The sequence below is a fragment of the Shewanella sp. 10N.7 genome (assembly GCF_020806285.1).
Taxonomy (GTDB): Bacteria; Pseudomonadota; Gammaproteobacteria; order Enterobacterales; family Shewanellaceae; genus Shewanella; species Shewanella electrodiphila.
Map to the genome: position 1 here is coordinate 57,672 of NZ_JAJGZS010000011.1, position 57,671 is coordinate 115,342.

A 57,671-nucleotide genomic window follows, 5' to 3' on the forward strand; every position below is an offset into this window, starting at 1 on the left:
ATTAAAATTAGAATATCTTTCACGCCAGGGCTTACTTAAACCTCATTACTCAAAGTTGGACTTTGCTCAGCATTACTACGTCATTCCCCCAACATTAACCCGGCTTATCGCCAGTCATTTAGTTAATCACAATAAACTTTACTTGTAGGAGCAATAAGCATGGATGATTCACGTAAAGCACTACAAGCCATACTCGACATTATTTCTTTTGATAAATTATTAGCTTTTGCCACCGTATGTTTATTTGCTTGGCTGCTTATGGTTATCGTGCAATTTGTGTTGAAACAGCTCACCATCAAACTGCCAAAATACCGTTTACTCTGGAGTCGTTTATACCCTTTTGCGCGCTTATTTGTTTGGGCTACCGTGATGATTTACACCATCACTGAAATCATCGACCCTCACGAGAATTTGATATTAGCCGTTATTGGTTCCATCGGGATTGTATTAGGTTTAGCGACACAAGAGCCCGCTAAAAATATGATTGCTGGACTGATTATTATGATCACCCCGCCTTATCGAGTGGGTGATATGGTCACGCTTTCAGGTCACTATGGTGAGGTGATTCAACTTGATTGGAGTGTCACCTGGCTACGCACTTTTGATGACAATACTGTCATGGTGCCCAACGCTGAGGCCTTAAAAACGGCGGTGTCGAATGCTAACAGTGGCGCATTAGATGAAATGGTAGTGGTGACATTTAAGCTACCCATTAGCGTTGATCATCTGCACGCGATTCAACTGGCAAAAGAAGCCACTCAATGTTCGCCTTACACTTTTTTAGATAAACCCATTACGGTCAATATTGCCACTGATTATCAATATGGTGAGCATCTGATTACCTTAACGGTAAAAGCCTATGTGATGGATATTCGATTAGAGCGTAAATTTGCTAGTGACATAAATTTTCGAGTGCTAAATGCCTTTAAACAGGCAGAATTTTATTCTGTGTCAACTTCTGAGACCATTGATGCAATTAATTAAATCCTTGTCATATCTTGAACAGGCAAGCATTTGCTATACTCTTGCCCAAATTAATACTTACCATAGCTAAATAGCCACCTTAGGATGTTGATATGACCCAAGATGAAATGAAAAAAGCTGCCGGCTGGGCTGCACTAAAATACGTCGAAGAAAACAGTATTGTTGGTGTAGGAACTGGTTCAACGGTAAATCACTTTATTGATGCGTTAGCGACAATGAAGCACGACATTCAAGGGGCAGTTTCTAGCTCTGAAGCTTCAACAGAAAAATTGAAGCAATTAGGTATTGAAGTATTTGATATGAATAGCGTTGCTGATTTATCTGTTTATGTCGATGGAGCTGATGAAATCAATGCTCACATGGATATGATCAAAGGCGGCGGCGCTGCATTAACACGCGAAAAAATTGTTGCTGCAGTAGCAAAGAAGTTCGTCTGTATTGTAGATAATACTAAGCAAGTTGATGTGTTAGGTGAATTCCCACTACCAATCGAAGTTATTCCGATGGCACGTTCATATGTGGCACGTGAATTAGTTAAACTTGGCGGCGATCCTGTTTACCGTGAAGGTGTTGTAACGGATAACGGTAACGTTATTTTAGATATGTACAACTATAAAATTCTTGACCCTAAAGCACTCGAAACTCAGCTTAACGCCATTGTTGGTGTTGTCACTAACGGCTTATTCGCTAATCGCGGTGCAGACGTATTATTGGTTGGCTCACCAGATGGTGTAAACACTATTGTGCCAGCATAAGCAGTCTGAAACCAAACAGTTTGAATAAATGGTTCATTGAACACTAAAAAGCCCAATCAGTGATTGGGCTTTTTGTTGGCTTGAATTTATTACAATTAAATTAATGTCTGCTAATTACCTTAGCTGCTTTGTGCAATCTCATCTAAACAAGCCATCACTTTCTCACTGGCTAACTCCATCGCTTCTAGGTATTTCAATGCATTTTCTTTCTCGCCAGCATTAATTAAAGAAAGCGCTTCAACCCCATTACAGTGCACAAGTTTATGTGGCTCATCTAGCCTTTTAAAGGCAGATAAATTGGCATAACTTTCCTTGCCTGTTGTTTGGTACCATTTACCTAATCGACACATAGTATGATCTGAAAATGTTCCAATCTCTTTTTGACTCGCTCCAGAAGCGACAGCATAAACATCGCCTTTCCATACAATATGATCCAACTTTACTGTTTGAATAAAGGTACGTAATGAAGCATGACCAATTGCATCTTTCATAGAAGTGCAGAATGAAATAATAGAATCATAATCCTCATTAAGAGATGACATCCCACCCGCTAACTCTGCATTACTACCTTGAATATCTTCAACTGAAAAAACAGTTTCATTGGTCGATTGAATAATTTGTTGCACTAACTCAGCAACTTCTTTAGCAGAACCATTGGTATTGCTTGCTAAGGCCCTCACCTCATCAGCAACGACACTAAAACCTCGACCTGCATCTCCAGCACGAGCTGCCTCAATTGCAGCATTCAAAGCTAACAAATTAGTTTGGTCAGAAATTTTTGAAATAGTCGCAACAAACGAATTGATGTTATCTGCCATTGAAGATAAACCAGATATATTAGTCGTTAAGCCAGTCATTTTTTGAGTGATTGTCTCTATGCCCTCAACCATGCTTTCAAGTGATTGATTTGAAGCATCTAGCGAGTCGTTAATTTGTTCACTCGCTTCTTTCTCATTATTAATATCAATATGAGCTTGAAGGACAGTGCCTCTAACTCCTTCAATATGTCCTAAGGATTGAATCGCACAATCTAGGAGCATTCCTCTAAATTTTGTATCTGAATTTTCTTGAATAGCATTGAATTGTTCATTTAGATGCGCATTGTTATCAGCTAATTGAGCATTTTCATTAGATAACTGATTAATTTTCTCTTTTAACGCATCATTTTCTTGTTGTAGTTGTGTATGACTCTTTCTTAAAACAAACATCGCTATCCCAATTATTCTTTTTATTTAATATCCACTTGAATTTAATATAAACCTTACACAAAAACACTTCACTGATTGGAACTCAATAATGTGGACTATTCCTGTAAATAGTTAATACTGATTTTAAAGCCAATTACATAAGCCCATTGCAAAAGCCATTTGCATAAACCCATTGCATAAACCCATTGCATATTAGAGCCTAATAAATGGCTTTTAGATTTAACTCACTTTAAATAAGCTCACCGCTTCATGTAATGACTCTGCTCGCTGTCTAACATCTTGTGTTGCCGCCGCATTCTCTTCAGTTGCATTGGCTGTTTCATCTGCAATATCACGGATCACCACTACATTTTTACCGACTTCTGCAGCCACCATACTTTGCTCTTCAATGGCGGTCGCAATTTGGGTACTCATGTCTGATATGGTTTGCACATCTTGGGTGATTGAGTTGAGTAAGTCCCCTGCTCCACCAGCTTGCTCGACGCTTTCTGAACCCTGCTGTTGACTGGCATCCATTAACTGCACAATCGAATGAGTACGGCTTTGCAAAGTTGAAATAATTTTCGAAATTTCTTCGGTGGACTCTTGGGTGCGCATGGCAAGGTTTCTGACCTCATCTGCCACTACCGCGAATCCTCTGCCTTGCTCACCGGCTCTAGCAGCCTCAATAGCAGCATTTAATGCCAGTAAATTAGTTTGTTCTGCAATACCTCTAATAACATCTAACACGCTGCCTATGGTTTCGCTGTCACGTTCTAAGTCTGCGACCACGTTTGATGAATCACTCAGCTGACTTGCTAAGCTTTGTATTTTCTCAATTGTCTGTTCAACACTGACTAAACCTTGCTGAGCATTGTCATTGGTTTCGTTGGCTTTAAGTGCTGCTTGCTCAGTATTACTGGCAATCTCATCAATGGTCGCCCCCATTTCAGTAATGGCTGTTGCGACCATGTCCGTTTCACTTAATTGTTTTGAAACGCCTTCAGATGCCGTAACAGCATTTTGAGTCAGCTCCTCGCAGGAGATATTCATCGCATCTACTGATTCGTTCACTTGCTCAATCAATTGCTGAAAACTGAGCACCATGGCATTAAAGTGTTTTGCAATTCTTGCAAGTTCATCGTTTTTGCTTTCATCACAACGAAGCGTTAAATCTTTATTCTTTTCAACTTCTGAGATCACCCGATTGATATCATTAATCGGCACCACAATACTGCGTAAAATAAGATAAGCAGAAATCGATAAGATCACGGAGATAAGCACAAAAATACTTACCCCTAAAATCAGCGCATTAGTTTCAGCTCCTGCAATTTGAGCATTAGTTTGTTCATGCAGATGAATAAGATCGGTATCCGTCCTTTTAATGGCTTCTCTTAGTTTCAGCATGTCACCATCATAAGCGGTTAAACCAAATAGCTTTTCTTTATCAGTTAATAAGATAAAACTTTTTTGATAAGCATCAGCCAATCCTGATAGTTGATTCTTGGTTGATGAATTGAGAGATGAAGACTGAAGTTGGGATTGGAATAAATCTAAATTCTTTTCGAATTTATCTAGGTAGCTTTGGGTCCGGCGTAACATAAAGTCTTTCTCGTTACGGCGCAACTGTAACATGGTGACTGATAACTCCGCTTGTCCTTGCTCTTTTAAAATGGTTTCAACATTATGAACTGACTTGCGTAAATCCCCATATAAACCCGTCTTCGGTGTTAAGCCTATTTCTGTTTGTAAAGTCACTAACTCAGCAAACATGGTTTTATAGGTGTCCAGACTTTGGTTAAAACTCGATAAGCTTTGAGTGGATAAACCACGATCGGTTAATGCCTCATTAAGCGCAGCTATCGTATTATTAATATCGACATAAATATTGTCATGTTCATCAATATATTTACTGTCTAACCGGGCAAAAAAGTCTTTTTCCGTCACTCGAAGTTGTAAAACTTCTCGCTCAATTTCAGTAATATTGTTGGCAGCGCCTGCCAAAGTCGATTTCACATCACTGGTATAGAGTTGCAATAAAAACATCGCGACAAATGCGACTAGTGACACCACAACACTCAATATTAACTTGGTACGAATTAGCATATAAATCCTTAATAACCTTAAGGTACATTAAAAATATAGATGCTTAATTACCTATTAGACAACTTTTAAGCAAACTAATTTTTATAGCCTGTATAAGCTAATAATGTATTAGCTTTCAGGATACTGACTGTATCTTTATCGACCAAAAGTTGATTTTCTAGATATTATTTTTTATATACGAGTAAACCTTTTACTAACTTGCTAATGTCTAATCTAGTAACTCGCACCCAAACGGATAAAACGGTGACCCTGAACTCCAACAACATTACTGACATTGATTGCCAGTTTCAGCAGCCAAGTAAAAACGCTGAAACAGATCAAAATCAGGCTAATCACGATCAAATCGATGGGCTTACGCCTGACGAGACATTAGTGAATCTAGCCAGGTCAGGTAATAAAGCTGCATTTAAGCAGTTATATTTGCGTCACCAGGGACGAGTGTATGCCATTTGTTTTCGCCTTAGTGGTAGTCATGATCATGCCGATGAAATCTGTCAGGACTGCTTTGTTAGATTGTGGCAAAAATTAGAACAGTTTAATGGTCAAAGTCAGTTCACCACTTGGTTGCATAAGTTATCGGTTCATCAAGCCATTAACAGCATGAAAGCCAAACAGCGTTTTTGGCACCGCTTTTTACCTGATAGCAGTATTACCGACGAAAACGAACAAGAAGCAAGTCGGCATTATGAATATCACCGTTTAGACAAGTTAATAATGAAGTTACCAGAAAGAACCAGAGTGGTATTTGTATTAAGCGCCATTGAAGGTTATCAGCATCAGGAAATTGCAGAAATATTGAATATTGCAGTGGGAACGAGCAAAACCCAGTACCACAGAGCAAAACAGATGTTACAGGAAATGCTGTCATGAAAAAAAACCAACCACAACAAGAAAACCTTGACGATTTGATAGCCAGTTTACCCAAAGAAATCAGTCCTAAGGTCGATCTTTGGCAAGACATTGATGACCAAATTAATGCGAAAACCAACAGCAATATGACACAAAACAGCATGGTCAAAGGGGATTCACATTGGAAAATGATTGCAATGGCCGCAAGCCTTGCATTTGTGATGGTATTAGGCTGGAAACTGTCGACGCCAAACATCAGCTCCACTGAAACCCTAACGGTCAATAACGCATTATCAAACCAGTCCACCGAAGATTTAATTGCACTGGTCGATCAAATTGCCCAGACGCATCAGCAACAAATTGCCTCATTTGAAGACAACAAATACACCGTAGGTATACAGCTTGATAATCAAACTAACCCGTTCAATAAAGGGTTTTCAGAACTAGAACTTGCCTCAAAAGAGATTCAGCAAGCCTTAAAGAATGACCCTAACAATAAACAAGTTTGGGATTTATGGCTTTGGATTATGAAACGCGAAATAGAATTGTTACAACAACAGCAACGCACACCAATGAATACAGCTCCATCAACTCAAGGAAATCAAATATGAATATCACCCTTAACCAGCTAGTCAGTCGAACGATATTCGGCTGCAGTCTGTTAATGACTCCACTGATGGCGCAAGCAGTCGAACAGATAGAGCGTGAAATGACCGTTTCTGCCAACCCTAATATTGAGTTAAAAGTACAACGTGGCAAGGTCGAAATTATTGGTTGGGATAAGGATATTATTAGCGTAAAGGGTCAGCTTGATGAACTATCAGAGGGCTTTGTTTTTGAAAAAAAAGGCGGCGATATTATCATAGAGGATAAGCTACCAAGCAGCTACCGCGGTAACAATGATCAAGGTTCAAACTTAGTTATTCGTATTCCATCAAATTTAGCACTGGAAGCCGAAGGGGTTTCTGCTGACTACGAAGTTGAGAAACTAGTTGGTAAAGTTCAATTATCTTTAGTCAGTGGCAGTATGGAAGTTGAAGATATTGAAGGTAAAATCAGCTTAAACACTGTTTCAGGCGACATCAAAGCTGAAAAGCTTAACGGTAACATTGAATTAGAAACTGTGTCAGGAGATATCAAAGACAAAGATGTGCAAGGTAAAGTAAAATATCGCCTGGTCAGTGGTGAGTTAGAATCTGAAAATAACTTAGTCACAGACTTAAGCATTGACCAAGTTTCTGGTGACGTTGAAGGCAGTTTTACTGCTGCGGAAAAAGTTAAAGTGGTTACTGTTAGCGGCGATATTGAAGTTAAACTGAGTGACGCCATCACTAAAGTATTATTCGATACTGTCAGCGGTGACATTGAAGTTAAGTTTACCAATATGCCAAATTTAGCATTCGAGATTGATGGTGGTCCAGGTGGAAGAATTGAAAATCGTTTAACTGACGATAAACCAATGAAAACCAAGTATTCATCACGTCAGTCTATTCAATTTAAAACCCAACAAGGAAGCGGCAGCTTTAATGCCAGCACAGTGAGTGGAAAAATCAAATTAGAGCAATAGTCAAATAGCGACAATACCATTTTCTTGATAGCGCTAAACTAAAGCCTTTAACAAAAGCCTTTAACTAAAGCCCTTAACTCAACTGTTAAGGGCTTTTTAGTCGATTGGCTTAAAGTCTAGCTATCTAAATGACAACAACTTCGACATTTCAGCAGTTCCGCAATACACTATAAAAACCTCAGAGCAATTATCCTTAAATACAATGAATAAAACCCCATTTGAAATGCTCGATCTTAATTTGATCACTGTTTTTTTCATCTTGTATGAAGAGCTTAATACCCATAAAGCCGCTGAACGACTCAATATGAGCCAACCTGCGGTGAGCCGCGCCTTACAAAAACTGCGTGATGCTTTCAATGATCCTATCTTTGTCAAAACGAGACATGGTCTAAGTGCTACAGATAAAGCCCACTATTTAGCCCAGCACTTACCTAATACTTGGCAAGAGCTATCCGACATTATTAATCATGTCGATCAATTTGAAATGTCTGAATTGACAGGGCGACTCAATGTCACCTTGCATCCAGTACTAATAGGATTAATAAGTGATAAGTTGTTTTTGGCACTTCACGAGGTTGCACCAAAAGTCGAACTGGTTGTGTCAGTTTGGAATAAGGATACTGAAGAGGATTTATTAACAGGAAAGCAAGATATTGCAGTAACAATACTTTCACCAAAATTGTCTAAAGAAATGACGGTAAAATCAATGCCGAGTTTACATGCCCGTGTATATTTAAGTAAGCAGCACCCGCTTGCTAGCAGAGCCATTGATGAACAAGCACTTGCAACCTATCCTCTGGCAGTTTTACATATACCAGGCTGGAATGAGAACACCACTTTCGTAGAAAGATATCTAGAAAGATCAGGCTTAACCCCAAAAATAGTCTTTAGAAGCCCGCACCCTGAATCAATTTTAAACGTTGTCGCTAAAACTGAACTCATACATGCAGCAGGTGCTGAGTATCATGGTGTAGATTCATCTCAGGTATTAAGTAAGCGCATTCAAATAGAAAACAAACCTGCAAAATTTAACAGCTATTTTTGCCACCACTATCGGCATCGAAACAAGCCTTTATTTCAATGGATATTTGACACTGTTAATCAAATAATAAGCCATCAACATCAAGCGGAAAAAACTATTAAATAAGTCTACTCCGGATTAATAAAATTGATAAAAGCTGTTGCTGCTGGCGTGAGTCGGCGGTTTTTTAAATGAACAATGCTAAATGATGCTTGAATGTCTGGCATATCAGCTAGCGATAATGCCACTAAACTACCCGCTTCAATCTCTTTTTTAACCGATACATCTGGCGCTAACGCCACTAAATCGCACTCAGACAATGATTCTTTAATGGCCTGAAACTGTTCAAATTTAACCAAGCCAGAGAAATCGTTTCGATACTTTGAAAACAGATCGCCAAATTGATCATATAAAGGCTTAGGTAAAGCTGATGGGATCGCAATGGGATACTGCTTAAGAGTATCCAAAGATAACGAATCTTGTTGAGTCAATGGGTGATCTGCACGGCAACAAAAAATAGCCTGAAAGCTTGGCAATGGAATAACTTCAATATCTTCTCTGTGATCCAACTCGGTCGCTCTGGTTTCTGCAATAAACAACGACACTTCAGCTTTGCATAACTGCTGATATAGCGACAACCAATTGCCGACCTTCAACTCCACATTTACATTAGGAAAACTATTAACAAATTGGCCAATGCTAGGTCCCACAATACTGTTTAAAGGTATTGCACTGGCACCAACAATTAACTCTCCGGTTTCTAGTCCTTGAATAGCTTTAATTTCACGCTTTAAAAAATCCACATCACGAATAATCCGACTACCATGTTCAACAACCACTTCTCCAAATGGAGTTAATGTCACTGAACGTGATGTTCTTTCTAATAATTTGGCTCCTAATAAGTCTTCCATTTTTTGAATGCTTCGTGATAACGAAGGCTGAGCTAAATTCAATTCAAGTGCAGCACGATGGAAATGTTTTAAATCAGCAACCACCAAAAAATGTTTTAAATGACGTAATTCCATAACAATCCCAAATATATAAAAACAAAACAAAAGCTAGATCAATAACAATCACGTCAACTTAACCAGAAACAACAAACACATCAAATAAAACTAAAAAATAAAATCAATTATGCATTAACCGAATATTAACTTTAAAGTTAAACATAAACAACCAAATAAAACCAGGTTAAAATAAAATAACTAAAATATTGAATTAAAAGAATTTTATGTAAAAAAAATTCGTATCAAAATGTATCATTTAATTTTAACTTAATTGATTAACAATAGGTATTAAATCAATTCAAAAAGTGCATCAATAAATTTTAAAAACTATTTTCAATTAATAGTTTTATTGCATTGTTCAATGCTTAATTTCTCATTGGATTATCAGTTAACAATTTTGCAATATCTATTTAACTGCCAAATTTAATTGTTTGCGGTTAATAAAATAATAATTAATAGGGAAGCATCATGAAAATAAAAAAACTGACATTGATGACACTTGCTGCTATTTATGCTGGCGGTGTAGGCAATGTAGCTGCTGATATTAATCAGCAGTCTAAATTGAATACTGAGCCGCAAATACCTTCAACAATTAATATGATGGAGCTACACAAGCAAAAAAAATTAGCGGCTCAATATAAGGCAGAGTCAGTGTCAACTCCTCTGCGCCATAGGCAATCAGCAAATATTCATTATCAATCTAAGTCAGCCACACAAAAGATTAATTTAGAACAAGGACTGAGCGGCGAGCACACTTACATAGTAAGAATGAATGACAAGCCAATTGCCACTTACGATGGCACGATTCCAGGATTGCAATCCACTAAGCAAGCACTACAGCGAAAGCGCAGCAACCTAAATAGTTTCAATGCCCAGCCACAACATCAACAAGCCATTGATGGCTATAAAACTCACTTGCTTAATAAACAACAACAAGTAATTGCAACAGCAGGTGTTCAAGCGGAAAAACAATTCACTACAGCCATTAATGCTTTCACAGTAAAAATGACTCAACAGCAGGCTATGCGCCTGGCTGAGCAGTCTGAAGTTGCCTTTATTCAGCGTTCAACAAAATTACAGTTACATACAGATATAGGACCAGAACATGTTGGCGCAACTGGGATCTGGGATGGAACTGCAACCTCAAATGGAATGAAATACCAAGGTGAGGGTATGGTGGTAGGTATCATTGATACTGGCGTTAATACCGATCATCCTTCTTTCGCTGCTGTGGGTGGTGATGGTTATGTGCATACCAACCCGCTTGGTAGTGGTAATTACTTAGGTGGCTGTGCTGAAGCCGAGTTTGCAGATAAGTGTAATGACAAACTTATTGGGGTTTATACCCATGAAAACATCACTGGCACTTATCCAACTGATATGCAATTTGGTGAAGACTATGAAGGCCACGGTAGCCACGTAGCCAGCACGGTTGCGGGTAATATTTTATATGATGTGGATGTAGTAACCACCGAACTTGGCGGCGGTGCGGGTAACCCTATTGGCGTCAGTATGCCAATGATTTCAGGTGTTGCGCCCCATGCAAATATAATTTCATACCAAGTGTGTGATTCTGATGGTTGTCCCGGCGATGCGATTTTATTTGGTATCGAGCAAGCTATCCTGGATGGTGTTGATGCAATCAACATGTCTATTGGCGGCGGTGAAAGCTTCCCTTGGAACGATGCATTTGAAATGGCATTCTTATCGGCTCGTGAAGCAGGTATCGCTGTCGCACTTTCAGCAGGTAACTCTGGTGCAGCCTATGGCGAAGATAGCCTATACACGGTAGATCATACCTCCCCTTGGGTTCTCAATGTTGCAGCAACCACTCATGCTCGCTCAATCAATATTCATGATAAAGCACTTAATAACCTTATGGGTGGCGACAGCAATTTAGCACCTCAGCAACTTGATGGCGCAGGCATATCAGCGGAATTCAGCGGTGATTTTGTTATCGCTGCCGACTTTGGTGATGCCCGTTGTAACAGCCCATTTGCTGCCGATACCTTCCAAGCAACAGACATTGTTATTTGTGAACGTGGCGATATTGCACGCGTCGAAAAAGCAGTGAATGTACAAGCCGGCGGCGCTGGTGGCTTTGTTCTTTATAACACATGGAATGAAGATGCTCATGTCGTTGACGATGCATACGTTATCCCTGGTATTCATTTAACTGCAAGCCAGTACTTTGGTAGCTGGAACGTTACCGGTTTACAGCCTTGGCTTATGTCTGCCAATGGTGAAACCTTATCAGGCACCATAACAGCATCACGTGCTACACGTGATATCAATGAAGATGATGCCGATTGGTTAGCTTCATTTTCATCTCGTGGTCCATCTAGCACAGTTGATGAGTTATTCTCACCCGGCATTGCTGCGCCAGGGGTGAATATTTTTGCCGCTTGGAATGATGAAAGCCCATTTAACCCTTACGGTGATACCCGAGATTACAATACTATTAGTGGTACATCGATGGCCTCACCACATGTAGCAGGTATGATGACGCTGATTCGTCAGGCCAACCCTGATTGGACTGCGAGCCAAATTCAATCGGCACTACAAATGACCGCTGATAGTATGGCGATCAAAACTCCCCATCCAATGACGGGGGAAACAAAGGTTGCGGGTGTTTACCGCGCAGGACATGGTTTAGCAAATGTTGAACGCGCTATTAACGCGGGTCTGTTAATGGATGAAACGGCTGATAACTTTCGCCGTGCTAATCCACAAAATGGCGGTTTAGTTCGTGATTTGAATTTACCGCAGCTAATCAACAATGATTGTGGCCGAACTTGTACTTGGCTACGAACTGTCACAGCGACCAAAGACGGTACTTGGAGTGTTGAAGTTAACCAAGCACAGGAAGGTCCTATGTACAGGGGTTATTCATTAGATCCAAGTGCAAAAATGACGGTAACACCGGCAGAGTTTAGTTTGAAAAAAGGTGAGTCAATCACTTTAACCATTAACGGCTCTTTCGAAGAATCTGACATGGCTTGGTACGATGGAACGGTGGCAGAAACCCATGGTGAAATTCAATTCATCGCTACTGATGAAACAATTCCAGCTTCACATTGGCCATTCTCGGCCAAGTTTACAGGTACAACACTACCCAATACCATCAATGTAAAAGCCCATGATGATATGGCATCTCATACCATCGAGGATGTGCCATTTGGGGTACCTGCGAGCTCACTTTCAGGTGTTGCCTATGCGCCTGTTGAAGCTATTGTTCATGAGTTTGATTTACCAAGACTGCAATTTAGCGATCAAATGGTCGATGAAAATGGTTTTTGGAATACCGAACTTGCCAATATCAAAACTTTCAATGTAACGGTTCCGCAGAATACGGCTGTTTTCAGAGCTGAATTAACCGACCGTATAAAGTCTTCTATGAATACGGCTCATGATGTGTTTGCTGATGCTGACATCATGATATTCCAAGACTATAACAACGACGGCCAACTTCATTACTCTGAGGCTATTTGTGGCTCGCAATTACCACAAACGACCATTGGTGAATATTGCTCACTGGAAAATCCACAAGCAGGTGAATACATCATCATGGTACAAAACTATATAATGTACCCATGGGAGAATATCGACACTTATGAAATGTCATATGCTTTAGTTGCCAAAGAACAAACTAATGATATTAGCTTAACTTTCAGTGACTCAGAGGAGCTAAACTCATCATTAAATATTGATTGGAATATGATGATGGAGCAAGGTAAAACCTATTACTCTGCAGCAGCTATTCAAGCTGGTACTAATGAGGAAGGTTCACTGACTTTAGTACCAATGACCATAAAACGTGGCGTGAACACAGTATCAATCAACAGTTCACAAGATGCTGCACGAGTGGGTGACATTATTGATGTAAGCTTAATTGTGCAAGCGAATCAAAGTGGCGCTGACCGTAATGTAGAGTTAACAGCTTTACTATCAGAAGGCCTAAGTATTGTGCCTGATTCACTGGTGGATTTAGCAGGCGTCACTGCAACTGATAGCGGATTTACATTGACCACAAGTCAATTAAATACTGCAGATAAAGCCACTAACTATGTGGTTACGACTAATGAAACCGACCCTATGTGTCGTACCCCATGGAATATTGACTATATCGATGGTACGCCAATTGATGGTAAGTATGTTGATCTCGTTAAGTTCGATATACAGCCTTCTTGGGGCTCATTCTATGAAGTGAATGAATGGGGCTGGGCTGACTGGACTCACGAAGTCACAATTCCGACAATTTATAGCGACATGAAACCGTTTGATAATGAAGACTACTTTGTGACAGACCAAGTTGTCTTGAGTTCTCGTGGTTGGCTGCAACTGGATTACCTGCAATTCAATCCATGGGATATCATGCCTCAACGAGTGCATTTAGAGTTACCTGCAACAAACTACTCAACGCCACCTGACTTTATTGTCGCGCCGTTATGGAATGCAGAACAAGACATCAACTGGAATCAGAAAACCACACTAGCGATTTATGAACCTAGCTGGGATGCTGAATTACAAAAAGGTGTATCGATTGCTTACTATGAAGGCTACACCCTACTTGAATGGGATAATGCAGCCACCCATGACTTTGGTTACGATGAAAACTGGAATCAAATCATTACTCCTCGTGATGATAGTTACGACTTCCAAGTATTTATGCGTGAATACACTAGCCATAAAGCCGGTGAATATGAATACATCATGGCTTACAACAATGTTGATGTTGGCAGCCAAAGTGGTTCAGGATCAATTGGTGTACGTGGTTACAATGGACCAAGAGCTGGTTACTGGCCACTTAATGGACACCAAGGTGCATCGTATGCCTACAATGATCTTAACGACAAATTACATGATGAATTAGTGGTTTGTTATAACATCGATGGCCCGCAGTCTAGTCGTGTTGAAGTAAGCTTCCAAGCTGAAGTCATTCAAGCAGCGCTTGGAGTCAATCAATTAATTGATGTTACTGGTACAGTTGATGGCATTGCGGATGCAAACACATCTCAAACTGTTACCGTTGCAGCCAATATTTCAATGCAGTCAATTAATGATCACATGGTTGATGAAAATGCCACATTAGAAGGCATTGCAGTTCACTATACTGATAATGATGGCGGCATGTCTGCTAATACAATTACAGTAACGGGCGACAATGTTACTGCTGTAGTCAATGGCCATAAATCAGGTTCAACTTTTGATATTACGCCAGATGCTGACTTCCACGGAGAAACCATGGTAACTGTGACTGTTGCTGATAATGTGTTCCCGAATGATATGAGCACGACAACATTCATGTTAATGGTTAACTCTGATGGTGTGGAGCCAACTCCACCAGCAGCAGAGAATCCAATTGAACCTGAAGCAACTCCAGAGAATGACGATGGAGGAAGTTTAAGTTTATTAGGGTTAGTTTTCTTAGGATTACTTGGCGCAAGTCGTCGTAAAAAGTATCACTAATAAATCATTAATATAATCAACTAAAAGGCCTTCAGATGAAGGCCTTTCTTTTTGGGCAAACTACATCAATTTTTTGATGTTAATGCCTCCTTAGACACTTGCTTATTAGCTTAACTACTCTTTTATACTGTTAACTCTGCAACAGACGCTTCAGTTTTAGCACGCTCTGATGCTGAAACCTCTGATGAAGTCAGCTCTGGCGTTGCTAATTTCACCGTTTCAGCTCGATTAACTAAAAACTTAATGAAGCCTTCCGCCGCTTTAGAATGAGATTTCTCTTTCAAAGATACTATACTAAAACGTGCGTAAATCAGTGGCATAACATAAGGAGATAATTCGACTAAATCTCCCTTCTCTATTTGGCTTCTTACTGATATCTCTGGTGTTAACGCAATTAAATCGCCATTAATAATCGACTCTTTAATCGGATGGAATTGATCAAAACGGACCATACCAGAAAAGTCCTCCCGTTGTTGCTTAAATAAATCTTCAAAAGCATCAGCAATCGATTTAGGCAAATGGCGAGGAATCGCTAACGGATAATCTCTAAATGACGGCAAATATAAACGTGGAAGTTGTGTTAACGGATGCTCAGGTCTACAACAGAAAATAACTTTATATGGTGGCAGTTCGGTGACAGTAACTAGCTCACTTTTCTCAAGTTCAGTGACTTTAGTTTCAGCAACAAAAAAATCTATATCACCATAAATAAGCTGTTGATAAAGCTCTTCCCAAGCGGCCACTTTGAGCTCGACACTTATGTCAGCAAAATCTCTTAAGAAGTGACCAACAATAGGCCCAACTAGACTATTGGATGGTATTGGACTTGCGCCAATACGTAACTCTTTTTCATCAAAGCCTTGAAACAAAGTGACTTCTTGTTCCATTTCTTCAAATTTTTTGAGAATTTTTTGCCCATGCTTAAGTAACACTTGTCCCAGCGCCGTGACCGACACAGACTTTGAATCTCGATTTAATAATTGTCCGCCTATCAGCATTTCAAGGCGTTGAATACTCTTAGATAATGAAGGTTGGGTAATATTGAGAATTTCAGCCGCTTTGTTGAAATGCTTAACTTCTGCGAGCAACACAAAATGCTTAATATGCCTTAGCTCCATGTTTTAGCTTCTCCTGCACAGTTCGACTAACACCACTTCATCGATGCCTAATGCGTATTAATTTGATTGTTCTATAGGTAACACGACCTTAACAAATGCAAATAAGTAATCAATCGCAAACAAGGAACCAAGCTGTAACTATTTGTATCAAATAGAACACTTCAACCGCCATAGCAACATTGACAACCTAAATGTAACAACCAAAAGCTCAGAGCTATACTGTCATTTTAATATTCTATTAAACAATGTGTTAAACAAGCTCGCTAGTATTTAACATTAAATTAACAGCGAGCAACTTGTATCAAAATTCCCTTTATGCATTCCTTGTGAGCATTTATCCATAGCTAAAAGATATTGGATGCGAATTGTTCTGAAAGATAAAAAGGTGAAGACAGGATTGTGCTTGACCTGTTCAAACAACAATAATAGGGAAGATTTCAATGCAACTAAAAAAAATAAGTCTTATGACGATTGCTGCAATATATGCAGCGGGGGCTGGCTCCGCTGCAGCTTCAAGTTCAGCAGACAATCAATTTCGCAATATAGAAATAACCGATGCCATCATAAAATATAATGAAGATCTAAGAAGTGGCAAAAATAGAGCTGGAAATAGTCTTTCACGCCCAACCAGCAATGGGCAAAATGTTCACCGAGCTATTGCTACCACACAAAACAGTAAAGTCCCTTTTCAATATCAAGCAAACCTTCAAGGTGAGCAAACTTATATTATTGAATTGATTGATAAACCCGTGTCTCTATACCGTGGTGATAATTCGCAATTTCAAGCGACATCTCCAAAGATGAGTACTGTTCCTGCCATGCTTAATCCTCGCGGATATAACAAACTGGATATCAACAGCAGTGCAGTTCAAAGTTACAGTCAATACCTGTCAAGCAAGCAAGATCAAGTACTGTCTCAGATTTCGGCTAATGTCGGTGGTCAATTAGATGTAAAAAGCCGTTATACCCTAGCCTTTAACGGTATGTCTCTTAAGATGACTCAAGAACAAGCAGTAAAAGTCGCCGAATTACCAGGGGTTCGCAACGTCAGTATAGAAAAGATTTATGAACTCCATACCGATAACGGTCCGCAACATATTGGCGCCGACGGCTTGTGGACGGGCAGCGCTGCAGATGATAAATACAAAGGTGAAGGCATCGTTATTGGTGTACTTGATACAGGTATCAACTCTGATCACCCATCCTTTGCTGCTACAGCAGGTGATGGATATGTGCATCAAATGCCTGCTCGTTATGATGGCTACTTAGGCGATTGTGAAAAAGCTGAATTTGCCAGCATGTGTAACGATAAGCTTATTGGCGTTCGCTCTTATGAGAGTATTACCAGCAGCTATAAAGACCCAATATTCCAACCGGACATGCCAAGTTGGGGTGAAGTAGATCCTAAACGACCTCAAAATGGTGAAGATTACAATGGCCATGGGTCACATACAGCGTCGACTTCAGCAGGTAATGAACTATTCAATGTTGCCTATGTCATTCCAGAATTTGGTGAAATAGGCGATGGCAAAGCGACTGAACTCACATTTGATAAAGTATCTGGAGTTGCACCGCGCGCAAACATCATTATGTATCAAGTCTGTTTTCCGGGTGATGGCAGCTATGGCGATACGTATGGCGGCTGTCCAGGTTCTGCACTTCTTTCGGCTATTGAGGATGCAGTTGCCGATGGAGTTGATGTTATTAATTATTCAATCGGTACTACTTACGGTACATTCCCTTGGGATGATCCAATGGAGCTTGGTTTTTTAGCTGCTCGCGAAGCTGGTATTTCTGTTTCTGCATCAGCAGGTAACTCTTACGATCCTCAGTATGCTAGTCAAGCTCGAGGGGCTATCGATCATTTATCTCCTTGGTTAACCTCAGTAGCCGCTACAACACATAGCCGTGAAGTGACTGTTGAAGGCAAAATGTTAACCAACTCTTCTGGTGGCGATCAGTCTTTAGGTGATATTAATGGTGGTGGTATCACAGAAGCCTATACCGGCCCTGTTGTACTCGCCAAAGATTATGGGTATGAATTCGAAAAATGTAACGAAGCTTTCCCTGAAGGCTTTTTTGATGTCGACCCCGATGGTAATCCGTTTGCCACAGCCCCAATTGTTGTTTGTAAGCGTGGTGATATACCGCGTGTAACCAAAGCAACTAATATTGAAGCTGGTGGCGCTGGTGGGTTAATTTTGTGGAATGCAGGCTATTCTGAAACAACCAACAACGATTCTTACTCAATCCCAGGTATTAACATTGATTACGGTAGCTATTACGGTAATTACCTAAACAACTACTATGGTTTAGAAAAGTGGTTATCTTCAGGCAGCGATCACATACTTACCATTACCGCCTCTGAAGTATTATCTAGTGAACGCACGCCTGATTATGTTGCTGACTTCTCATCTCGTGGGCCAAATTTTGAGGCTCCAGATGTTATGTCACCAAATCTTGCAGCACCAGGGGTAGATGTTTATGCGGCCTATGCTGATGAGATGCCATTTAGCCTCCAAGGAATGCCAGCTGATTGGGCACAAATTAGTGGTACTTCAATGGCAGCTCCACATGTAGCCGGTGCTATGGCACTGCTTACACAAGCTCACCCAGAGTGGACAGCTGCACAAATTCAATCGTCATTAATGACCACAGCTTCAATTGATGATGCAACTCGTGCACGTGATGCATATCCTTATGATCCTGTTCCTGCAGGTTATAGTGACGCAGGTAGTGGTGTAATAAATGTATCTCGCGCTAACAATGCAACCTTGCTACTCGATGAAACAGCCGAAAACTATCGTGCAGCAAATCCTCGTAATGGCGGTAACATTCATACATTAAATTTACCTTATTTCTATAATGATAGTTGTGCAGGTACGTGTAGTTGGATGCGAATTGTTACAGCCATTGAAGATGGTACTTGGACTGTTGAGGCACAACCTGAAACGATAGATGGCGCTCCTATGCTTGAGTTAGAAGTGTCTCCAAAAAACTTTACCTTAAAAGCAGGCGAATCACAGGCAATTAGTCTGAAAGCTAAAGTGCTTGAAATTGAAGCTATTGGCGCGGATTCTTCTTCACTACAGTTAACAGGTGAAGTAAAGCTTACCAATGCTGATGCCAGTAAGCCTATACAGAAATTACCTGTCGGTGTTCGTTTTAAAGAAGATAACTTACCTCAAGAAGTTTCGGGCATCATTCATCGTGCTCAGGGCCATACTCTGACTCCGATGATAACAACTGATGAAGTTCAATCGTTAAATACCAAAATAACTGGGTTAACTAAAGGTGAGAAATTCACTTATCAATTACCTATTGCCCTAGAAAGACAATATGAAAACGGCCTGACAGTTTCAGAAATTGAAGCAGGTGGTGCTAGGGTCATCTTCTTTGATGTTCCAGAAGGCACGCAAAGGATCGTTTGGGAAGTTTTGTCTGCTGAAAAACACGCATATTCTTCAATTGATTTAGGCATGGATATTAATGATGATGGTGAAATTCAGTGGTTAGATGAAGCCCTTTGTTATTCATACACAGATAACGGTGACTATTGTGCAGTTAATAATCCTGCACCTGGACGTTACTGGGCAATTGCCGCTAACTGGAAGTTTGAATATGAAGATCCAAATGGAACATCAGATGAGTTTGTTTTAAGTCTTGGTATCGTTAGCTCAGCGGATGAAGCCAATATGACTGTTGAAGGTGAAGCTTCTACTGATGGAATAACCCCTTATCAGTTAGCTATAAATTATGACCTGCCAGATGCTGTTGAAGGTGACACATACTATGGTGTCGTCAACTTAGGTAGCGATGATTATAACGATTCAAACTTAGGTAGTTTCCCCGTTAAGCTTACTCATATGGGGACAGACACAACAATCGAAGCTTCTCAAACTGCTGCAAAAGTTGGTGATACCATCGATTTTGTTGTCGAGCTTGCTCCAAACCTATTAGGTGGAGAACGAGAGTTTACTCTGAATGCTAACCTGTCTGAAGGTATGCAAATCATTGAAGACTCTGTCAGCGTTGGCGGCGTAGGTAACTTTGCAGATGGTATGATGATTGAAAGTAACTCTGTATCTATAACCGCAGCGCAGCCTTCTTCAAGTGATATGCCTCGTCATTATGTGTTCACCACGAACCTTGAAGACGCAACCTGTAAAGTTCCTTATGGAGACGATTCAACATTCTTTGATTTACCTTCTCAAGGTCATCAGCATATGAATATTTCAGGTACTTCGAACCAAGTCCTATATATTCCAATGGAAGAAAGCGGCCTGCCGACTATTCCTTTATATGCTAACCCTGATGAGTTTAGTCAAAATGTTTTAGGGATTTCACCATTTGGATATATTCAATTAGATAGCAATCCAGAATTTTGGAATGCTCATCTTCCATTTGATGAAGGCTTCCAAACGTTCCCAGACACAATTATTGCTCCACTGTGGCGTGGTGATGTAGAAATGCCTCAAGCAATGATTGACTGGGCTACTTTCCGTTATAACAACGCGGTATATGGTATCACGACTAATGATCATTACATCTTCCAGTGGGATGGCGGTCAAGAATGGAATAGTTTCTTAACGGGTAATACAAACCCAGATCCTGATGCCAAGTTTAATATTCAAACTATCATTTCTACAGATATCAGTTTTGAAGATGAAAGCCCTGAAATAATTTTTGCATATCACACATTAAAGTCAGCAAACGATAATATTGGCTCTATTGGTCTGCATGGTTATTGGGGTAATCGAACGTCATTTGGTCCTTCACTTGGCTACTTAAATGATGGCTTCGCCTATAACGATGTTGATGATAAAGTCAGTGAAGGTATGGTTATTTGTGCCGATTATCGCGGACCAGAGCAATCAACCGTAACCTTGAAGTTCTCAGCTCGCGTTGCTGCTTTAGCTATTGGTTCTGACAGTTTATTATCTGTAGAAACACAATATGCAGACTCTGAGCTAGTCACAGTCAACCATGGAGTATCCACTCCAAGTAACATTTCTGTGGCACCAATGGCTGATATCTCTATTGAAGAGAACACCACTATTGAAGGTTTGACTGTGATGTACAACGACGTAAAAGGCACAGCTAACGGCATGATGGTTTCAGGTGAGAATATTACTGCAGAAGTCATTGGTGATACCTTCTCTATGACCCCTGATGCAGATTGGCACGGTATGACAGAAGTCACCGTCACAGTACATGATATGGCTTACCCTTCTGATGCTGCCAGCATAAGCTTTATGCTGACGGTTAATTCTGATGGTATCGAAGCAACACCACCAGCAGCAGAAGCGCCTGAAGAAACACCTGCTAAATCTGATTCAGGTGGTAGCATGGGGATCTTAAGTCTTATTTTAGTCGGTTTATTAGGCGCAGCACGTCGTCGTAAACTACACTAATATAGCGTTCCAAAACTAGTGTTTGGGCTTTCTGTAAAGAAGGCCCTTTTTTATGGCAGATTATCTATCGTGGGGGTCGTAAACTATTTAACTGACTTTACTTCTTCATCAGTTAAAAATCGCCATTCACCTTCAAGCAATTCATCTTCCATTTCAATACTGCCGACCGCTTCACGATGAAGATTGACCACTTTATTGCCCACAGCGGCAAACATACGTTTTACTTGATGGTATTTGCCTTCACTGATGGTTAAACGAGCATGGGTGTCATCTAGAATTTCAAGCTGAGCGGGTTTGGTTAACCCATCTTCGCTACGTAACTGAACCCCTTCTTTAAAGGTCTCAATCAAAGCTTCATCAAGTGGCTCAGCCACCTCAACCCAATACCGTTTACCGCAGTCTTTCTTAGGTGAAGTGATTTTGTGCGACCACAAACCGTCACTGGTAATGAGCACTAACCCGGTGGTATCCACATCAAGTCGGCCTGCAATATGTAACGTATCGACCTTTTCAATATCCATCAAACTCAGTACCGACTGATATTCTTCATCAATGGTTGAGCAAATCGTATCGACCGGCTTATTCATCATGATGTAACGTTCACCGATAATGGTTATCTGACGTCCCTCGATGCACACTTCAGTATCTTCAGCGACTTTATAACTGGCATCTTTTACCACCACGCCATCACAGGTAACTTCACCTGACTTTAATACTCTTTTTGCCAATGAACGAGTGAGCTCAGTACTTTCACAGATAAACTTATCTAAACGCATTACTACAACCAATTGAGTGTCTAATTAGCCGCTATTATGAGCCGTGAACCATCAAATGAAAAACAAATATTCCGCTTCTGCAGTAAAACGGTAATTTTTAGTTACATATCAGTTCCTGAAAAGCTCACATTTTATCAACAAAAATGCCCTATCCCCTTGTTAAATGCCCTTTTCAACACTTAACATGGGGTTCACAACAATAAAGACTGATTTTCTATTTACACTTTTGCTGTTTAAAAGAATAAATGAAAAATCAGCATCTAAAGCTCATTGAAGAGCTTATTAATACTTGATTTCAAGAATGCAAAGGAAACAACATGAATAAGTTTGTTATTGGGGGACTTTGTGCCTCATTGATCGCAGGTCTCAGTGCTTGTAGTAATAATGAAGTGCAAAACACCACCAAAACGGCAACGGCTGAAGCGGTGCAAACGGCACTAACATCAGGTATCGATTTTCAAAACATCGATAAATCAGTACGTCCACAAGATGATTTTTATGAATATGTAAACGGCACTTGGCTAAAAACAGCTGAAATCCCAGGCGATCGTACTAATATTGGCGCCTTTTACGACCTACGTGAAAATGCTCGTGAAGACGTGAAAGCAATCATTGAAGAAGTGGCAGCAATGCCGACTCTGACAGAAGGTACAGACGAGCAAAAAGTAGCTGATCTTTATCGCGCGTTCATGGATGTTGAAACGTTAAATAAATTAGGTGTCACACCTATCCAAGCTGAATTTGATAAAATCACTGCTATTTCGTCAAAAGCTGACCTCACTAACTTTTTTGCCTATAGCCAAGTTAACGGTTACGGCACCCCACTGGCTTTTTACGTTAATGTTGATGCTAAAGACTCAACCCGCTACGCCACTCATATCTGGCAATATGGCCTAAGCCTGCCAGAAAAAGACTATTACTTTAACGAAGAAGAACGTTTCGTTAATATTCGTAAAGCTTTCGTTGAGCACATTGAAAAAATGTATGACTTAGCCGGTCTTGCTAATGGTAAGGCGGCAGCTGAGTCTATTTTAGCCCTTGAAACTGCCATTGCTGAAAAGCATTGGGATGTGGTTGAAAGCCGCGATAGCACTAAAACTTACAATAAAATGACAATAGCTGAGCTTGCAGAGCTTGCTCCGAACATTGATTGGAACCAATACCTGACAACTATGGGTGTTGCAGAGCAAAAAGATATCATCATCAACCAACCTAGTTATGTGAGCGGCTTGAGTGAAGTGATTGGTGCAACAGATTTAGACACCCTTAAAACTTACATGACGTGGAGCGTATTAACCCACGCAGCAAGTAACTTGTCTGAAGCCATTGATGCAGAAAACTTTGCTTTCTTCTCTAAAACCTTAAACGGTCAAGAAGAGCAAGAGTCTCGCTGGAAACGTGGTGTAAACACAGTCAGTGGCACTTTAGGTGAAGTAGTAGGTAAGGTGTACGTTAAGCGTCATTTCACTTCTGCAGCCAAAGATCGCATGAGTGTATTAGTTGAAAACTTACGTGGCGCATACGGCACTAGCATCGACTCACTAGATTGGATGAGTGCAGACACTAAAGTGGCCGCTAAAGATAAATTAGCCAAATTTAATCCAAAGATTGGTTACCCTGATAAATGGAAAGATTACAGCAAGCTAACCATTAAAGGCGATGACTTAGTCGGTAATGCGCAGCGTGCAAGCGTTGAAAGCCACAATAAAGATATTGCTAAACTTGGCGGCCCAATTGATAAAGGCGAGTGGCACATGACGCCGCAAACCGTCAACGCTTACTACAATCCAACGATGAACGAGATTGTGTTCCCTGCAGCAATTTTGCAACCTCCGTTTTTCAACATGCAAGCAGATGATGCGGTTAACTACGGTGGCATCGGCGCAGTAATCGGCCACGAAATGGGTCATGGTTTTGATGACCAAGGCGCTAAATTCGATGGCGAAGGAAATATGCGTGATTGGTGGACTGAAGCTGATTTAGCCGCCTTTACCAAAAAAGGGAATGCGTTAATTGCCCAATATGATGGTTACCAAGTATTTGATGACTTACATGTTAATGGTGAACTGACACTAGGCGAAAACATCGGTGATTTATCGGGTGTGACTATTGCGTATAAAGCTTACAAAATGTCATTAGACGGTAAAGAAGCACCTGTGATTGACGGCTTAACGGGCGATCAACGTTTCTTTATGGGCTTCACTCAAATCTGGCGAGTGAAAATGAAAGAAGAAGCTTTGCGTAACCGTGTTGCAACTGATCCACATTCACCAGGCCATTTCCGTGCTTTAGGTGCCCTATCTAACATGCCTGAGTTCTACACAACTTATGACGTGAAAGAAGGCGATAAAATGTATATCGAACCAGCTAAACGCGTAAAGATTTGGTAGTCACTCACTTGAACTACCCTTTATTTCTTAAAGGGTAGAACGACTAAAAAGGACATCATTTCGATGTCCTTTTTTATTGCGATTTAACATTCTAGATTTAGCAAATCAAAGCCTGCTCAATATTCAATATCACAGTCTTAATAATCACTTTGTAAAGATTGGTAAACCTGTCCATAGTCGAAAAAATATTCAGCTTTGATTCAGCTTCCATCAGCTAAAGTAATCACATATCCCAAAAGGGTTATAACGAATACTTTATTACTCATGCCTTCATAACTTTAGAGTCAGTGGTAACGCAAATGAACAGAATTTTTCGTACCTTTTTTATATTTTTATTATTACTCACTACGCGAAATGCCGTAGCTGTTACTGTTGATACTAGCCCTGTTAAACCCGTTTACTATGTTAACCAGACCCTTGTTGATGATTTAGACAGTCTATTAAACCTAGCAAGTACTTCAGGTACTGCGCCGCAACAAGAAACTGATAGCTTACAACAGTTATTTGAACGCGCACCTTTAGCGCAAACAGAACTGAGTAATTTACTCAACAACATCAGTCAAGAAAGCCATACTCATATACTGATGCCTGAGATTAAAAGTTACCAAAGGGCGCAACAAAAAATTGAACGAAAATTCAATGGCGATGCCAGTTTCATTACCGATATTGCCAGAGCAACGTTGGTTGCCGATGACGTTGAAACATTAATGCGCAGTTATGATGCCTTGGCTGAGACCACAGAGGTTGTGCAAGTTAAAAACCGCTTTGCAGACCCCAAAGCATCAGGCTATCGCGACTTAAATTTATTAGTGAAATTACCGCAAACAAAAATGATTGTAGAAGTGCAATTACATCTGAGCAAAATCGCTGAGATTAAAAGCGGCCCAGAACATCAAGTCTATGAACAAATACAGCATATTGAAGCTGTCGCACAAACCCAACACCGCGCCCTAACTGATTTAGAGTTAATGCAAATTGTTAAGCTGCGTCAGTCATCACATAAGCTTTATCACAAAGCTTGGCTTAGCTATAAACGCCAAAGCCTTGCCCAATTTGACAACACACACATAGGAGACCAAACCCAAGCAGCTTAACCCCATTAAGCTTTGCCTATTTCCGTTCAACCCCCTTCCATTTTGGCACCTTAATTTAAGGTGCTTTTTTTTTATTATTTTTTGCTGTTTTGTTGGTTTTTCGATTAATTCAAATTGGTTAAGAGCGCCATACAAGCTATACTCCCGCCATTATTGCCGATAACTGGAAACACTGATGAATGACATCATTGAAATGCTTCAAGACTTAAGCGAAACGGTCCCTGTACCACTTGAATTACCGACATTCGAGCAACTGGTAGAAGTTGAAGAGCAAATTTTAATTTCACTGCCCAACGACCTAAAAGAATACCTGCTATTTGGTAGTGATGTTATTTACGGTGCTATTGAAATGGTTACGGCATCTGACCCATATTCTCATACCTATTTACCTGAAGTGACCAGCTACGCTTGGTCTGTGGGTATGCCAAGAGAGTACATTGCGATTTGTCAGCAAGGGGATAACTTTTACTGTATCGACCAAGAAGCCAATGTGCGCTTTTTCAAGAATGGTCGCATGGCAGACATCATGTGGGAATCTCTCTGGGATTGGATTCAAGATATTTGGTTAAAACGTAAGTAATTAATTTGATTCACGTATGTTTGCACCACAACACGACAAGATTAAATAGGAAAAACCATGGCTAAATCAAATAACTTGAACGCAATCGAAATGCAGTGTTTACGCTTATCATTAGGGTTAAGTGTCGAGCAAATTGCCGAGCTAACTAAAACAACTGCTGAAGCAGTTACTGCTTGGGAAGCTGGCGAAACTGATGCGTCAGAAGTTGCACAAAAGAAGTTACTTGAAATTGAAGATACCATTGAGATGCAAGTACTCAATACCACTGACGGTATTGAAGCGCTATTCAAAACCGAACCAAAGCGACGTTTAGCCTTTGTGGTCTACCCAACTCAGGCTATTTATACTCAGTACAATCCTGAGTTTTTAAGCTCACTGCCTTTTACTGAGCTATACAATACTGCAGCATGGCGTATCAAAAAAGAATGCCAAATTGTATTAGAAGTAGAAGTCAGCCTTATTCCACTTGAAATTGAAGCTTATAAAAGCTTCCGCGCTGATAATGGCATGAGTGAGTCTCGCGAAAGCCGCGCTAAATGGGCTGCGACTCAGCTTTAATAAGTTGAGTAGATAAATAAAAAAGGAAGCATTAGCTTCCTTTTTTCATGTCAAAAATTCACGATTTAATCGTTACTCTTCTTGAGCAGCCTTCGCAATCGCTTCTGACTTTTCTAACGCCTTAGTCATTGCAGGTCGTTGTTTCACTCTATCTCGATATGCCGTCAGCTTTGGTGGAATAGTTTGTTCAAACACTGTCGCCCACAAAAGTGTTTGAGTCAGTAAGATATCAGCTATGGTGAGTTCATCACCACAAACATAACCTGACTCTGGCACCCACTTTTCAGCAATCGCCGCGGCTTTGTCAAATTCAAATTTTGCTACTGGTAGCATGGCATCTACACGCTGCTCTTCTGGCAGCGCAAAACGATGTTTACCCATGCTCCATAAAGGTTGCTCTAATTCGCATATAACAAAGCTAACCCATTGGTGATGCAAGCCCGCTTGTTCAGTGCCAGGTTCTGGTAAAAAAGCACCATTGCCATACTTTTCGGCTAGGTACTGCAAAATAGCCGCTGACTCAGTTAGCACAAAATCACCATCAGTAATTACAGGCATTTTACCGCTTGGGTTCAGCGCTAAATATTCTTCAGAACGGTTATCGCCTTTGGCAAAGTTAAGAAAGCAAAACTGCCAATCAACTCCGAGCTCTTCCAATAACCATGAAACCCGCAGCGCTCTGCTGCGCGGAGTGCCATATAAGGTAATACCTGTGCTTGCTTCTATTTTCATGTTCTATTTTCCTTTGATTAATTACCTACTGAACCAGACTTCGTAAAATCAAACAGATTTAAAATGAGTGTCATCGAAAATGATACCAATAAAAAGGCGAGCCTAAAGCTCGCCTTCTGTCTTGAGCTAGGAGTTAACCTAACATATGTTCAGTTATTTAAAACTGATAACTGACTTTACCGTACCATAATGCACCGATGGCAGAATGGGTTGCCTGATCGTAACCCATGAAATCAGCGGCGCTGAATGAAGGCTCTTCATTCAATACATTATTAGCACCTAACGTCAGTGACCAATGATCAAAACCAACATAGGTGACATTTAAATCTAAAGTCATCATTGAATCTATGGTTCCTGTAGCTCCCGCATCGATATTATCTTGATATTCACCAATATAGTTTAAGCGCGCACTGGTTTGCCAGTTGGTGTAGCCCCAATCCATGCCACCCGTCCAACGATATTCAGGGTGTTGGTATTCACCTGCAAGTTCACGGGTCGAACCGTCTTCACGTACTTGATCAAAACTATTGACCCAAGTGAGGTTATAATTAAAACCAAACTCACCCGCACTTTGCGTATTCATAGTGTATTGCACATCAAGGTCAACACCATCAGTCGTCTGGCTACCTAAGTTAGCAAACTGGTCATAGATTTCGATAATACGTCCAGGTACGCCATTAGCATCGGTAGGCTCACGTTTTACAACGCTTGGATCATCACCTTGAGTATTAACCAAATATTGAGTATCAGAGGTAATCAAACCTTCTTGATCATAATTCCAGTAATCCACCCCGACACTTAAGCCATCGGTAATTTCCCAGATCCCGCCAAAGTTATAAGAAGTTGACTCTTCAGGTTGTAAATCAGGATTACCCGAAAAAATAACCGTACGCTCTTGCGCGGTACAGTCTTCTTCAAGCCCTGTTAATGGACAACGTACCGCATCCACTAATCCCGGAGATTCCTGTGATGGACCTAAGCCTAATTGCACTAATGATGGTGCTCTAAATGCTTCGCCCCAACTTGCACGGAAGGTCAAATTATCTAATGGAGTATAACGCAGAGCAATTTTAGGGTTAGTCGTATCGCCAAAGTCACTATAGTCTTCGTATCGCAATGCTAATTGTGCTTCGAGTTTTTCAAATACTGGTACAGCAAGCTCAATAAATAATGAGGTTTGATCGCGCTCGCCATAGGCTTCAGTCGCTTCGGTACCAAATATTTCGCCGCGCTTAAACAGCTCATCAGGATTATCTGATAATTTTTCTTCACGATATTCAAACCCAACCGCCATCGCGACACTGCCCGCTGGCATATCAAACAAGTCACCAGCAATCTTTCCGTCAAACGCATTAGTGGTAGATTTACCATTACGGGTGGTACTGACGCTAATATCATCAATCACATCGCCTTGCTGGCTTGTTGCTAATGGATTAAACGCGCCTGAGTTAATGGCTTCTTGTAAACGTGGTGTCCACACAAAACCTTGTTCACCATATTCATGATTACGATTATAAGAATAGGTATAAGCCAGTTCCCACTCCCAATCCGATAACATGCCATTTAACCCTAATACAATTCTAGCGCTATCTGATTCAGATGATTTTTGGCGAGGTCCCGTTTCAGTGAGTCTTCGGCGCATGGTTAAGTCTTCACCAGGAAAAGGATTAGTCGCAGCGCCGCTAGTAAACAGTGGATTATCATTTAGCATATAAAACTCACCGAATGATGGACTTGCCGCCCCTTTCACCACACTTTCATTATGCTGATACATCATTTCAGCGAATAAACTCAACTCATCGTTAAACTCGTAATCTTGAAATACCGATAACCCCATGCGAGTCGATTCTGGCACTGATGTCATCAGTGGTGCGTAGTCATAGCGGCAATAATTTCCTTTTACACTGTCCGCAGGGCAATTGACATCAGGCGTCCAGCTGAATAAATCAGACTTTGGCGTTATTGAGCCATCAGCGCCAATTGTCGCAGGAATGTATGAACCTGGGTTACCTGCAGATGAACGAAAATCATCACCGCCATTTGGTGTTTGATCGGCAGAGCTTGAATAGTCTCGGTCGGCAAAGAGAGTTTCACGTTCTTTAAAGTAATCAAATATTACGGTGGTATGCGACTTACCGTCAGCGGCTTCTGTACCCCACAAAATTGAACCCGCTTGCTGACCACCGCCATCTTCGACAGTTTCAGCAAGTTTACCGTTGACTTCGAATCCTTCGAAATCCTTTTTCATGATGATGTTTATCACACCCGCGATAGCATCAGAACCGTAGGTTGCTGAGGCGCCATCTTTAACGATATCGATACGTTTCACTGCAGAAATAGGAATTGAGTTAATATCCACAAACGCGGTATCAATGGATTTAGCAAAAGATGACACCGCAATTCGGCGGCCGTTCAATAATACTAAAGTGGCATCTGCGCCTAAGCCACGTAATGACACTGCAGCGCCACCATTAGCGGTATCATCAGAGTTATTACCTTGGGTTGAGAAAGTGCCACTCCCTGAAACAGGTAACTTACTCAGTAACTGCGAAATATCCTGTGCGCCAGAGCGGGCAATATCTTCAGCACTTAACACCGTCATCGGTGAAGCGCCTTCTAAATCCGTGCGTTTAATGTGGGTTCCTGTTACTTCAATGCGTTCGACTTCGGGCTCGGCAGCAAAAGCGGTAGGTGTGAGGATGAGTGATACAGCAGCAGCGCAGGCGCTCTGCCAGAATTGAGGTCTTTTCATAATTGTCCCTAATATGAATTATTATTTTAAATAGGCTCAACATCATTTTTAAGCCTTTATGTTCCTAATAAGAATGACTTACAAATCATCCTATTTAGGTTCATCTCATGCGCGCTTATATTAGCGCATCATATTTTTCTAACATAAGTAATCCACATCAGAAGTCAATGGTTGGTTTTTAAACAGTTGTAACAGAACGCTTTATCACTTACATCTTGTAAACAATTTGTTATTTTGCGCATTCAGCAAAATATGACATAGTCATACATCATCTTGAAACTGAATAGTAATCTCACCTCAAACAATAAGAATATGATGCCGACGACTCAAAAAGCCACCAGCAGTAATTACTCAGCCGCCACATTTTTTGCCAGCCTTGGCCCAGGAATTTTGATGGCCGCCGCCGCCATTGGCGCATCACATTTAGTTTCCTCTACCCGAGCTGGAGCTGAGTTTGGCTGGCAATTGGTGTGGGTGGTATTACTCGTTAATTTACTCAAATACCCATTCTTTGCTGCTGGCGCTCGGTACACCGCAGCCACAGATGAAAGTTTACTCCATGGATATTTAAAGCAAGGACGCGGCTATTTACTGATGTTTACTTGCTTAAACACTATCGCAGCGATTGCCAGTACAGCGGGGGTGTGCATGTTAACTGCTGCTATGCTAACCCAATTTGTGCCTCTGCCGATTGATGTACTCGCATTCCTAGTACTAGTGAGCTCACTGGCAATTCTCATATTGGGTCATTACCAATTACTGGATAAAATGACCAAAGTCATCATGCTGGCCTTAACCTTAACTACCTTGATTGCAGTCGCACTTGCTTGGCAACATTACCAAGCACCGGCTATAACGGAGGTGGCCGAGAGCCCTTGGCAATGGGCTTATGTTGGTTTTTTAGTGGCTATGATGGGCTGGATGCCAGCGCCAATTGAAGTCAGTGCTTGGAACTCTTTGTGGTTAATTGAAAAGAAAAAGACCCAAACGGTGACCAGTAAGCAAGCCATTTTCGACTTCAATTTGGGCTTTATTGTCACCGCTATTTTAGCGGTAGTTTTTTTAGCCCTTGGTGCATTAGTGATGCATGGCAGTGGCGAAGTATTTTCTAATTCTGGTGCTAAATTCGCAAGCCAGCTTATTGATTTGTATAGCGATGTCATGGGTGAACAAAGCCGCTTTTTAATCGCTGCTGTCGCATTTTTATGTATTTTTAGTACCACGGTGACCGTCATTGACGGTTATAGCCGAACGTTAGATATTGGTTGGCAGTTACTCAACAATCAACAGGATTGCGCTAAGCGATTAACGAGAGTGATGTTGCTTGTTTCTGCATTAGGACTGGGGCTTATTCTGTTTTTTAAAGGAGCGCTGCTGCCTTTACTTGAGTTTGTGATGACATTGGCATTTCTAACCACAGTGATTTTTGCGTGGCTTAATCTACGCTTAATGACCAGTGAAGCCTTACCTGAAAAACACCGTTACGGTATCAAAATGAAACTACTGGCATGGTTTGGCTTGGTGTATCTGGTTGGGTTTTCGGCGGTATTCATTTACTGGAAGCTTGCGATACAATAAATAGCTTCTCTTAATGACGATGAATTGCAGATAATCTGAACTATTACTCCATTTTCAGGTATATACCCATGTTACCTCAAGATGCTTTGTCAGGCGCAATCTCGGATAACAATGCAAGGCGTAAGCTGAGGTAATTGTTGTTCACTTTTCAAAGCTTACAACGTAGCAATGGTTTTCGAAGCAATGGTTTTCGAGCTTGCGCCCCATAGGGCAAGGCAAATAGCACCAATCTGCGTTGTTATAAAATATCTATGTAGAATAACTATACTTCAATTTTATGCCTAACATCTTGGCACTATTTGCCTTGCTGACTTTGCATCTTGAAGTATCATGGGTATAATCCGCGTCCAATTTTTATTTAAGCTTAGGCTCAATAATCCTCAGCTTAAAAAACTGCGCAGCCGCGCCCAGAGACTTATATGATTAACAACGATATTATTCGCCGTCTACGTTTTGTATTCGATTATTCAAACGCAAAGATGATTAAAGTTTTTGCTCAAGCCAATGTTGAAGTCAGCACAGATGAAATCATTAGCTTACTGAAGAAAGAAGCTGAAGAAGGTTATAAAGCCTGTAATGACAAAGTCATGTGTCAGTTCTTAGACGGACTAATTATCGAAAAACGTGGTTTACGTGAAGGCAGTGAAGTTCCAGCGCCTGTTAAAAACCTAACAAATAACTTAATCTTCAAAAAATTACGTATTGCTTTAGAGCTTCGCGAAGATGACATTATTGAAACTTGTGGTTTAGCTGATTTCGTTATCGGTAAGTCAGAGTTAGGAGCCTTGTTCCGTAATCCAGATCATAAGAACTACAAAACTTGTGGCGATCAGATTTTACGTAACTTCTTACATGGACTATCAATCAAACACCGTGGTGTTGAACTGTAACTCCCCTGTTTGATGTAACATTGAAATGCACAGCAATGGCTGTGCTTTTTTATGTCATTTTATCGCTCGCTCAGTGTCACTTCATCCCAATAAATGGCCTGTTTAAACTCTTCGGCTAATAAAGCATTCAGTTTTTCGAAACTCTTTACTGCGACTTCCTCTCCGTTTACACACGACCATACAAATCGATGACAGTTATTGTTAAATAAATCATATTCGCGATATTGATATATTGCCTGCTCTGCTCTTTGCTGTGCTTGTGGTGATATTAAAGGCTGATGTAAGTGATTACATGCTTGAAATATGCGTCTACCTGTCCGGTCTTGTAAAAAACGCTGCGCTGATACGGGCCTTATTAACCCGCTGCCATGAAGTTCAACCAAGTGATTATCGCCCACCCAAATACCACTATGCTCAACCACACCAAAAACAAAGCAACAAACAATGCCTCCAGGTGCCGCTTCGACACGTACATCACTGGTATGCCAAATACTTGGGGTTAACGGACTTGTAGACTTTTCATTAGGCACTTTTGGGGAGCGCCCCATGCGGCGTTCATGTTGTAGTGACTTGCGCTGTTTACGATCATCAGCAAGTAAAATTGCACCTACCGCCGCTGTACCAAGCCAAATTAAAGGAAGAGCCATTTGTACCTCACAGTGTAGAAATTGTGTACATAATCAGCATGGCATCTAATTTAATCAATATCGAGTCCCTTTCTAGTTTTAGTCAGCAGCTAAAGTGTTACGAGTCATGACTCATTGACATATTTGCCCTCACTCTAGTCTTGTCTGCCACAATCCCTATTACAATCCAGTTAATATCGGTATTAGCATTGAGTCGCAAACAAATCACAGCAAACGTTTTCAATATTCACTGCTCACATTCAAATAGAAAAAAAGTGTGAAATAGCTCACTTAACAGACCACAAAAAATATAACTTGTGTTAACCTTCTCCGATAACAAAAAACGTCTACTATTAGACAGTCATCGCCGTCTAATCCTAGCTATAAATAACAGTAATTCGACACTGATAATAAGGTTTCCAATGGACGATAATAAACGCCCTCTCTATCTTCCTTTCGCAGGTCCAGCCATTCTTGAGTCTCCTCTGCTAAACAAAGGTACCGCCTTTAGCGAAGAAGAGCGCATTTACTTTAACCTTGAAGGGCTTATTCCTTGGGTTATTGAAACAATTGAAGAACAAGCATCACGTGCTTATGAACAGTATAAAAGTTTCAGTAATGACCTCGATAAGCATATTTATCTGCGTAATATCCAAGATACTAACGAAACCCTATTTTATCGATTAGTGCGAAACCATATCAGTGAGATGATGCCTATCATCTATACCCCTACCGTGGGGTTAGCCTGTGAGCGTTTCTCGAAGAATTATCGCCGTAACCGCGGTTTGTTTATCTCATACGATAACAAAGATCGTATTGACGATATTCTAAATAACTCGACACGCCACAAAGTGAAAGTGATTGTGGTCACCGATGGTGAACGTATCTTAGGTTTAGGCGACCAAGGAATTGGCGGTATGGGGATCCCAATTGGGAAATTATCCTTATACACCAGCTGTGGCGGGATCAGCCCTGCATATTGCCTCGCAATTACGTTAGATGTGGGGACTGATAACCCTAACCTGTTAGATGACCCTATGTATATGGGCTCTCGTCATCCACGTATTGGCGGCGAAGAGTACGCTGACTTTATCGAAGAATTCATGCAAGCAGTCAATCGCCGCTGGCCTGAAGCACTTATTCAATTTGAAGATTTCGCTCAGAAAAATGCCATGCCATTGCTTGAACGTTATAAGGACAGATTCTGTACTTTTAATGATGATATTCAAGGCACTGCAGCGGTAACTGTTGGTTCGTTATTGGCGGCATGTAAGGCAGCTGATACGCAGTTATGTAAGCAACGTGTTGCTTTCTTAGGCGCGGGGAGCGCAGGTTGCGGAATTGCAGAAGCCATTGTGGCGCAAATGGTGGCAGAAGGCATTTCAGATGAGCAAGCTCGCTCACAAGTATTCATGGTCGATCGTTGGGGCTTATTGCTTGATAACATGCCGACCTTACTGGATTTCCAGAAAAAACTAGCGCAAAAGACGATCAACGTTGAGCAATGGGATGGCTTTAGCGATCATATTTCATTACTTGATGTAGTCAACAACGCTAAACCAACGGTATTGATCGGTGTTTCTGGTGCTCCAGGATTATTCACTGAAGAAATTATTCGCGCCATGCACAGCCATTGTGAGCGTCCAATAGTATTCCCATTGTCGAATCCTACTAGCCGCGTTGAAGCAACACCGAAAGATGTGCTGCACTGGACATCTGGCCAAGCATTGGTTGCTACTGGCAGTCCATTTGAACCCGTAGTTATTGACGGTGAGACCTTCGAAATTGCCCAGTGCAACAATAGCTTTATCTTCCCAGGTATTGGGTTAGGTGTATTAGCGAGTGGCGCAACCCGTGTATCTGACGAAATGTTAATGGCATCAAGCCTTGCATTATCAGAGTGCTCACCACTTGGTAAAAATGGTACAGGTTCATTATTGCCGGCACTTGAAGATATTCAAGAAGTCAGTAAATACATTGCCTTTGCGGTAGCGAAAAAAGCCATTGAACAAGAGCTTGCTCTACCTTGTCCAGATGAACTATTAACACAAAAAATTGATAGTAACTTTTGGGAGCCTGAGTACCGTCGCTATAGACGTACCTCTTTCTAAATGACTTAAGTTTAAGGTTTGGGTTTTACTTAACACCAGCACCTTACGAAACGAAAAAGCCTAGCAAATGCTAGGCTTTTCTTTTAGGTAAAACCATCGATTACATGACGACTTTATCTTCTAATGCTTTATTTAAACCAGCGTAGTTACTGATAATCATCTTGCCACGGACTAATTCAATAAGCTCTCGCTGAGAAAACTTATTCAACACTTCATTGACTCTAGGCCGGCTGACATTAGCAATTTCACTTAATTGCTGCTGAGTAATTTTAATTTCAATTCTAGGTAAATCCGTATTCTTTTTACTGCGAGCGAGTTCAAGTAAGAAAAATGCTATGCGCTCTTCTATGCCATAAAAAGATAAATGCATGCCTTGAACAAGCTTAGGGGTATTCGTGCGCATGATGCTATATAACAGTTTATAAATTTCACTGTTAGTTTTTGCTAGTTCATTTAAATCCTTTTTAGGGAAAAATAAACTTCTAATAGGTTCAAGCTCGCAAGTGTATAAATTGATTTTAGGGAAAATCTCAATCGCCACAGCGCCAACCCACATTTGTTTGCCAAATATGAAACTGGCCAATGGGCGATTATCTAAACTTGTGGTCGCAAATGTTCCCAGCCCCTGTGCACAATAAAATAGTCCACGCTGATGATCACCGTCTAAAAGAGTGGCGTATTTTTCAATGCCCTCAAGCTCAATGGCAAGATCTAAAATCTCAGCTTTGGTTTGCTCGCTTAGTTCACAAGGCCAACTGATTTGGTGGGCTAATATTGATGTCATTGGGTTTCCAAACATTTGCTATAACAAGTTATGCCGACATAACTTGTTTAAAACTATTCAACATCGAACGATCCGTTCGGGCTTTTTTTAACTTTCTAATACTTTCTTTCAGTGATTGCTCAGCTAAACGACCAAATACACCGTCATATTCTTTTTCATCAATCGCTTCGTCAGAATCTGCATCGTCAGCAATCTCTTGAGCTACGCGGCTTAACTGCATCCACGCATTAGCAATATAAAAACCATGGAACTCAGCTTGTGGCATCAATTTTTGCGCACTTGCCGGCATGGCTTGCCAACTTTTATTAAACAAGCCAGCATTATCTTCAATTAACTCTTTAAACAAGCCTTCGTAAGCTTCAAGTAATGTCTCTGGTAATTTATCCATTGGCAGTACTTTATTGGCTACATTAAAAGACACCTGCTTTGCTGTTGCTTTATATTCTTCTGTCACATGACTCATTGTATATTTCTCTCTTAATTAATAGTGCCGCTGAAATTCAAATGCTACTGAGATGTTTGCTATAAATGTATATCCTGCAAAGGCGGCATACCTTAATGGCTTCAACTCATTCAGTAAAGCGCCATTATATATCCAAAGAAGTACAATTAAGTAATATACGGAATTGGCTGTTAAATTGACTTTATAACGATTTGATTAACCTTTATCTAAGTCCATTGTGCATAGACTACATTCTTACGAACGTGTTCTCAGAAAGGTTGGATTAAATGTCTTTCATTGCTAAATGACATATCAACAAGTAAACATGAAATAAGAGACTATCAAAGTGAGTACACACCTGACTAGTCGTTCTCATTTCATTCAGCTGATTTTAACCTTTGCATCAATAAGCATTGTTACCTTGATAACATTAAGACCCTAATTTGGCTTAATTTATCGATCATTTAGATACAAATAACCCATTGAGTGGCTTTAATTGTACAAACCAAATTATATGTCATAATAATGCTAGGCATAGAAACCTATATGAGAACTATTCGATTAAAACCCTGCTCCACTTTGTATTAGCTATATCCTTGTGTTTTGCAATTAACACTGTTTCAGCTAATGCCAATGACATTAACAATCAGCAAAGAATTGATCATTTATTTGATATATTCGATGAGGGTGAAGAAGGTGATCTTGAAAAACTAGCCGGTTATATAATTGAGCTTGAAACCCTAATTCCTCAAGAAGATCTCAAGCAACAAGAAAAGCTCATTCCATTGCATTGCTGGTACCACCCATCAGAAACCTCTGAAGAATTTCAACAAGCAATAAAGCATGCAGAAGACTTGATGCTGCGTCATCAAAAAAGCTACCCGTCAACGCTGCATACAGAACTATTACTTTGCCGTGCATCTTACTACCAATACTCAGGCAATCCAAAACAAGCCAAACTTGATTACGACGCAGCAATACAAGAAGCCTATCAAATTGAAAACCTGCGCTTAATCGCCGATGGTAGGAGTTTACGAGGTGCTATGTTGTCTTATGAAGGTGATTACACAGGGGCTTTGGAAGATTTAATCCCTGCGCAGTCAATGTATGAGCAACTCAAGTTAAACTATTGGGCCAGGGTAAACTTAAGTGAAATAGCCAATAGTTACCGCCGCTTTGGCGATCCACAAATGGCACTTTCCTATCAGGAGAAACTTGAAAAAGCCTATTTAGATAACAATCAGCTAATGGATGCTATCGACATCAATACTCAGATTGCTTATTCCTACGAAGAACTTGGGAAAAACGAACTTGCGCTAGAACGATTTGAAAAAAGTTATCATTACTGGAATAAACAAGACAAACCTATCCTCACTGCGGGTGCTGGCATTGATATTGCGGGAGTTCAATTAAAACTAGGTCAAGTTGATGCCGCTATTGAAACCTTAGATAATGCCGAAAAAATCATCACTAAAGAAATCGATGGGTTATTCAGTTTTATGAAACTCTTTAGAGCACAAGCTGCATTACTCAAACATCAACCCGAGCAAGCATTGAGTTTTGCACAAGAGGCTGAAACCGCATTTGATGTCAGTAATAATGAACGTGGCTTAAGCCAAGTTTATACTCTACGAAATAAAATCTACCTGGTTTTAGAAGACTATCAGTCAGCCCATGAAGCCTTGTCAGATTATTTGCAACTGCATCTTAAACTTGATCAGAAAAGCTTAAGTAATCGCAATAGCGAAATGCGAGCACGCTTTAACACCGGTAAAATAGAATCAGAGAATCAAACTTTACAAGCATTGCAGCGAGTTAAAGAACAAGAATTAAAAGTATTGGAAAAAAATAAAGAATTACAGCAAGTGATTATTTTTCTTGTAGCAATAATTTTAATCATTATGACTTTTTATGCCGCTAAGCAAGTTAAAAGAAAACAATTATTTAAAAGTCTCGCTTTAACTGACGAGCTCACACAATTAGCTAATCGTCGTCAAACATATAACTTAGCAAAAGACTATATTGAACAAGCACGTAAAGATAATACTCACTTTTCGTTAATCTCATTTGACGCTGATCATTTCAAGAAAGTAAACGATAGCTTAGGTCATGATATTGGTGATAAAGTATTGGTATTAATGGCAGAAGTATCAAGAAAATTAATGCGTAAATCTGATACGGTCGGCCGCGTGGGTGGTGAAGAATTTTTGGTTCTATTACCTGGTGCTAATGAGCAACAGGCTAAAGAAATAGCCGAGAGATTAGTCAATAAAATTGCTGATGCCGATTGGCATGCTATATCGCCAGAGCTTAACCAAACAATCAGTGCTGGTGTCAGCCAGTTTAACAATGAGAACAAATTGGAAGCATTATTATTGCGAGTTGATAATGCACTTTACCAAGCAAAGTCAGCAGGTAGAAACTGCGTTAAGACGGTATAAATCACCTTGCAGAAACTTATTCGTTGTCGCAAAAATACACACTACCTCATCGGTTTAGTTTTATTTATTTTAATGTTTGTCGGCCAATTACCATTTAAAGCCGATGCAAATACTTTAGAAAATGAAGCAGCTGATGAATTGTTTAGTCAGTTTGAAAGTGATCAACTGACGAGCTCATTATATATTGATGAAAAACTACTAGAACTTAAAGCCTTGATTGCTGAGGATGACCACCAAAGATGGCAGCAGTATAAAACACTAACCTGCCCGCGTATTCCTTCCGGCGAACCAGATCAGCTACAAGATTTTGTAAATGAAACTGATGACTTAGCATCAAGAAGCTTTTCGGTCCCCTCTACACCTGTGTTATTAAATTTGTGCCGCGCGAGAGCTTTTATGTATTTAGGCGATTTGCAGCAAGCAGCTCAAATTAATCAAGATGTGTTAACTCAAGTACAAGCACTACAAGATGCAAAATTAACTGCTGATGCGTACTTCTCTATTGGTCAGTTAAGCTTATTTAAAGGGCAATTTATAGGTGCAATTGACAATTTGTCATTGTCTTTTGAGCTATATCAGCAACTTGGGTATTGGAACACAGCCAATATTAATATTATCTCTCTAGCAAGTTCATATCGACGCTTAGGCGATAACAAAAAAGCCCTCTATTACTACAATATTGTTGAAGAGCATTTCACCAAAAATGATAAACCTAACTTACTGGCTATCGTCGAGCAGTCATTGGCTTACATCAAGCTAGATAACGGCGATTATCAAGAGTCTCTTGATTACTTTGAAAAAATATATGCTGCGGCCAATACTGCTAATAATCCCTTATACGCAGCAGAAATGGCGGTAGATATGTCAGCTCCGCTCATTAAACTAAATCGTTTAGATGAAGCTGAGCGTTGGCTAAATCAAGCACAGCCTTTAATTACGCCAATTAATTACTCTCACTTCGGCTATATGCATGCCTATTACCTCGAATTACGGTTACACCAAGGACGATACCAGGAAGCAATCGAGCATTTTAATCAAGCAAAGAACAGTTTTGACAAATATAACAATAAGAAAGGGTTAACAATTATCTATCCCATCATTGCTGAGTTATTTGCCGAAAAAGGCGACTTTAAATCAGCAAACCATTGGCACCATGAATTTCTTACTGTTCACAATCAAATGGATGAAGCCGCTTGGGCGACGTTTAACTCAGAAATGCGTATCCGCTTTGACTCACACCAACTTGAAAAACAACAAAAACACTTGATTGAATTTCAAGCCCTAAAAGCCACTCAGCTTGAAGCCTTAACAAAGAAACAGCAGCTGCAATATGTCGCTATAGCCTTAACCTTTATTTTGCTGGTGATATTAGCGTTCTTCTTTATAAAATTAATTAAAAAGTCTATACAATATAAACAGTTAGCATTAATCGATCCGTTAACCAAGGTGCCAAATCGACTTTATGCTTATAAAGTGACTAAGCATTTATTTCGAAAACAGCAGGCATTTTCGATTCTACTGATCGATGTCGACCACTTTAAAGCGGTTAATGATAATTATGGTCATGATGTCGGTGATATATCATTGCAGTTAATCGCCCACACTATCAGTGAAGTTTGCCGTAAAGAAGACACCTTGGCCCGAATAGGAGGTGAAGAATTCCTCCTACTTATGCCTAATGCGCAAGCTGAAGATGCGATAAGTTTGGCTAGAAGAGTAAACAATCAAGTTAAGTTAATTGATACTGATTCATTGTCTATGAGCGAATGTTTTACTGTCAGTATCGGCATTGCAACAACAAGCAATGAAACAAGTATTTCCCCATTACTTAAAAAAGCAGATATTGCACTTTATCAAGCCAAAAATGCAGGCCGAGATGGCTATGTGAATTATCAAAGTCCAGTTGATTTTCAGCGAGAGGACGGCCAATGATGCACTTTCTGATGCTTCGGATTTGTAGCCTACGCCAAATGGTATGTCTTATCACGTTTGTACTCATTTTCAACGTGACCTTGCCCGTATCTGCAACAGAACAAAAAGGGGCTAACGAAGCGACTCAAGCATTCGATAACCCTGAGTTTGAACAGATATTTATATTAATCGATAATGGCGATATCAATGATGCTAGTTACCCTAACCTCATTGACGAAATGGCGCAGCTTATTGATGATGGCGATATTGCTCGTACTTACCGCTTACTGCCCAAACAATGCTTAGCGTATAATTTTTTAGAAGAACAACAAAACCTAAATGCGCAAAAATTCTTAACCGATGTTTATCAGCGTTACTCTGAGATGCCAGCCGACATCAGAATCAACCTCAAACTTTGCGAGGCGACCTTACTTCGCTATCGAGGAGAAATTACTGATGCCAACCAGATGGTGCAACAAGCCCTTATTGATGCACAGCAAATAAATGATCAGCGCCTGACAGCAGATGCATACTCCATCTTGGGTCAAATCGCCTCCTACACAGGTGATTTCGCCGTTGCCCTTAAGAATTTACTCCAAGCTTATGAGGGTTATCAAAAGCTCAAGTTAGTGACTTTAGAACGTTTAACTTTACTTGATCTTGCGATTACTTACCGCCGCTTAGGCGAAACAGAAACCGCTCTCAAATATTATTCCCAGCTCGAACAAGCCTTTAGCGATAGCGATCAAATAGCTCTAGTTATGCTAGTCAAAAATGACATGGCGTATGCTTTTGAAGATATTGATGAATTTCAAAAAGCCGCTGATTACTATTTAGCTATTTATAATTATTACCAAGAAACTCAAAGCGACCCAACATTTGTCGCCCGTGTTGCTGTGGATATGTCCTCAGCGCTCATCCAACTTGAACAGTATCAACAAGCACTAGACTATTTATATAAATACGAAGCCATCATTAGCCCATCGGTTGATACCCATTATAGCTTTTTACATCTATATAAAGCCCAAGCAAAACATGGCTTAAAGTTAACAAAGGAAGCACTGCCTCACCTTGAAAAAGCCACTGTCGGCTTTAATAAAAACCACAATAAACGTGGCCATGAAATGCTACTTAAGCTCAAGGTTGAAATTTTTGAATCTTTGGAACAGTGGCAACAAGCTTATCAAGCGCAACTTGCACTGTATGAAATCCATTTAAAGTTAGATAAAGCCCTTGAAAATCAAGCTAGCACAGAAATGCGGGTTAAATTTGATAGTGAAAAAATAGAAGCTGAAAATGCAGAGTTAGTGGCATATCACGAGTTGAAAGATCAACAATTCATCATTCAACAAGACAATGAAAGGCTGCAAATTTTAACGCTGGCTCTAGGCTTTGCATCCGTATTATTACTCATCATTTTTAGTCTTTATTTTAATAAAAAGTCTCAACAATTAAAGCAACTTGCATTAACCGATTTATTAACCCAATTACCCAATCGATTAAGCTTTTATCGCAATGCACAAAATGCATTTACCCGATTGTCAGAGCGCCAACAACCATTGTCTATTATCTCTATCGATATCGATCACTTTAAGCTCGTTAATGATCAACATGGTCATGACACTGGCGATAAAGTTCTCAAAGCTGTAGCTCAAATTTGCTTAGAAAACTTATCAATTGTCCATTTGCCTGAACAGCATTCATCTATGACGCGTAAAAGTCATACCGGTAGAAGTCATATCGGTCGTGTCGGTGGTGAAGAGTTTTTAATACTGCTACCCAATACGCGATCTCAAGCTGCAATTAACCTAGCCCAGTCCATTCTAAATGACATACATTCATTTGATTTTAGCCATATTAGCGAAAACCTTTCTGTCACGATAAGCGCAGGGGTAGCAACGTTTAAAGATGAAACCAACCTGACAGAGTTAATCAAAAAAGCAGATAAGGCGTTATATAGAGCAAAAAATCAAGGCCGTAATCAGGTAGTTTACTTTCATGATGATGCCTAAGGCGATAGCGAGTATAATAACTCTTAGTCATCATAAACCACTGTTACTCCTGCATGCCAAATTCTAAAACTGATACTCAAATTGAGCGTCAACCATCTGTTGAATCGTCAAGATTATTAACGGTTGAATCGAGTCTCAGCCGTGAGATGACTTCGCTAGAATTATCTGAGCTTTCGCTACAAATAAAAAACTGGGCGCAGGAATTAGGCTTTGCTCAGTTAGGGATTACAGATACTGACCTTAAAGCTGAAGAACCCAAACTGCAACAATGGCTTGATAATGGTTATCATGGTGAAATGAGTTATATGGCGAATCATGGCATGATGCGTGCGCGCCCCCATGAGCTGCATCCAGGCACTATACGTGTGTTAAGTGCCAGAATGGATTACTTACCCCCAGAAGCTGGATTTGCCAGTAACCTATCGAATCCTAACTTAGGTTATATCTCCCGCTACGCTGGTGGCCGTGATTATCATAAGTTAATTCGTAAACAACTCAAAAAACTGGGTGATAGAATTGTTGCCCATTGCCAACAAATCGGCGTGACAGGTATTGATTTTAGACCTTTTGTCGATTCAGCTCCTGTGCTTGAAAGGCCACTAGCCGAAAAGGCCGGCTTGGGCTGGACCGGTAAACATTCGTTATTACTAAACCCCGATGCTGGCAGCTGGTTTTTTTTAGGTGAAGTGTTAATCAACTTGCCACTACCGATTGATATCCCACTCAATCAAAGCTGTAAGACTTGTGTAGCCTGCATAAAGTCATGCCCTACCAATGCGATTCTTGACAATAATGTGGTTGATGGTCGGCGATGCATTTCCTATTTAACTATCGAACTACAAGGTGCTATTCCTGAAGAGTTTCGACGCGCTATTGGTAACCGTATTTATGGTTGTGATGATTGCCAGCTCGTGTGTCCTATCAATGCCAAAGCACCGTTAACTCAGCAAGCCGATTTCCACATTCGCAATCAGTTAATTCAGCCAGAATTATTAACCTTATTTGCTTGGTCAGAGAAGCAGTTTTTGTCATTAACCGAAGGCAGCCCTATAAGACGTATCGGTCATAAAAATTGGCTCAGAAATATTGCTGTCGCACTGGGTAATGCACCTTTTAATGATGATATCGTGTCCGCACTTAATACACGCAAACAATCTGATGAAGTTGATGACATGGTCAGTGAACATATTGACTGGGCACTCAAACAGCAGTCACAAGCTCATGCCGAGTTAATCAGCCGTAAAACACTGCGAGTGGTTCGAGCTATTGAGAAAGGCTTACCACGAGATGCATAATAAATACGGCTTGTTGTTCAAATAGGTCATGACTTACCATTATGACCACAACACCTTGATCACAACATCTTGAACACAACACCTTCAGTCAAAATAGTTGTGGGATAAATTTTAAGCTCAGCAGTAAATAACCACTGCTGAGCTTTTTGGTTTAGACGACTCAAGTGAATTGATTATTGAACGTATTAACTTTGATCTAAGGTAAAGCCTACCTTGACGGTCACTTGCCAATGGGCAATCAAGCCTTCTTCCAAATGCCCTCTCGTTTCTACTACTTGAAACCAACGCATATGCTTAATAGATTTGTTCGCCGCAGAAATCGCATTCTTAATTGCATCATCCGAGCTAATGGGTGATGATCCTGTCAGTTCAATCAGTTTATAAGTATGGCTCATTATCACTCCGTCAGTATTGTTATGAACATTGACTGAGTATAGATAACCTATAAAAATCTGCGTAACTTCAAGATAATAAATGAACATGACGCATATAGTTAACAATAAACTCTGAAGCGGCTTTGCCTGCCACAGCCCTAATAGATTAAGACTACAGCGGTCTCACTTGAGGCTGTAAGCACTCATGGTTAGTTGCTTTATTCAATACGGTCGATTTACGTAAAATAACTGAACACAAGCTTGTGCTATTACGGCTTATCCTTTGGTGATAACTCTTCGCTAAATGTTTTTTTAGGTCTTATTGTTAAAGATTCTTAAGCAATTCCATCTGAATATAGCGCTTTAGCACAGATATTTACTTGTTCACTATCATTTTCTTCAAACACTTAAAAAGCCTAAGTTTGTAATTTTTATATCAAAAAAAACAACAAACTAACAATTAACCTACGTTTATGTAAATTAATTACACAGGCGTCTGGACGTCTAGAAGTTTATTGTGTTACTCTGCCATTAATCAATCGAATAGATTTCACCCGCAAGTTGAACAGAATTCATGTGAGGATAATATGATAGAGCTGAGACACCTTCGTACTCTTATGGCGCTTAAAGAAAGTGGTAGCCTTGCTGGTGCCGCGAAAAAACGTTTCGTCACTCAATCAGCGTTATCACATCAGATTAAAGAATTAGAAACCCGTATTAACTCATCTATTTTTATTCGAAAGAGTAAACCGCTGTCATTCACGCAAGAAGGCGCTAGATTATTAAATCTTGCTGAAGAAATTTTACCTAAAGTCATGGTGACTGAATCAGACCTTAAAAAGGGTTTGGATAGTGAGTCACAATCACTGAAGTTGGGTATTGAATGCCATAGCTGTTTTCGTTGGTTAATGCCGGTAACAGAAGCATTTAAACAACTTGCGCCCGATGGCAGAATTGATCTTTCAAGCCGACATCTTTTCGACTCATTAAATGCATTAGAAATGGGCGAACTCGATATAGTACTCACATCAGATCCTGTCCCTGGTCATGCACTGGCTTATCAGCACCTATTTGATTTTGAGGTAAAGTTAGTCGTGGCTAATGAAAACCCGCTGGCAAAAGAAGCTTTTATTAAACCAGAGCAATTAGCTAAACAAACTTTGATTTCATACCCAGTACCATTGCAACGTCTGGATATTTATAAGCACTTTTTAGAGCCTGCTGGTGTTGAAGCCGGTGAGCAAAAGCAGTGTGACTTAACCGCAATGTTACTACAACGTGTCGCTTGCAATGACGGCATCGCAGCCTTACCAAGCTGGTCGATCAACGAAAGCCATGGGCTAAACCTTGCTTCAGTTAAATTAGGCGCTGAAGGGTTAAAGCGACCACTATTTGCGGCTTATCGTCGTAATGCTGCCAATACCACATTAATCCAAAAGTGGTTAACCTTAGTGGCTGCTGAAGGCTTGAAATTACAACGTTTAAGTCAGCAACACTAAAGCTGAGGCTTCCATCATACGAAAGTTAACACATAAAAATGCCACTCATTGAGTGGCATAATTGTTTGAAGGTTTTATATTCACTCTTACTGAAGGTTATTCAAACTCAGCAAGAGGGTTTATCAATACATTACGCTTGGCAAGCACATGCCTTAACACCATGCCTGCCGAGTTAGGATTATCTGTTTGATTAATATTATGGGCGACCATAAATTCGTTACGTAAGTCATCATCTAAACCTAATGCTTCAAAAGCTTCAATAGACAAACTTTGCTGCTGAGTATCAATTAAGGTTTTGATCACTTGCAATGCAATCGCTTTCTCTGAAGCATCATTCAAAAATGCAAACGCACTTAAAGTAATCACTTGGCCAAAGACACTGAATAGCGCCAATGTTTGCACTTCATCAGCGTCGATGTCTATGGGTTGGTCACTTTCTTCAATATCACGTAAATGTTGAACCGCATCAACAGCAATATTCTCTGTTAACGTCCAGTAACCTTTTACCAATTTACTATAAGGCTCTTTTAGTTCATCTAAACGTTCTTTTAAATAGAATGAGAAAGCATAACGGTAGATATTAACTTGGCCTAAACGGATAAGCGCATCTTTGATACTGCGGTTTTTAGTCGAAATAATACCACCAGCTTGAGCGGTATTACTGCGCCATAATAAATGGGCTGCTAAAGCAGGATCACTTGAAACAATATCAATGAGAATACGAATATCAGCTTCATTAATAAGTGCTTTCTTTAAAGGGATCAAAATACCGCGTCGACCGATCACCTGCTCTTCGTTGCCAATAATGGCTTTGACTTGAGTTAGCACTTGTTGCTCAAGGTAGGTCATATTGTACTGCTTCCCTTTAATCATTTTTATATATCTAGTAGGGAATTTATCCACATAAGCGGCACTAAGGTCAAGTAATTAATCCGTAATCAAACAAAAAGCCGACAAGCAATTTGTCGGCTTTAGGTTTTTAGTCAATTACACTGCTATGCCTAAGCATAACTGTGTATTAAACAAACAAGCTTTAGAAGCGGTATCCTGCAGTCAAACGAATTGAGCGGCCATTACCTGAGTAGTAACCGTTGCCCCAAGCCGAGTAATAACCGGCACTGACATATTCTTCATCTAATAAGTTATCAGCACGTAAACTCGCAGACCAATTATCACGAGTGTAGTTCAGCGCTAAGTTCGCTAATACATAGCTAGATAACTTAGGATCAACGTTACCGTTATCCCCTTCAATGAAACGCTCGCCAGTGTATATACCTTCAACAAACACTTGCCACTCTGCAGCAATATCATAACTTAAGTGCGTACGGCCATTGTGTTTCGCTACCCAAGACAGAGCCTTACCTTCGTTTTCGCCTTCGGTGAATTCAGCATCGATATACTCATACGATGCCCCTAATAACCAATCTGCAGATAATTGAATATCGTAGCTAGTATTAACACCATATCGGCGTGATGCATCAGCATTAACATTAGCACCACCGCCTTGGGGACCATCTGTACGGCCACCGTCGAAGACAATTTCATCTTCTAAATCGAGACGGTACGTATTTAACTTAAATGTTTGGGTTGTGGTGGTCCAATCCCAGCCTGCTTCATAAGAGCGGCCTGTTTGTGGATCAAGCCCAATCGTCGTCACTGGCGTATAAGCTTGTTCATCCACCTTGGCGAAACGGAAATTATCATTGGCACGAATATAAAAACGATTTTCAAGGCTTGGGCGGTAATTTAAACCTAACTCAAATGCATGTGCATCGTTATCAAGCTCAACACCATTTGGGTATAAAGTTTGATCGGTTAAATCATCGGTCACTTCACTGTAACGACCACCCACGACATAAGATAACGTCGTCGTTAACGGCACAGAAGCTTGAGCATAAATGCTCGCGACTTTTTGCTCGTTAGTTCTTTGAGTGTAAGCCAAATCAAAATCTGCCTCACCAACACTTAAATCAATCCCAGCAACAATATCTAGATCGCCTTGTTCAAGCTGATAGTTAGCTGTGGCTTTAGGTGAGAAGCTCAATAAATTGCGTTCAATACGCCCAGCACTGCCCCAGAGGAAGTTAGTGGTTAACGTATCTGAATAGGTTAAGTCTGCGACCAATGCCCACTCTTTGTTTAACTGGTACTCATAACCACTGCGAAGCGCTGTGGTCATTTCATGGGTGTAATCATCATCAGTGAATGCAGCGGCTTGACTTGGATCACTTTCGAATTGCTCAAGCGTTAACGCTCCTGGCGCTTGACGATTATCATCAAAGTAGTTGGCTTCAACAAAAAACTGCTGTTTATCAGATTGGTATTGTAAGCGACCTAAAACAGAGCCGGTTTCGCTTTCATTGTTATCGCGATAGTTGTCACTTTGGTTATAACTCGCCGCTAAGTAATAACGCCATGCGTCATTAATCGCCCCAGAGATATCGCCTTTAGCTTCATAAGTATCAAAGCTACCACCGCTAAGCTCAAAGCCGCCACCTGTACCGTTAGGCGCTTTAGTGATGATATTGATAACACCACCTACGGCTTGATCACCATAAAGTACACCTGCACTGCCATACAATACTTCTACGCGCTCAACTTGGTTTAACGGTACAGCATTAATACTAGGAGCTGAAATATCGATATTATTCAATCGACGGCCATCAATTAAAATCAGAGTATTACTCGCAGCTTGTGATGCAGTAAAACCACGCATGGCAAACACAGTACCTGAGTTATTGTCAGAAACTTGAATACCCGCTTGACTGCGAAGTAAATCCGTTAAACTCACCGCACCGCTCATTTCGATATCAATTTGATCGATAACATTGACATTCGCGGCAATATTTAATGGGTTAGCTTCACTGCGACCAATAACCACAATGGTTTCGTCTGGTTTAATCTTGTCAGTCGTTTCAGCATAAGCTGATGTAGCAAGAGACATTGAAGCAATAGAGGCAGCTGAAAAGCTTAATACTAAGCTAAGTGCTGTTGCGATTTTTGTTGGATTAGTACCCATTTACCTTTAACTCCTAAAAGGAAAAATGGGGCATAGTTGCCGCAGCATAAAGCATCTTGTGATCCCAATAGCACGCATAAGCGCTATAGCATTCACAATGACGAAAAAAGGCTACATTTCGAGATCTGCCCACCGAAATCTCAAAATCATTTTTTGGGCCGGTCTCCGGACTCAGGTTGATGCCATGTATCATGACAAACGAAGCTGAATTTTTAACGTCGCTTTTGCTGGTTAATTATCAGCAAACAAGCTTACGCACTCAGTTCTCACCATTACCGTTGCGGGGGCAGCACTAGATTCTCACTAGTTTCCCGATTATCCCTTAGCTGCTTATCTATTGATAAACGCCGATAGGCACCACAAAAAATTGACTATAAATAACTCTCATTAGAGGTTATATAACATTGTTATGTTTGCTTAAATGCAAGTCCATATAACAATTGGCTGCATTATAACTGGTTAACGTTACTTTTTAATATAAAGAATGAAGATCATTCATATTATTCAACGCTTAGTTATAAGGGTTGAATAATATGAATGTGTCGCAATGAGACCTGCGCTAGGGGAATGGCTTAAATAATAAAACAGAGCACGACTTAGAATAGTCTCTATATCGAGTGCTTAACGCTGAAATTTAAGTTGCAGCATTTTAGAAATGAAATCACGATGATTTGAGCCATTAAGTGGTGGGTTAGATTCATTAAATACTTCCCCTCTCATCGATTTATGTAGCAGATACAAATCTTCTGTATCTTTTAGTACCGCATAATAGCCAATTTCACCCTGACGAGTTCTCGCAGTCGCACCGCCATACATATTCTTCATATTGGTACAGCCGATAATGCCGTGAACGGCTTCTTTGCCACCAATTTGCGTCGTACCAAGCTGTTCATACGTCACACTGCCTTGGCAAGAATCTTTATAGGTATCAGCAAAACGATTAAGAAATTGAGTGCTATCAATATCGGTTGCCAAGCCTTCAAATCCTTGAATACAGAATAAAGCAGACCAATCATTGAGGGATTCACCGGCAGGAACAAACTCAGCTTTATACATATTGCCTTTTTCTGAATTAAAGGCCATTTTCCAACCGACAGGCAGCTCAAATGACACTTTATTAGAAAAGATTGAAAGCTGTTTTTCTTCAGAACCGCCACCAGCATCTGAATTAGCTGTTATGGCGTTAATGTATGGTGGTGGCTCTTTGGCCACTACATTATTTGAAGGGCTCAATAACAACAGCCCCCCAGATATTATTAGGGTAGCGCTAGCTTTCATACCGAAATCATCCTTGGTATTGGTGCTGAAAGGTGAAACGTAGTTAATTCAAACAGAAATACAGCAACTATGTCACCAAAATGTTGTATTACTGTATTATTTTAACTGTTAATCTTCAAGCTCATCCGCTGAATCTGTCAAATCAATTTCACTAGACTCATTAGTTAATGCTTCTGCGGCAATGGCATCAGCAATTGATTTAGCTTTAATTTTCTTTTCAGTTTTACGTTTATTACGCTCAACTTGTGTAGTCATAAAGGCTGTTAGCTCTTTTTGACCCCATGCAACAGCTTCATCTTCTGTTGTAAAGCCATCATGGCTTTTTGACACGATTGTTTTAGTTGCACTCATACGACGAGTGATTTCTGTTTTAAAAGTATCGCCAACTGCTAATACTCTAAAATCGTACTTCTTACTTTTGCTCATTATTCGGTTTTTCCTAGCTGAACTCAGCTTAAATTAAGGTCGCGCAGTTTACGCGAACATTGTCTATTTCGCACTCATTTTGAGCACTTTTATCTTTAATCAATAAAATTACTGTTTTACTAATTGGTTTGAGCCAACAATCATCATTTCACATTTCTGACAATCAAAGACTAACTTCAATCTATCTTTACCAATATCTAACACCATAGGGTCGGCTTTAATCCCTTCAACTTCTTTAGGACATAAGTTGAAACTGTAGCGCAAACAATGCTTAGTCACCATTAATGGTGCATCGGTTAGTACTTGGTTTTTCTCGTAAGTATCTTCCATTTGGATTACGCCATGCTGCTCGTAAAACTCACGAGACTTATCATTGGCCACATTAGATAAAAAGCTTAAATACTTTTGCGGGAAACGCGCTTCTTTATCATGCTCGCCTCTAAGAGGCCGTTGATAACCATTAATACGTGCTTCATCAAAAGCTGCAATCGCATCGCGGCGTAAACCATTAATCACTGAAGCCGGTAAAAACCAACGATTAGCGCAATTAACTTGCAACTGGTTTAAACGGTAATCACTGTTACCTAATTTACCTAACTGAGTCCGTAAATTCGCATCCGCTTTGGCATAATCTTTTGCAGCCTCTTTGGCCCACTCAAGTTCAATTGTCACAGTGTGTTGATGGTTATCCGACACCGTTAAGGCAATACCTTGTTCGGTATCATCTAACACCATATCAACCATAATTTTACGACTGGCAGAGTCTTTTGATAATAACGCATCAAACTGATGGTCGAAGTTTCTAAATAACTCCACACCCACTTTTAGATCTTTGCTGACGTCAGTTAAAAATAAAGTGTTACCATCGGCGCGGTTAACCCGTAAGCCTTTGGTTTTATTATCTGACAAGCGTTGTTTCTGATAGCCATCAATGAAGAAACACAAGCCATCACCATTATTAAACTCAATGGTTTTACCGGCTTTTGCACTGTCGACTTTAATAAAGTCTCGGCCAACACCCACAATAGTACCGACCTTTTCACCAATGTATTTGGGTGAACTAAAATGCTCAATTAAGGCAGTGCGTTGATTAATAAAGTAATCTGTTTTACCTCGGTTAAAGCTTTTTTCAGGATCAGGTGTGAAAGTAAATTCGCTGCGACCATGAGACATTGACTCAAGATCACTACGGCGATCAATAATCGCATCAAGCTGTTGACGATAATGTGCGGTGACATTTTTGAGGTAACTGATGTCTTTTAAGCGACCTTCAATTTTAAATGACGTCACGCCAGCATCAATCAAAGCTTCTAAATTCTCAGTTTGGTTATTATCTTTAAGGGATAATAAATGCTCATTTTCAGCTAATACTTCACCATCACGAGTAGACAAATCACAAGGAAGACGACACATTTGTGAGCACTCACCACGGTTAGCACTGCGATTAGAAAAGGCATGACTGATATTACATAAACCGCTGTAGCTGACACATAATGCGCCATGGACAAAGTATTCTAATTTAAGTTTTGTTGTATCAGCAATTTGCTTAATCTGCGGTAAGTTTAACTCACGGGCTAACACCACTTGCGAGAAGCCTACCTGTTCTAAAAACACCGCTTTTTCAGGCGTACGATTATCCATTTGAGTACTGGCATGCATTGCAATTGGCGGTAAATCCAATTGCAGCAAACCCATATCTTGAATAATCAGCGCATCCACGCCTGCTTCATATAACGACCAAATTAAGCTTTGTGCTTGCTCAATTTCGTCATCCATTAAGATGGTATTAAGCGCAACAAACACTTGCGCATGATAGCGATGAGCAAATTCTGCTAAACGAGCAATATCTTCAACACTGTTACCCGCATTATGGCGCGCGCCAAACGCTGGGCCACCAATGTAAACCGCATCTGCACCGTGACGAATGGCTTCGATACCATAGTCAGCATTTTTTGCAGGTGCGAGTAGCTCTAACTGTTTCTTTTCAGTCGGCTTAGTTACAGTTGATGCTGGCGAAAATATTTCTACAGAACTCATAATCAATGTTTATCTTTTTCTAGGTAATAAAAAATGCATCAAGATAGTAGCTAAACACGGACTAAATTCACGTGTATGTCACTATCATTGACGCACTGTTCAGCTTGCTAGTTTAGCAAAAAATAACCAGTTTCGTGGCTTTTACTTAAACAAATGCTGAATATTCTTAAAATCACTTTTACCTTCAGCGATTTCCTGCGGGTTTAATCCCGATACTTCATGCGGGAAAACCAACCACTCTTCAGACTCGTGAATGAAGTAATCAGGCTTTAAATCTACTGCGGTGTTCTTTGGTTTGTAGTAAGGGCAAGCCACACGAATATCAGTAGGGATATTCTTACGCATGAACTTTTGCAGTTTATCGATTAATGCATCAACACTACGACCTGAATCAAAGACATCATCAACAATCAATAAACCGTCATCTGCGTTGGCATTTTCAATGATGTAATGTAAGCCATGTACTTTGATTTTTTTACTTTGTTTGTCGGTACCAATGCCATAGTAAGAAGAGGTTCTGACTGCAATATGATCGGTTTCGACATTTTTGAAATCATAGAACTCTTGCACAGCAATACCAATTGGAGCGCCACCACGCCAGATACCGACAATAAATTGTGGTCTGAAGCCACTGTCATAAACCTGCGCTGCAAGTTTAAAAGAATCTTCCAGTAGCTGTTGTGCACTGATGTAATGTTTATCTGTCATTGGTTTTGGCCCCTATCATTTTTATTGCGGCGAATTTTATACCAAATAAGGATAGTTTGTCTGTGAGGAATACGGTTTATCGTCATATTTGTTAAACAAAATGAACATTGACACTGTTTCGCACATTGAACAAAAAAACATCATTGACTCCTTTCATGTCTGTGGCATAGTAAATTTAATGCCAATTCATAGCGAAACCAACACTATGCTTGCAGCAAATGATGCACGACTTCGTCAACAGCCCGACACAGATAGATTATCTTTAAAAAGTGATAATCCACTGATATGGCCCCTTCTCACCCTACTGCAAAGTTCATGTCAGAGCTGGAAAGTCCATCATTTAGCCAGTGAACTACAGCAAAAAGGCTTAATGCATAACCTTGATCCCGAACCAGAAAAAGACCTCTTTAAACGCAACTTCTTATTGATGAATGCCTTGTTTGAATTGCAAAGTTTGTTATTGCCTAACCAATGGCTTCAAGTGCAAGCGATGGATATTCAAATTTTCAGAATTTTGCCTCACGATATTGCCAAGCAACAACATCATGATGCCGCATTAAAAGAGTATTATCTTGATTGGCAGCAATACGATACCTGTGCCAATGTGGTGAAAGAAATGCTGGAGTCCTTTTGGTCGAGTTATCAAGAATATATTGGCGTCAATCAAGTATTAATGCATGACAGCCATGCACTGAGTATTTTTGAGTTAGATGCAAGCGCCACGAATAAAGATATTCGTAAACAATGGCGTAAGCTGGCACTAAAACTTCACCCCGATCGCCCAGGCGGAGATGCGCAGCAGTTTCGACAAGTTTGTGAGGCATGGCAAACTTTACGATCTAAAGCGGGGTAGCGCCCCACTTTGTACCTAGTTATTTTTATAAGAAAGCCGTATTACATCACATATTTATCCCTGAAATAAATCATCGTTTAGGTCATAATTCTTGTTAATATTAAGGCAATTAAGTATTGGCTTAATTAAGACTATTTTAAGATTCATCGCAACTACCAGTGGGTAACGCGACACTTTTATTGAGGCTGAAATGATTAAGATTAAACCTATTGCATTTACTATGGCACTTGCGGCATTCACAATCGCCCTTACTGGCTGTGGTAAACCTGCTGAAGTCACTGCTGAAAAAGCTGTTGAAGTCACTGCTGAAAAAACTGTAGAAACAGTTGCTGTTCTTCCATCTAAATTTGTTGAAGGTCAGCATTACACTAAAATTTCTGATGGCCCAGCATCTAGCGAACCTAAGATTTCTGAGTTCTTTTCTTTCTACTGTCATAACTGTTACAACATGGAAACTAGATACCTGCCAGAAATCAAAGGTAACTTGAATAAAGAGATTGGCTTCGAAACTAAGCACGTTGATTTTATGAACAGCGAAATTGGTACTGAAGTTATGCGCGCATTAGCTGTTATCCATGAGGTGGGTAATGAAAAAGTATTAAACTCAGCGATGTTCCAAGCGATTCAAGGCGAAGGTGGTCATCACGACCATAGTGCTCCAGGCCACAGCCATGACGAGCCAGAAATTAACAACCGTGACGACATCAAAAACGTATTTGCCGCAAACGGCGTTGATGCTGAAACTTATGACAAAATTGCAGATAGCGACGCAACTGATGCGAAGCTAGCACTATGGCGTCAACAGCAAGTCATGTTCCAAGTACAAAGTGTTCCTACATTTATCGTTAATGATAAGTACGCTATCAACATGAACGAAATGGCGACCTTAGGTGATTTAATTGATGTAATGAATTACTTAGCGTTAGAAAAGAAGTAACTCATTCAGTCATAAGCGCTCCAATATAAATTGAAGCGCTGATTAAGACAGTAAAAAGCCCGACTTTATCAATATAAAGTCGGGCTTTTTGTTTCTTTCTTATATAACAACTCGAACCATCTCAAGCAATTTAAGAGTTTCGCACCATATCAATAATATGAAACGCAGCAAATACAATATGTATTGCTAAGAAGCCAACAAAACCTTGAGCGAACATAATGTGATACTTACGCCACATTAGTGCATCACTGGTTCCTTGAACAATAAACCAAGCAATACCCGTAATACTCACTAGCGCCATTAACAGCAGGCCGATACCTTCAACAATACTGAAAATCCCTTTACCGCCAGAGCTTGGCAACTTGCCGTGCTTCAATTGCTTTATTTCATCAACACATTGCGAAAAATCTAACTTAAGCCATGGGAAAAATTGACGCCAATGGCCATTGAGTAAGTTTTTCAATAAAAAAAGTAAACCAAATACTGCCGCAACTAGCCCCAGGTAAACATGCAAGCTGTCCCAAATACTCGCTTTGGCGCGCAAACGACTACCGATTAATATCCATGGACTTGTCACCACTAGAAACACACTCAAGGCCACGACAATGACATGAAGTTTCTCTGATATCAGCTTGACAAATTTTGATGATTTTAGGCTCATATTGTTCCTTGTTGCATTCCTAACTAAGGGCTTGGTTCTTCATTTAGGGTTAAGTGCTGTATGGCTTAATAATGCAAGTCATTTAATCAATAAAGCCAACAAGTACATTGTTGGCTTTAAACTTATTTACGCTGACTGAATTTGCGCGACGTAGTTATCTACCTTCGCCCAGTCAGTATATTCAACTTTGGTATTTGGATCGGTTGGACCTTTAGTGAGCCACATGATGAAGCGAATAATATTGCGATCCATCGGGCCATAAAATTGATAATCTAAATTGCCACCAAACACTTCTAAAACCTTAGGTTGCCATTCACTTTGTTTTAAAAATGCCTGCATGTACATATTGGTATCTGGTGTATTTTTACCTGGTTTTCTGGCGACCAAACTCACCGAGAAAAATCCGTTGGGTTTACTATCAAGTATCGCTTTATTGCTCGCAGCAAACTGATACAGCTCAGGTCGGTGCTTGCCGTGGCGGATACTGGCGCCGATAAACACTTTATCAAATGCAGTTAAATCAGGCTTATCTTCAAGTGCTGCGAGGGTGACGGTTTCACCAGCTGCGGTGAGCTTGTCTTGCATGTAATCGCAAATCTTACGGGTTTGACCGTGGACAGTTGAATAAATAATTAGAATATTGCTCACGTTCACCTCGACGATAATAAAGAAACAGCAGTTACGATTATTAAACCGTTAACGACTCAGCAAGATTTTATCCAACCATGCTATTACATCTAATCTTAATAGAAAGCGAAATATAATTACATGGATCAGATCACGCCAAATTAGCAACATCGACTATTAATAGTTAAGACTTTTGAGTGGCTCACAAAAAAGTGGATAACTCTGATGAGTTATCCACTTAATTTTTTCAAATCAGCAATTTAAAATTGTTGATTATGGCAACTGCGGGTTTAAAAGTTATAGCGACATTAAGAATGATACTAACTGGTCGCGCTCAGCTTTAGTTAGTGCCATAAAGGCCTCTTTGCTATTACTTGCTTCACCGCCATGCCATAAAATGGCTTCTTCCACTGTGGCTGCGCGGCCATCATGTAAAAAGCCCGCTTGCGGGTTAACGGTTTGCGTTAAGCCTAAGCCCCATAAAGGACGCGTGCGCCACTCATTACCATTGGCTAAAAAGTCAGGGCGACCATCGGCTAAGTCATCACCCATATCATGTAATAACATATCGGTGAATGGGTAAATGACTTGTCCCTTGAGCGAATCTATTATCTCAATACCACCAATATCGCCTACCGTTTTAGTGGTAAAGCTTGGTGTGTGACAGCCACTACAATTAACTTGTGTAAATAAACGTGCGCCTTCACGCACATCACTATCATCGACATTACGTCTTGCCGGTACCGCTAATGTTTCAGCATAAAATACCACTGCGTCACTAAAGGCCTGATCCGCCTCTGGCG

General features: G+C 40.3%; 43 protein-coding genes and 1 riboswitch (2 of these 44 cut by a window edge). Of the genes, 23 read left to right on the plus strand and 20 right to left on the minus strand.

Features of this window, described 5'->3' with window-relative positions; genetic code table 11:
* From LMH66_RS08950 to rpiA, 3 genes are all read left to right on the plus strand, one after another.
* Nucleotides 1–148 carry the 3' end of an ATP-binding protein gene (locus tag LMH66_RS08950; protein WP_229369408.1) on the plus strand. 1,169 nt of this gene lie to the left of the window's left edge, so 148 of the gene's 1,317 nt are visible here — the last part of the coding sequence; the start codon falls outside the window, past its left edge; the stop codon is at nt 146–148.
* Nucleotides 149–159: 11 nt separating this feature from the next.
* A complete protein-coding gene (locus LMH66_RS08955; protein ID WP_229369409.1) occupies nt 160–984 on the plus strand; it encodes a mechanosensitive ion channel family protein in 825 nt (274 codons plus the stop codon).
* A gap of 92 nt (nt 985–1,076) precedes the next feature.
* Nucleotides 1,077–1,739: a ribose-5-phosphate isomerase RpiA gene (gene rpiA / locus LMH66_RS08960; RefSeq protein ID WP_229369410.1), complete on the plus strand. Its 663-nt coding sequence runs from the start codon at nt 1,077–1,079 to the stop codon at nt 1,737–1,739.
* A 119-nt stretch (nt 1,740–1,858) separates the two neighbouring features.
* Here the strand turns inward: rpiA and LMH66_RS08965 are convergent, their stop codons facing one another.
* Together LMH66_RS08965 and LMH66_RS08970 are read right to left on the minus strand one after the other, a co-directional pair.
* Complete coding sequence (locus LMH66_RS08965) at nt 1,859–2,947, minus strand: methyl-accepting chemotaxis protein (RefSeq protein ID WP_229369411.1); 1,089 nt, start codon at nt 2,945–2,947, stop codon at nt 1,859–1,861.
* A 219-nt stretch (nt 2,948–3,166) separates the two neighbouring features.
* Complete coding sequence (locus LMH66_RS08970; RefSeq protein WP_229369412.1) at nt 3,167–5,032, minus strand: methyl-accepting chemotaxis protein; 1,866 nt, start codon at nt 5,030–5,032, stop codon at nt 3,167–3,169.
* Between the two features lie 342 nt (nt 5,033–5,374).
* On the opposite strand from LMH66_RS08970, the gene LMH66_RS08975 reads away from it, so the two are divergent.
* From LMH66_RS08975 to LMH66_RS08990, 4 genes are all read left to right on the plus strand, one after another.
* On the plus strand, nt 5,375–5,902 hold the full coding sequence (locus tag LMH66_RS08975) for an RNA polymerase sigma factor (protein ID WP_229369494.1): 528 nt from the start codon (nt 5,375–5,377) through the stop codon (nt 5,900–5,902).
* Nucleotides 5,899–6,492: a hypothetical protein gene (locus LMH66_RS08980; protein WP_229369414.1), complete on the plus strand. Its 594-nt coding sequence runs from the start codon at nt 5,899–5,901 to the stop codon at nt 6,490–6,492. The genes LMH66_RS08975 and LMH66_RS08980 overlap by 4 nt, the downstream gene beginning before the upstream one ends.
* Nucleotides 6,489–7,448, plus strand: a complete 960-nt coding sequence (locus LMH66_RS08985; RefSeq protein ID WP_229369416.1) for a DUF4097 family beta strand repeat-containing protein — start codon at nt 6,489–6,491, stop codon at nt 7,446–7,448. Before LMH66_RS08980 ends, LMH66_RS08985 begins: the two co-directional genes overlap by 4 nt.
* A 202-nt stretch (nt 7,449–7,650) precedes the next feature.
* Nucleotides 7,651–8,595 (plus strand): LysR family transcriptional regulator, encoded by a 945-nt coding sequence (locus LMH66_RS08990; RefSeq protein ID WP_229369417.1) that lies wholly within the window; start codon nt 7,651–7,653, stop codon nt 8,593–8,595.
* 2 nt (nt 8,596–8,597) lie between these two features.
* Here the strand turns inward: LMH66_RS08990 and LMH66_RS08995 are convergent, their stop codons facing one another.
* Nucleotides 8,598–9,494, minus strand: a complete 897-nt coding sequence (locus tag LMH66_RS08995; protein ID WP_229369419.1) for a LysR family transcriptional regulator — start codon at nt 9,492–9,494, stop codon at nt 8,598–8,600.
* A 450-nt stretch (nt 9,495–9,944) separates the two neighbouring features.
* Between LMH66_RS08995 and LMH66_RS09000 the strand changes: the two genes are divergently transcribed.
* Complete coding sequence (locus LMH66_RS09000; RefSeq protein WP_229369421.1) at nt 9,945–14,945, plus strand: S8 family serine peptidase; 5,001 nt, start codon at nt 9,945–9,947, stop codon at nt 14,943–14,945.
* A gap of 122 nt (nt 14,946–15,067) precedes the next feature.
* Here LMH66_RS09000 and LMH66_RS09005 read toward each other — a convergent pair whose 3' ends face one another.
* Nucleotides 15,068–16,063 (minus strand): LysR family transcriptional regulator, encoded by a 996-nt coding sequence (locus tag LMH66_RS09005; RefSeq protein ID WP_229369422.1) that lies wholly within the window; start codon nt 16,061–16,063, stop codon nt 15,068–15,070.
* Between the two features lie 440 nt (nt 16,064–16,503).
* Here LMH66_RS09005 and LMH66_RS20480 point away from each other — a divergent pair, with 440 nt between their 5' ends.
* Nucleotides 16,504–21,477, plus strand: coding sequence for a S8 family serine peptidase (locus LMH66_RS20480; protein ID WP_324295169.1), 4,974 nt, complete (start codon nt 16,504–16,506; stop codon nt 21,475–21,477).
* A gap of 83 nt (nt 21,478–21,560) precedes the next feature.
* Here the strand turns inward: LMH66_RS20480 and rsuA are convergent, their stop codons facing one another.
* On the minus strand, nt 21,561–22,253 hold the full coding sequence (rsuA, locus tag LMH66_RS09020; RefSeq protein WP_229369423.1) for a 16S rRNA pseudouridine(516) synthase RsuA: 693 nt from the start codon (nt 22,251–22,253) through the stop codon (nt 21,561–21,563).
* A gap of 317 nt (nt 22,254–22,570) precedes the next feature.
* On the opposite strand from rsuA, the gene LMH66_RS09025 reads away from it, so the two are divergent.
* From LMH66_RS09025 to LMH66_RS09040, 4 genes are all read left to right on the plus strand, one after another.
* Entirely contained in the window at nt 22,571–24,643 is a 2,073-nt protein-coding gene (locus LMH66_RS09025; protein ID WP_229369424.1) for a M13 family metallopeptidase, read from the plus strand.
* Nucleotides 24,644–24,942: 299 nt separating this feature from the next.
* On the plus strand, nt 24,943–25,737 hold the full coding sequence (locus LMH66_RS09030) for a RelA/SpoT domain-containing protein (RefSeq protein WP_229369426.1): 795 nt from the start codon (nt 24,943–24,945) through the stop codon (nt 25,735–25,737).
* Between the two features lie 175 nt (nt 25,738–25,912).
* On the plus strand, nt 25,913–26,317 hold the full coding sequence (locus LMH66_RS09035) for an SMI1/KNR4 family protein (protein ID WP_102528919.1): 405 nt from the start codon (nt 25,913–25,915) through the stop codon (nt 26,315–26,317).
* A gap of 57 nt (nt 26,318–26,374) precedes the next feature.
* On the plus strand, nt 26,375–26,875 hold the full coding sequence (locus tag LMH66_RS09040; protein ID WP_229369428.1) for a DUF4447 family protein: 501 nt from the start codon (nt 26,375–26,377) through the stop codon (nt 26,873–26,875).
* 72 nt (nt 26,876–26,947) lie between these two features.
* Here LMH66_RS09040 and LMH66_RS09045 read toward each other — a convergent pair whose 3' ends face one another.
* Both LMH66_RS09045 and LMH66_RS09050 read right to left on the minus strand, forming a co-directional pair.
* Complete coding sequence (locus LMH66_RS09045) at nt 26,948–27,607, minus strand: glutathione S-transferase family protein (RefSeq protein ID WP_229369430.1); 660 nt, start codon at nt 27,605–27,607, stop codon at nt 26,948–26,950.
* A 157-nt stretch (nt 27,608–27,764) separates the two neighbouring features.
* Nucleotides 27,765–30,359 (minus strand): TonB-dependent receptor plug domain-containing protein, encoded by a 2,595-nt coding sequence (locus LMH66_RS09050; protein WP_229369432.1) that lies wholly within the window; start codon nt 30,357–30,359, stop codon nt 27,765–27,767.
* A gap of 315 nt (nt 30,360–30,674) precedes the next feature.
* On the opposite strand from LMH66_RS09050, the gene LMH66_RS09055 reads away from it, so the two are divergent.
* Together LMH66_RS09055 and LMH66_RS09060 are read left to right on the plus strand one after the other, a co-directional pair.
* A complete protein-coding gene (locus tag LMH66_RS09055) occupies nt 30,675–31,937 on the plus strand; it encodes an Nramp family divalent metal transporter (protein ID WP_229369435.1) in 1,263 nt (420 codons plus the stop codon).
* Between the two features lie 419 nt (nt 31,938–32,356).
* Entirely contained in the window at nt 32,357–32,827 is a 471-nt protein-coding gene (locus LMH66_RS09060) for a DUF1456 family protein (protein WP_229369437.1), read from the plus strand.
* Between the two features lie 59 nt (nt 32,828–32,886).
* Here LMH66_RS09060 and LMH66_RS09065 read toward each other — a convergent pair whose 3' ends face one another.
* Nucleotides 32,887–33,474 carry a hypothetical protein gene (locus LMH66_RS09065; RefSeq protein WP_229369439.1) on the minus strand — a complete coding sequence of 196 codons (588 nt, stop codon included), beginning with the start codon at nt 33,472–33,474 and terminating at the stop codon, nt 32,887–32,889.
* Between the two features lie 401 nt (nt 33,475–33,875).
* On the opposite strand from LMH66_RS09065, the gene LMH66_RS09070 reads away from it, so the two are divergent.
* Nucleotides 33,876–35,564, plus strand: coding sequence for an NAD-dependent malic enzyme (locus LMH66_RS09070; protein ID WP_229369449.1), 1,689 nt, complete (start codon nt 33,876–33,878; stop codon nt 35,562–35,564).
* Nucleotides 35,565–35,664: 100 nt separating this feature from the next.
* Here LMH66_RS09070 and LMH66_RS09075 read toward each other — a convergent pair whose 3' ends face one another.
* Entirely contained in the window at nt 35,665–36,348 is a 684-nt protein-coding gene (locus LMH66_RS09075) for a Crp/Fnr family transcriptional regulator (RefSeq protein WP_229369450.1), read from the minus strand.
* Nucleotides 36,349–36,376: 28 nt separating this feature from the next.
* A complete protein-coding gene (locus LMH66_RS09080; RefSeq protein ID WP_102528928.1) occupies nt 36,377–36,811 on the minus strand; it encodes a DUF3069 domain-containing protein in 435 nt (144 codons plus the stop codon).
* A gap of 575 nt (nt 36,812–37,386) precedes the next feature.
* On the opposite strand from LMH66_RS09080, the gene LMH66_RS09085 reads away from it, so the two are divergent.
* The 4 genes from LMH66_RS09085 to queG all read left to right on the plus strand — a co-directional run bounded on the left by LMH66_RS09085 (nt 37,387) and on the right by queG (nt 44,449).
* Complete coding sequence (locus LMH66_RS09085; protein ID WP_229369452.1) at nt 37,387–39,231, plus strand: GGDEF domain-containing protein; 1,845 nt, start codon at nt 37,387–37,389, stop codon at nt 39,229–39,231.
* 6 nt (nt 39,232–39,237) lie between these two features.
* On the plus strand, nt 39,238–41,163 hold the full coding sequence (locus LMH66_RS09090) for a diguanylate cyclase (RefSeq protein ID WP_229369457.1): 1,926 nt from the start codon (nt 39,238–39,240) through the stop codon (nt 41,161–41,163).
* Nucleotides 41,160–43,154 carry a diguanylate cyclase gene (locus LMH66_RS09095; protein ID WP_229369458.1) on the plus strand — a complete coding sequence of 665 codons (1,995 nt, stop codon included), beginning with the start codon at nt 41,160–41,162 and terminating at the stop codon, nt 43,152–43,154. The genes LMH66_RS09090 and LMH66_RS09095 overlap by 4 nt, the downstream gene beginning before the upstream one ends.
* Nucleotides 43,155–43,300: 146 nt before the next feature.
* On the plus strand, nt 43,301–44,449 hold the full coding sequence (gene queG, locus LMH66_RS09100; protein ID WP_229369497.1) for a tRNA epoxyqueuosine(34) reductase QueG: 1,149 nt from the start codon (nt 43,301–43,303) through the stop codon (nt 44,447–44,449).
* Nucleotides 44,450–44,634: 185 nt separating this feature from the next.
* On the opposite strand, the gene LMH66_RS09105 is transcribed toward queG, so the two are convergent.
* A complete protein-coding gene (locus LMH66_RS09105) occupies nt 44,635–44,844 on the minus strand; it encodes a dodecin (protein WP_102528932.1) in 210 nt (69 codons plus the stop codon).
* 566 nt (nt 44,845–45,410) lie between these two features.
* Between LMH66_RS09105 and LMH66_RS09110 the strand changes: the two genes are divergently transcribed.
* Complete coding sequence (locus LMH66_RS09110) at nt 45,411–46,322, plus strand: LysR family transcriptional regulator (RefSeq protein WP_102528933.1); 912 nt, start codon at nt 45,411–45,413, stop codon at nt 46,320–46,322.
* A gap of 96 nt (nt 46,323–46,418) precedes the next feature.
* Here LMH66_RS09110 and LMH66_RS09115 read toward each other — a convergent pair whose 3' ends face one another.
* The 6 genes from LMH66_RS09115 to LMH66_RS09140 form a co-directional block, all read right to left on the minus strand.
* Nucleotides 46,419–47,171: an HDOD domain-containing protein gene (locus LMH66_RS09115; protein ID WP_102528934.1), complete on the minus strand. Its 753-nt coding sequence runs from the start codon at nt 47,169–47,171 to the stop codon at nt 46,419–46,421.
* Between the two features lie 184 nt (nt 47,172–47,355).
* A complete protein-coding gene (locus tag LMH66_RS09120; protein WP_229369459.1) occupies nt 47,356–49,341 on the minus strand; it encodes a TonB-dependent receptor in 1,986 nt (661 codons plus the stop codon).
* Nucleotides 49,342–49,479: 138 nt separating this feature from the next.
* A riboswitch (cobalamin riboswitch) is annotated at nt 49,480–49,718 on the minus strand.
* Nucleotides 49,719–49,962: 244 nt separating this feature from the next.
* A complete protein-coding gene (locus LMH66_RS09125) occupies nt 49,963–50,619 on the minus strand; it encodes a hypothetical protein (protein ID WP_102528936.1) in 657 nt (218 codons plus the stop codon).
* A gap of 108 nt (nt 50,620–50,727) precedes the next feature.
* Entirely contained in the window at nt 50,728–51,045 is a 318-nt protein-coding gene (locus tag LMH66_RS09130) for a DUF3622 domain-containing protein (protein ID WP_102528937.1), read from the minus strand.
* A 108-nt stretch (nt 51,046–51,153) separates the two neighbouring features.
* The gene (locus LMH66_RS09135; protein ID WP_229369460.1) at nt 51,154–53,082 is read right to left on the minus strand and encodes a peptidase U32 family protein; all 1,929 of its coding nucleotides are present in this window, start codon (nt 53,080–53,082) and stop codon (nt 51,154–51,156) included.
* 141 nt (nt 53,083–53,223) lie between these two features.
* Nucleotides 53,224–53,790, minus strand: a complete 567-nt coding sequence (locus LMH66_RS09140) for a phosphoribosyltransferase (RefSeq protein WP_102528939.1) — start codon at nt 53,788–53,790, stop codon at nt 53,224–53,226.
* A 205-nt stretch (nt 53,791–53,995) separates the two neighbouring features.
* Here LMH66_RS09140 and LMH66_RS09145 point away from each other — a divergent pair, with 205 nt between their 5' ends.
* Together LMH66_RS09145 and LMH66_RS09150 are read left to right on the plus strand one after the other, a co-directional pair.
* Nucleotides 53,996–54,643 carry a DNA-J related domain-containing protein gene (locus tag LMH66_RS09145; protein ID WP_229369500.1) on the plus strand — a complete coding sequence of 216 codons (648 nt, stop codon included), beginning with the start codon at nt 53,996–53,998 and terminating at the stop codon, nt 54,641–54,643.
* 190 nt (nt 54,644–54,833) lie between these two features.
* Nucleotides 54,834–55,580: a thiol:disulfide interchange protein DsbA/DsbL gene (locus tag LMH66_RS09150; protein WP_229369461.1), complete on the plus strand. Its 747-nt coding sequence runs from the start codon at nt 54,834–54,836 to the stop codon at nt 55,578–55,580.
* A 130-nt stretch (nt 55,581–55,710) separates the two neighbouring features.
* Here LMH66_RS09150 and LMH66_RS09155 read toward each other — a convergent pair whose 3' ends face one another.
* The 3 genes from LMH66_RS09155 to LMH66_RS09165 form a co-directional block, all read right to left on the minus strand.
* The gene (locus LMH66_RS09155; RefSeq protein ID WP_229369462.1) at nt 55,711–56,241 is read right to left on the minus strand and encodes a cytochrome b/b6 domain-containing protein; all 531 of its coding nucleotides are present in this window, start codon (nt 56,239–56,241) and stop codon (nt 55,711–55,713) included.
* Between the two features lie 126 nt (nt 56,242–56,367).
* The gene (hemG, locus tag LMH66_RS09160) at nt 56,368–56,889 is read right to left on the minus strand and encodes a menaquinone-dependent protoporphyrinogen IX dehydrogenase (RefSeq protein WP_229369463.1); all 522 of its coding nucleotides are present in this window, start codon (nt 56,887–56,889) and stop codon (nt 56,368–56,370) included.
* 276 nt (nt 56,890–57,165) lie between these two features.
* Nucleotides 57,166–57,671, minus strand: the 3' end of a protein-coding gene (locus tag LMH66_RS09165) for a di-heme oxidoredictase family protein (RefSeq protein WP_229369501.1). Its footprint extends 1,072 nt past the window's final position; the window shows 506 of its 1,578 coding nt (coding positions 1,073–1,578); its start codon lies beyond the right edge, outside the window — the gene reads right to left on this strand; its stop codon occupies nt 57,166–57,168.

Excerpts from the sequence above, each read along its gene's own strand:
- LMH66_RS09050 (WP_229369432.1), bottom strand. The coding sequence starts at position 30,359 with ATGAAAAGACCTCAATTCTGGCAGAGCGCCTGCGCTGCTGCTGTATCA.
- LMH66_RS09070 (WP_229369449.1), top strand. The coding sequence starts at position 33,876 with ATGGACGATAATAAACGCCCTCTCTATCTTCCTTTCGCAGGTCCAGCC.
- LMH66_RS09060 (WP_229369437.1), top strand. The coding sequence starts at position 32,357 with ATGATTAACAACGATATTATTCGCCGTCTACGTTTTGTATTCGATTAT.
- LMH66_RS09055 (WP_229369435.1), top strand. The coding sequence starts at position 30,675 with ATGCCGACGACTCAAAAAGCCACCAGCAGTAATTACTCAGCCGCCACA.
- LMH66_RS09140 (WP_102528939.1), bottom strand. The coding sequence starts at position 53,790 with ATGACAGATAAACATTACATCAGTGCACAACAGCTACTGGAAGATTCT.
- LMH66_RS09035 (WP_102528919.1), top strand. The coding sequence starts at position 25,913 with ATGAATGACATCATTGAAATGCTTCAAGACTTAAGCGAAACGGTCCCT.
- LMH66_RS20480 (WP_324295169.1), top strand. The coding sequence starts at position 16,504 with ATGCAACTAAAAAAAATAAGTCTTATGACGATTGCTGCAATATATGCA.
- LMH66_RS08990 (WP_229369417.1), top strand. The coding sequence starts at position 7,651 with ATGAATAAAACCCCATTTGAAATGCTCGATCTTAATTTGATCACTGTT.
- LMH66_RS08970 (WP_229369412.1), bottom strand. The coding sequence starts at position 5,032 with ATGCTAATTCGTACCAAGTTAATATTGAGTGTTGTGGTGTCACTAGTC.
- LMH66_RS08955 (WP_229369409.1), top strand. The coding sequence starts at position 160 with ATGGATGATTCACGTAAAGCACTACAAGCCATACTCGACATTATTTCT.
- LMH66_RS08980 (WP_229369414.1), top strand. The coding sequence starts at position 5,899 with ATGAAAAAAAACCAACCACAACAAGAAAACCTTGACGATTTGATAGCC.
- LMH66_RS09155 (WP_229369462.1), bottom strand. The coding sequence starts at position 56,241 with ATGAGCCTAAAATCATCAAAATTTGTCAAGCTGATATCAGAGAAACTT.
- LMH66_RS09000 (WP_229369421.1), top strand. The coding sequence starts at position 9,945 with ATGAAAATAAAAAAACTGACATTGATGACACTTGCTGCTATTTATGCT.
- LMH66_RS09075 (WP_229369450.1), bottom strand. The coding sequence starts at position 36,348 with ATGACATCAATATTAGCCCACCAAATCAGTTGGCCTTGTGAACTAAGC.
- LMH66_RS09115 (WP_102528934.1), bottom strand. The coding sequence starts at position 47,171 with ATGACCTACCTTGAGCAACAAGTGCTAACTCAAGTCAAAGCCATTATT.
- rsuA (WP_229369423.1), bottom strand. The coding sequence starts at position 22,253 with ATGCGTTTAGATAAGTTTATCTGTGAAAGTACTGAGCTCACTCGTTCA.
- LMH66_RS09065 (WP_229369439.1), bottom strand. The coding sequence starts at position 33,474 with ATGGCTCTTCCTTTAATTTGGCTTGGTACAGCGGCGGTAGGTGCAATT.
- LMH66_RS09120 (WP_229369459.1), bottom strand. The coding sequence starts at position 49,341 with ATGGGTACTAATCCAACAAAAATCGCAACAGCACTTAGCTTAGTATTA.
- LMH66_RS09110 (WP_102528933.1), top strand. The coding sequence starts at position 45,411 with ATGATAGAGCTGAGACACCTTCGTACTCTTATGGCGCTTAAAGAAAGT.
- rpiA (WP_229369410.1), top strand. The coding sequence starts at position 1,077 with ATGACCCAAGATGAAATGAAAAAAGCTGCCGGCTGGGCTGCACTAAAA.
- LMH66_RS09095 (WP_229369458.1), top strand. The coding sequence starts at position 41,160 with ATGATGCACTTTCTGATGCTTCGGATTTGTAGCCTACGCCAAATGGTA.
- LMH66_RS08995 (WP_229369419.1), bottom strand. The coding sequence starts at position 9,494 with ATGGAATTACGTCATTTAAAACATTTTTTGGTGGTTGCTGATTTAAAA.
- queG (WP_229369497.1), top strand. The coding sequence starts at position 43,301 with ATGACTTCGCTAGAATTATCTGAGCTTTCGCTACAAATAAAAAACTGG.
- LMH66_RS09030 (WP_229369426.1), top strand. The coding sequence starts at position 24,943 with ATGAACAGAATTTTTCGTACCTTTTTTATATTTTTATTATTACTCACT.
- LMH66_RS08985 (WP_229369416.1), top strand. The coding sequence starts at position 6,489 with ATGAATATCACCCTTAACCAGCTAGTCAGTCGAACGATATTCGGCTGC.
- LMH66_RS09135 (WP_229369460.1), bottom strand. The coding sequence starts at position 53,082 with ATGAGTTCTGTAGAAATATTTTCGCCAGCATCAACTGTAACTAAGCCG.
- LMH66_RS08965 (WP_229369411.1), bottom strand. The coding sequence starts at position 2,947 with ATGTTTGTTTTAAGAAAGAGTCATACACAACTACAACAAGAAAATGAT.
- LMH66_RS09130 (WP_102528937.1), bottom strand. The coding sequence starts at position 51,045 with ATGAGCAAAAGTAAGAAGTACGATTTTAGAGTATTAGCAGTTGGCGAT.
- LMH66_RS09150 (WP_229369461.1), top strand. The coding sequence starts at position 54,834 with ATGATTAAGATTAAACCTATTGCATTTACTATGGCACTTGCGGCATTC.
- LMH66_RS09045 (WP_229369430.1), bottom strand. The coding sequence starts at position 27,607 with ATGAAAATAGAAGCAAGCACAGGTATTACCTTATATGGCACTCCGCGC.
- LMH66_RS09080 (WP_102528928.1), bottom strand. The coding sequence starts at position 36,811 with ATGAGTCATGTGACAGAAGAATATAAAGCAACAGCAAAGCAGGTGTCT.
- LMH66_RS09005 (WP_229369422.1), bottom strand. The coding sequence starts at position 16,063 with ATGGAGCTAAGGCATATTAAGCATTTTGTGTTGCTCGCAGAAGTTAAG.
- LMH66_RS09105 (WP_102528932.1), bottom strand. The coding sequence starts at position 44,844 with ATGAGCCATACTTATAAACTGATTGAACTGACAGGATCATCACCCATT.
- LMH66_RS09025 (WP_229369424.1), top strand. The coding sequence starts at position 22,571 with ATGAATAAGTTTGTTATTGGGGGACTTTGTGCCTCATTGATCGCAGGT.
- LMH66_RS09125 (WP_102528936.1), bottom strand. The coding sequence starts at position 50,619 with ATGAAAGCTAGCGCTACCCTAATAATATCTGGGGGGCTGTTGTTATTG.
- LMH66_RS09145 (WP_229369500.1), top strand. The coding sequence starts at position 53,996 with ATGCTTGCAGCAAATGATGCACGACTTCGTCAACAGCCCGACACAGAT.
- LMH66_RS09040 (WP_229369428.1), top strand. The coding sequence starts at position 26,375 with ATGGCTAAATCAAATAACTTGAACGCAATCGAAATGCAGTGTTTACGC.